Raw genomic sequence first — 54,507 nt, 5'->3', positions numbered from 1 at the left:
TCGCGGCGACGACGGCGATCCGTTCATTGATGCCTTGGCGCAGGGCGCGACGGCGAGCGTTGCGGGCAGCCTGAATCTCCTTGAGGCCGATCTTCTGATCCTGGTGCTCCTGGTTGACTGCCTTGCAGAGGAACTCGTCATGGTCGAACACGCGGATCTCGGTGATGTCGCGCGGGTCGTAGCGGATCACTACTGACCGTCCGACGTAGCCGGCCAGCGTTGGGGAGACGTAGCGCAGCCCCTGGAAGCGGATGCCATCACGGCGCACCACCCGGGACTGGGCGACCGTGAGCAGCAGCCCATCGAGGTCTTCCAGGTTCGCGGGCATGCGCGGCAGCCAGCCCTCGGCGATCCACGCGATGCGCGGCGAGGTGCCGATTTCGCTGTGGATCCGGTCGTTGTAGGTGGCCACGAACTCCTCCACCGCGCTGTCGAGCTCGGCCAGGGACAGCTTCGGCGTCGGAGCGGGGTGGCCCTCGGTGATGTAGCCGGGCAGGTCAGCGAGCAGCTCGGTGTTGACGGTGCCGAAGAACCGTTCGATCTTGCCCCGGCCCTGCGGACGGGCGACGGTGGAATGGATCAGCCGGATGTGCAGGTCGACGGCGGTGCGGGTGAGGTGGTGGCTGATGAAGTCACTACCGTGGTCGACGTAGAGCACGTCCGGCAGGCCGCACATCGGCCAGGCCGGGTCGGACTTGTGCCAGATCGCCTGCCGCAGCGCCAGGGCGGTGTTCATCGCGGACGGCGCACCGAGGAAGACGGTGTAGCCGCAGATCGCGCGGGAGCAGTCATCGAGGATCGTCGTCAGCCAGGGGCGGGCGTGCTTGCCGTCGGTACCCACCACGAGAATGTCGAGCAGTGTGTGGTCACTCTGCCACATCGCGTTGGGCCGGTCGGCCTGCCGGCGCAGCACCAGCTCGTGCTTGTCACGGTAGGAGGCCGCGCCCTCCAGGGCGAGGGTGACCATGCCCGGATCGAGCGCGGCCACGATCGAGCGGATCACCCCGTAGGAGGGCACCGGCCACCCTCGGGTACCGCAGATGCCGGTGACCTTGCGGTGGAGCGTGGCGATCGCAGGCCGGGGCTTGCTCAGCGCCAGGCCCTCGATCAACCGCACGAGCTCCGTGGGCAGATGGTGGGTGCCGGCGTCTGAGCGCTGTCCTGTCTCCAGGCCCGCGTACCCGTCGGCACGGTAGCGGGCGTGCCAGCGCTCCAAGGTGCGCAACCCGATCCCGGTCTCCCGGGCCAGGGCGCTCAGCGGGATACCGTCCTCGACGTGCAGCCGGAGGATGCGCCATCGCGCTGGCCCGTCCATTTCACGCCTGCTCGGCGACGGCCTCGCGGGCGCGGGCCGCCTGCTGGTGGCGATAGAGCGTCGCCCGCGACCAGCCGACGAGTCGAGCGGCATCCTCGGCGGTACGGCCCTTCGCGCGGGCATCGCCCGCGATCTCGAGCTTCTCCGCGATCACAGCCGGGTCGACCGGAGGCCGGCCAAAGCGGGTGCCATTCTGCTTCGCCGCGGCGATCCCGGCATTGACCCGTTCGGTGATCAGCTCGCGCTCGTACTCGGCCAGGGTGGCGAGCATGCCCAGCATCATCCGGCCCGACGTCGTCTCCGGGTCGATCCCGTCGGAGACCGATCGGATCTTCATGCCCTGGCCGCGCAGCAGCGTGACCGTGTTCAGGACATCGATGAGGGACCGGCCGAGCCGGTCGATGCGCCAGACCACCACCGTGTCACCGTCCTGGGCGTAGTCCAGCAGCCGCTTCATCCCCGGCCGCTCGATCGCGACCCGGCTACCCGAGGTCACATCGGAGAACACGTCCCGTTTTTGCACCCCGGCCTCCACCAGCGCATCGACTTGCAGCTGCGCATCCTGCGTCGCCGTGCTCACCCGCGTATATCCCAGAAGCCTCATACGCTCAGCATGACTCACAAACCCATAGACCGCACCCCTGTGAGGCATTCTCCGTCGAGACGACTTCGCAAGACAGCCCCGAGAGAACGTGCACGCAGGACGTGGGTTGTGACTTGCGGCGATAAGTGTCGTGGTTCCCGCGTCGATTATCGTCCTATGAGGAGTGCTTCTTGGGCGGCGTCGACGGCCTCGGGGATGAGGTGCGTCTGCTTGTTGATGTCGAGTATGCGGTTGAAGAAGCAGATCGCCGAGTTGAAGAAGGTGAACGAGATCCTCCGGTCAGCGAGCATGTTTTTCGCGACCGAGCTCGGCCGCCCCTCGTAGAGATGATCGCGTTCGTCGACAAGATGCGTGGTCGTTTCGGGGTCGAGCTCGTGTGCCGTGTGTTGCGGCAGGCCGAGGTGGGGTTCCTCACCGCCCGCGGATACCGGGCCGCGAAAGCGCGTTCGGCGTCGGCGCGGCAGCAGCGCGATGAGCTATCGCTGGAAGCCCTCCTGAACGCGACCTCCAGCACGGTCGAGTTCGATCTCGATCTGAGTCGCAAAACGATCGTGCTGGCTCTCCGTTAGGGGAGTGGCCAAAGCGGAAGCGCGATCTGGATCGAACTCTGTGAGCCGTCGCGGGAGGTACTTGCCCGCGCCGATCCAACGCGAGTTCGAGAGCAGTATGAGTTCAGCCGTTTTCTCGTAGAGGGAGGCCGCAAGTATGTGACGTTCAACCGGGTCGGTTGCGTCTCGATAGTCATCCAGCAAGTCCGTTATGACGTAGCGACGGAACGTTGCTTCCGTAGGGTCAAGGGTCGGCCCAGCCTCGTATTTGCAAGACCACTCGTGTTTGTACCTCTCGTGTTCGGTTGCGCCACGGACAGCGATCCCATCAATAAGCATCTGGGCAATCACTGGTCGATGCTGTTCGAACCCGCGGTTCGCCCAGACCGTGAAGCCCGCTTCGGTATACGCGAAGACCTCAAAGATCTCGTCCTCGAAGCGGTACGTCGCCGCCAGGCTCGTGCGGTCGTCGGCGAAGATCTCTTCACCGAGAAGGAGAAGGTCGATGTCGCTGGTCGAGGTCCTCGTTCCGCGAGCCGTGCTTCCCGCGAGCAGCGCGACACTCGCGTGCGGAAAGTGGTGAGAGACGAATCGTTCGACGATAGCGAGATAACTCATGAGATAAGAGCATAGGAGCTGGGCTCAAAGCCGCGTCACACCTGTCGACGACGGGTGAATACTGACCCCGTGGCGACGGGTGAATTCTGACCCCCTCCAGCATCCTTGGAGGGTGATTTCAGTGGAAGATTGGGCGGAGATCCGCCGTTTGCACAGGGCCGAGCGGGTGCCGATCAAGCAGATCGCGCGGGAGCTGGGGATCTCGAAGAATACGGTGAAGTCGGCGTTGGCGTCGAACGAGCCGCCGTCGTATCGGCGTGCGCCGAAGGGGTCGCTGGTCGACGCTGTTGAGCCGGAGGTGCGGAAATTGTTGCGGGTGGATGCGAAGATGCCCGCGACGGTGATCGCGGAGCGGATCGGATGGTCGCACTCGCTGACGATCCTCAAGGACCGGATCCGGGTGATCCGGCCGGAGTATGCCGGGGTGGATCCCGCGGACCGTCTGGTGCATGAGCCGGGGCAGGCTGCGCAGATGGATCTGTGGTTCCCGGAGCCGCGGATCCCGGTCGGGTTCGGGCAGGCGGCGATGCTGCCGGTGCTGGTGATGACGCTGACGTTCTCGAGGTTCTTGTCCGCGGTGATGCTCCCCTCGCGTCAGGCCGGGGATCTGCTGGCGGGCATGTGGCAGTTGATCTCGCAAGTCGGTGCGGTGTCGAAGACGCTGGTCTGGGATCGTGAGGCAGCGATCGGAGGGAAGGGGAAGGTGACGCAGGCGGCGGCCGCGTTCGCGGGGACCCTCGCGACCAGGGTCGTGCTCGCACCGCCGCGGGATCCGGAGTTCAAGGGCATGACGGAGCGCAACAACCAGTATCTGGAGACGTCGTTCCTGCCTGGCCGGGCGTTCACGTCCCCGGCCGATTTCAACGCGCAGCTGGGTGACTGGCTGCCCCGCGCGAACGCCCGGACGGTCCGTTCCCTCGGCGGGCGGCCCATCGATGTCCTGGACCGTGATGTTGCGGCGATGACGGCTCTGCCGCCGCACCCGCCGGCCACGGGCCTGGTGAGCCGGGTCCGCCTCGGCCGCGACTACTACGTCCGTGTCGATTCGAACGACTACTCCGTTGACCCGCGGGTGATCGGCCGGCTCGTCGATGTCACCGCGACTCTGACCCGTGTGATCGTCGTCTGCGACGGGAACACAGTCGCTGACCACGACCGGTGCTGGGCGGCCGGGGCGGTGGTCACCGACCCTGCCCACGTCGAGACCGCCCGAGGGCTCAGATCGTTGTTCTCGGCGGCGAAACGCGATCGAGAACGCGCAGACCGGGGCAGGCCCGCGCAGCGGGTGATGTTCCGGGACACCGCCGACTACGACGACCTGTTCGGGGTCCGGTTCGACCCGGCGACCGGGGAGGTGGCTTGATGGGCGTCACGACCGAGACCGCCGCGACACTCGGGTATCTCGCCCGGGCGTTGAAAGCTCCCACGATCGGTCGCGTCTGGGAGCCCCTCGCCGAGACCGCACGAGAGGAAGGCTGGTCCCACGAGGAGTATCTGACCGCGGTCCTGCAACGCCAGGTCGCAGACCGAGAAGCCAACGGCACCAGCCTGCGGATCGCGGGCGCGCACTTCCCCGCCGTCAAGACACTCGCGGACTTCAACGTCGATCATCAGCCCTCGCTGCGTCGCGATGTCCTCGCGCACCTGGCGACGACGACCTGGATCCCGAAAGCAGAGAACGTGATCCTGCTCGGACCACCCGGAGTCGGCAAGACCCACCTCGGCATCGCCCTCGGGATCAGAGCCTGCCACGCCGGCTACCCCGTCGCGTTCGACACCGCCACCGGATGGGCATCACGCCTCCAGACCGCGCACCGCGAGGGGCGCCTCGAACACGAACTCAAACGGCTCCGCCGCTACCGGCTGCTGATCATCGACGAGGTCGGCTACCTGCCCTTCGACGCCGATACCGCGAACCTGTTCTTCCAGCTCATCGCAGCCCGCTACGAGCAAGGCTCAATCCTCGTGACCAGCAACATGCCCTTTGGCCGGTGGGGCGAGATCTTCGCCGACGACATCGTCGCATCCGCGATGATCGATCGCCTCGTCCACCACGCCGAGGTCCTCACCCTCGCCGGCGACTCCTACCGCACCCGAGCCCGACGCGAGCTCCTCAAAACCCCGCCCGCGCCGGGCGGCGACCAGTAACAACGAACCCGAGGGGGTCAATTTTCATGCGTCGATAAGGGGTCAAAATTCAGCCGACGTTGACAACACCGCTTAGGCTTCCGCCGGAAACGATGGCGGTCTCAACCGGTCAACGCACCACCCACTGATGGGAGCATGCGGATGGATCGGCGAGGAGGTCGTGGGATGGTGTTAGGTCTTGAGCAGCAGGATGCGGTGTGGGAACGGTGGCGCGCTGGCGAGCCGGTCCGAGTGATCGCCCGGGCGGAGTGTTGCAGTCGCGAGGCGGTGCGCCGGCTCCTGGCCACTACTGGCGGGATCCGCCCCGCCGCGCGCTCGCGGGCGTCTCTGAGGTTGTCTCTTGCTGAGAGGGAAGAGATCTCCCGCGGGCTCGCAGCTGGTGACTCCGCGCGCACTATTGCGATTCGCCTACGGAGGTCTGCGTCCTCGGTGTCGCGAGAGATCGCCCGTAACGGTGGACCCGCTCAGTACCGGGCCGCGGCGGCAGATCGACGAGCGTGGGAGACCGCGCGCCGTCCGAAGCCGTGCAAGCTGGAAGCGCACGAGGGCCTACGGTTGATCGTGCGGGAGAAGCTGACGGAGGACTGGTCGCCGCAGCAGATTGCGGCATGGCTCCGTCTGAACCCCGCTGCAGCTCAGGGGGCGCGGATCTCGCACGAGGCGATCTACCGGACGCTCTATATCGGCTCGCGCCTGGCGCTCCCGTCGGCCCTGAAAGCGCATCTGCGTTTGGGGCGCGGCATGCGCACCTCGAGGAAGGCTCGTCGTACCGGGCATGGGCGGGGCCGACTGCGGAACATGGTCTCGATCCACGATCGACCCAAGCAGATCGAAGCGCGCACCGAAGCAGGGCATTGGGAAGGCGACCTCGTCATGGGGCGGCGCCCCAGCGCCGTGGCAACCCTGGTGGAGCGCACCACCAGGACAGTTCGACTCGTGAAGCTCGACGGCATCAAAGGCCCGGACGTGCATGCCGCGCTCGTCGAGAACCTCCGCAGCCTGCCGAAATCGATACTGAAGTCGATCACCTGGGATCGCGGCCGGGAGATGTCCGAACACGAATGCATCGCCCAGACGCTGGGTATCGACGTGTTCTTCTGCGACCCACGATCGCCGTGGCAGCGCGGCTCGAACGAGAACACGAACCGGCTGCTGCGGCAGTACCTGCCGAAGCAGGCCGACCTGGCTTGCTTCACGCAGACCGACCTCGACCGGATCGCGGACAAGATCAACACCCGACCCCGCCGGGTGCTCGGCTGGGACACCAGCCACGGCCGGCTCCTCGACGCGCTCATGACTTGACCCCGCGCGAAAAGGATCGTTCAGCGTGCGGCGTCGAGCACCTCGTGCTCGTCGGACGTCGTGAGTCCGGAGCGGCGGGGTCGGTCGACGCCGCGCTCCACCTCGTCGGTCAGCGTTCGTTGCAGCGTCTCTGACAGCGGCCGGAGGCAGCCTCCCGTCGCGAGGAAGGAGGCGCCGTCGCGACGGACGAAGCCCGCGTCCGCGATCGGCAGCCACAGGGGAAGAGATCGCGGACCGGCCCAGTAGTGAACGTCGTGAGCGAGCAGCGCGTCGTCGCCGATCGCAATGAGCTCGCCGTCGAACCCTGTTGCCGTGCACGCGGCACGGAAGAAGTCGTCCATCGTGTGGACCGCTCCCACCGCGTCTATAGCCCCGATGCGGCGGTCCACTCCCGCCTGCACGATCCATTGCGCGAGGTCGTCGACGTCGATGACCTGCACGTATCTTCCGGCAGTGGCCGGTGTGAGCACGCGACCGCCGCGGTGCATCCGGGCGGGCCAGTAGCCGAAGCGATCGCTTGGATCGCCAGGGCCGACGATTAGGCCCGGGCGTGCGATTAGCAGACGGTCCCCGATCCGTTCCGCGGCGGCTTTCTCGGCGGCGACCTTCGCGTCCGGGTACATGGTGAGGTCTTGCGGCTCGACCAGTTCCGCCAACTCATTCGCGCCCGGCGTGCTGTTGTCCGCATACACCGACACGCTCGACACCAGAGTCCAGTGCGCTGCACGGGGCGCGAACGCCTGCAGGGCGGGTCCGACAAGCTGCGGTTCGTAAGCGAGTTCGATCACGTCGTCCCAGTCACCCGTGACGCGGTCGTAGGCACCGGGAAGCAGCCGGTCCGAGTGCAGCACCTCGACGCCGTCCGGAACTTCGCCCGATTGTCCACGCGCCAAGCAAACAACCTGAGCGCCCCTGTCGCGGGCCGCGACAGCGACCTGTCGCCCCAACCATCCGGTGCCGCCCAGCACTAGCACTCGCCTCATGCATCAAGTAAATCGAGCCGATACGGCAGGAACGAGCCTCTTCGCTCTGGGCGCAACTACGCGCGAAAGCCGGTCCGTTTACGACCCCAACGACCCGGTAGGCCGGCTGCTATTCAATGTCCTCGGCATGGTCGCCGAATTCGAAGCGGACCTCATCCGGGCCCGCACACGGGAGGGCATGCAGATCGCCAAGGCCGCCGGGAAGCTTCGCGGCCGCCAGCTCACGCTGAGCAAGACGAAACGGAAACACCTGCTCGACCTCGCCGCCGCCGGCAAGCACACCCAGGCCGAACTCACGGAGCTGTTCGACGTGTCCCGCACCATGATCTACCGCGAGCTCCGTCGCGCAACGAAGTGACGCGGATACGCCCGACGGAGCAGGTGGTGCGTTGACCGGTTGAGATCACCATCGTTTTCGGCTGGCTGAGCAGCAAGGCTTCGCTCGGCCTCCGACTCTTCGTTCGGAGTGCTACAGCGCTCGGAACATCACGCGCACATCGGGTCGATCTGATCGTGGACTGGTTGTGAAGCCCGCACGCTCGTATGTTCGTATCGCGGCGTCATTGCCGACAATCACGTTCAGTCGCAACTCTGACGCACCGAGCGATCTCGCCCGGTCTGAAGCGCCCCGGGTTTGGTTCCGACTCATCTGAAGGAGAATCGGATCATGCCCAAGAAGTACGACCAGCAGTTGCGTGAGCACGCCGTCAGGATGGTGCTCGACAAGCGCGCCGCCGAAGCATGCTCACAGCGCGTCGCGATGGACGCCGTCGGAGCCTCGCTCGGTATCGCGCCGGCGACCATCCGTAACTGGATGCCCCGTGCCGGCGAACAACTAGCCATGGCGGGCGCGGCAGCGCCGCGTGAGTCGCTCGAGGAAGAGAACCGGCGCCTTCGCCGCGAACTCGCAGAGACACGGCGCGCGAACGAGATCTTGAAGAAAGCATCGGCTTTTTTCGCAGCGGAACTCGACCGCCCCACGACGAGATGATCCGGTTCATCGACGAACACAAGGGTCAGTTCGGGGTCGAGTCCATCTGTCGCGTGCTGGGCGCGACGGAGTGTGGGTTCATCACGTCGCGTGGCTACCGGGCAGCGAAAGCCCGCCCGCGCTGCGCGCGAGCGATCCGTGACGAGGTCCTCATCGACGAGATCCGGCGCGTCCACCAGCAGAATTACGGCGTGTATGGCCACCGCAAGATGTGGCACGCGATGCGCCGCCAGGGCTGGATGATCGGACGCGACCAGACCGCCCGGCTCATGAAAGTCGCTGGGCTGCACGGTGTTCGGCGCGGGCGTCACCCGTTCACGACCGTCGCGTCGAAGCTGCCCGATCACCGCCCGGACCTGGTCGAGCGTGACTTCCACGCGTTGGCGCCGAACGAGCTGTGGGTGGCGGACATCACGTACGTGCGCACCGTCGGTGGGTTCGCGTACACGGCGTTCATCACCGATGCGTGCACAAGGAAGATCGTCGGCTGGTCGGTCGCGTCGTCGCTGACGACGCAGGCGTTGCCGATGATCGCGTTGCAGCAGGCGATCACCACGACCCCGGCGGCGCGTCAGAGCGGACGGCTCGTGCATCACAGCGACCGCGGAGTCCAGTACGTTTCGCTGGCGTACACCGACACGTTGGCCGAGCACGGCGTCGCGCCTTCGGTTGGGACAGTAGGCGATTCGTATGACAACGCCTTGGCTGAGACGGTCAACGGCTTGTACAAGGCGCTTGACCCCTGATCGTGGACACGCTGATTCCAGCACGAGGCTGGGGAAGCGAGAATCCAAGGGATGGCTAGGAAGAATTACACGGACGAGTTCCGCCAGCGGGCGGTGGATTTGTACGAGTCCACCCCTGGCGCGACGTTGAAGGGGATCGCGGCGGATCTGGGGATCTCCCGCGGTGCGCTGAAGGAGTGGGTCGGCAAGCACGGCTCTGGGGCCACGACTGCGGGTATGGGGCCGATGCCCGCGGCGGGGCGGGCGGAGTCGCCGACGGCGAAGATCCTCCGGCTGGAGGTCGAGAACGCGAGGCTGGAAGCGGAGAAGCTGAAGCTCGAGACGGAGCGGGACATTCTCCGCCAGGCGGCGAAGTATTTCGCGGGGGAGACGAACTGGTGAACCGCTTCCAGTTCGTCCAGGACCACAAGGACGCCTACGGCGTGAAGCGGTTGTGTGAGGTCGTCGAGATCGCGAGGTCCTCGTTCTACGCCTGGCTGGACGCCGCACCGCGGCGCGCCGCGAAGGCTGCCGACGACGCGGCCCTCGCGGCGCGGATCCGCGTGTTGCAGGACCCCGCCCAGGGCGGCGACCGCGCTTACGGGGCACCGCGGATCACCGCCGACCTCAACGACGGCGTTCCCGCCGCCGGGCGGGTGAACCATAAGCGGGTCGCCCGGGTGATGCGGGAACACGAGCTCGCCGGGATCCGGCTGCGACGAAGGGTGAAGACCACGATCCCGGACCAGTCCGGGCGGAAGTTCCCTGACCTGATCGAACGGGACTTCAGCATCGGGGAACCGAACCGCAGGTATGTCGGCGACATCACCTACCTCCCCATCGCCGACGGATCGAACCTGTATCTGGCGACCTGCATCGACCTCGGGTCGCGGAAGCTCGCGGGCTGGCAGGTCGCCGACCACATGCGCACCGAACTCGTCGAGGACGCCCTCCGCGCCGCGGCCCGCGACCGCGGATCGCTGGCCGGTGCCGTCTTCCACAGCGACCACGGAAGCGTCTATACGTCGAAGGCCTACGCAACGCTCTGCGAGCAGCTCAAGGTCACCCAGTCCATGGGTGCGATCGGCACGAGCGCCGACAACTCACTCGCGGAGAGCGTCAACGCGACGCTCAAGCGAGAGCTCCTCGAAGGGGCGTCGGCGTTCCCGGACCAGGCCACCGCCTACCGGGCCGTGTTCCGGTGGGCGAACCGCTACAACACCCGCCGGCGCCACTCCGCGATCGGCCAGATCACCCCGAACAACTACGAGAACGCCTACGCGGCGACCACGTCCGCTACCCTCGCGGAAGCGGCATAACCGAACCGACACCGTGTCCACGATCGAGGGTCAAGGCCCGTCACTGGTGCCGACTGTCACCGTGCACGCTATGCGAGCGGCCCGCGCATCGGAAGGCACGGCTAAGGGCGGTATTGCGAGCCCCCCGCTGGGCACGTTGGTGTGCAGTATCGTCGGTGCGCGTGACCGGCAGCCGCTTCCAGGAGTTCCTCGCCACCCGCCGCGCCCGCGTGCGCCCCGAGGACGTGGGCCTGCCCCGCGGGCCTCGCCGGCGGGTGCCCGGGCTGCGCCGCGAAGAAGTCGCGGCGCTGGCCGGAGTCAGCTCGGACTACTACATCCAGATCGAGCGGGGCCGCTCACGGGGGGTCTCGGACGAGGTGCTGGCGGCCATTGCGCACGCCCTGCGGCTGGACCAGGTCGAAACCGCGCACCTGTTCAACCTCGCCCACGCGACCCGGGCGGCCGCGGCTCCGCGCTCGCCCCTGCCCGCCGAGGCGCGCGACGGGCAGCCGCCGCCCGGGCTCCTCGCGCTCGTCGACGCACTCGCGACGCCGGCGCACGTGCAGAACGGGCGCCTCGACCTCCTCCACGCCAACGCCCAGGGCCGAGCGCTCTACGAGGCCGTGTCCGATCAGGACCCGGTGCGCCCGAACTTCGCGCGCTTCGTCTACCTGGACCCCGCTGCACGCAGCTTCTACGGCGACTGGCCGCAGGTGGCCGATGAGGCCGCCGCGATGCTCGAGGCGGAGGTGGGCCGCAGCCAGGCCGCCCGCGCAGACGAGGGCGGGGCCGGTGATGGCAGCGCAGTCGGCAGCGCAGTCGGGAATGAGCCCGGCGACGATGCGGACGCGCCACGCGGGGCCTACGGCAGCCTGGGCGAACTCGTGGGGGAGCTGCTGGCCGGCAGCGTCGAGTTCCGGTGCCGCTGGGGCCAGCGGGATGTCAGCGACCACCGGCGCGGAGCCAAGCGCCTGCTGCACCCGCGGGTGGGCGAGCTGCGCCTGCGCTTCGAGGCGCTCGAGGTGGGCGACCGGCCGGGCATGCGCCTGTTCGGATACACTGCGGACCCAGCTCACCCCGACACGGCCGCACGGCTGGGGCGGCTGGGCCGACCGGCCGACGATCTGCCGTCGCGGTGCGCCTGACCCGCGGGCGGGCCCGGTACGCGGGCACGCAGGGTACGCGGGCACGCGGCGCCGGCCGGGAACGCCGGGTGCTGGGCCCAAGGAGGAATCGCCATGAGCAACGTCGAAGCACACCCGGCGCAGGTCCTGTGCCGCGGCGAGGGCCTGCCCGGCCCCCGCTCGGAATGCGCCGGGGGCGCCGAGGTTGAGCTCATCGAGGCGCGCGAGGTGCCCCTGGGCGGACCGCGGGCCATGACCGTGCGCCGGACGCTGCCGCAGCGGCAGCGCTCCCTCATCGGCGCCTGGTGCTTCTTCGACCACTACGGGCCCGACGACGTAGCGGCCACCGGTGGCATGGACGTAGCGCCCCACCCGCACACCGGCCTGCAGACCGTGAGCTGGCTCTTCGACGGGGCCATCGCCCACATCGACTCCGGGGGCGGCCGCGGCACCGTGCTGCCCGGCGAGATCAACCTCATGACCGCGGGCACCGGCATCTGCCACTCGGAGACCTCCACCCAGGACACGCAGACCCTGCACGGGGTGCAGCTGTGGCTGGCGCTGCCGGACGCGGTGCGCGGCACGCTGGGCCGCGCCTTCGAGCACTTCGAGCCGGAGCCGGTGCCACTGGCCCGCGCCTCCGCGGGCGACTCGGACACTGGCTCGTCTGACGCTGGCGCCTCGGACGGTGGCGCCCCGGGTGCCGGCGACTCGGACCGTGCGGTGGACGGCTCGCCCGCCGGCGAGGCGCTCGTCTTCATCGGCAGCCTGCTGGGCCGCACCTCGCCCATCAGCGTCTACAGCCCCCTCGTGGGCGCGCAGCTGCGCCTGGAGCCGGGCGCCGTGGTGGACCTGGCCGTCGATCCCTCCTTCGAGCACGGCCTGCTGCTGGATTCCGGTGCCGTCGCGCTCGAGGGCGTCGAGATCCCCCGTGCGGGGCTGGCCTACACCGGCGTGGGCAGTCAGTCGCTGCGCATCGCCAACCTCGGCGAGGAGCCCGCGCTTCTCGTGCTCATCGGCGGGCAGCCGTTCGGCGAGGAGATCGTCATGTGGTGGAATTTCGTGGGCCGCGACTCGCAGGAGATCGCCCGCTACCGGGCGGAGTGGGAGGCCCACGGCGAGCGGTTCGGGGAGGTCGACGGCTACGTCGGGCACCTCGGGCCCGGCCGGAGCAAGGACGGCCTGGCGCGCCTGCCCGCCCCCGCCCTGCCCGATGTCGAGCTGCGTCCCCGCCGCAATCCGCCGCCCAGCGCCCAGCGCCCAGCGCTCCCGGACCCAGCCGCTCACCCCCGCTCCCGGTGGAGCCGCCGCGGAGACAGTCCCGAATGGAGATTCCCATGGCCGATGACCAGCTGACCGACAAGAACGGCGCCCCCGTGAGCGTTGCCGTCGATCAGGCCAACAGCGCCTACGCGATCATGCTCGACGACGGCACCGTCGCCGGGCGCACGGTCTTCATGGCCGCGCCCGAGGCGCCCGGCGAGTGGATCTTCTACCACACCGAGGTCTCGGAGGAGTTCGGCGGCCGCGCCCTGGCCACGGTGCTCATCGCCGCGGCCATGGCCGACGTGCGCGCGCAGGGCATCACCGTCGTGCCGATCTGCCCCATGGTCCGTGCGTGGCTGCAGAAGAACGCCGAGGAGTACGAGGCCGCGGGCGGGCGCGTCCGCAAGGCGACGGGCAAGGACATGGAGGCCGTCGAGGACGCGGTGCAGGGCGGGCAGGCGTGAAGCGGCCCTACATCGACAAGGCTGCGCCGCAGGTCCAGAAGGCCATGGAGAAGGCGGCCGTCGCCGCGCGGGAGGCCTCGCACGCCGCCGGCCTGGAGGACTCCACGATCGAGCTGGTCAACGTGCGCGTCTCGCAGCTCAACGGCTGCCCCACCTGCCTGAGCATCCATGTCCCGCAGGCCCGCGCCGCAGGCGTGAGCCAGCGCCAACTTGACCTGCTGCCCTCGTGGCCCGAGGCGCGCGGGGTCTACACGGACGTCGAGCGCGCGGCCCTGCTGCTGGCCGAATCGCTCACGGTCATCGACCAGTCCGCGGACCGCAATGCGCTGGTGGAGCGGGCCGCCCAGGCGCTCACCGCCGACCAGATCGCCGCCGTCGAATGGACGGCGGTGCTCATCAACGCGTTCAACCGCATCTCGATCGCCAGCGGCCACCCGCCGCGGCCGGAGTAGGAGCGTGCCGGTGACCACCGTGGGGGCTGCCGACGGCTTCGCGCTGGCCGTGCAGACCGGCGGCCCGCCCGTTGCGCCGCCGCTGCTCCTGCTGCCCGGGCAGGCGAACTCCCACCGCTGGTGGGACGGCCTGCGCGAGGTGTTCGAGCCGGTCTTTCGGACGATCACCTTCGACTACCGGGGCACCGGTGACAGCCGCGGTGAGGTGGGGGAGTGGGGCACGTCCCTCTTCGCCGCCGATGCCGCCGCCGTGCTCGTCCACCTGGGCTATGACGAGGCCTGCGTATTCGGCACCTCGATGGGCGGTCGGGTGGCGCAGAAGCTCGCCATCGAACACCCGCAGCGCGTATCGGCGCTGGCCATCGGGTGCAGTGCGCCCGGCGGCGAGCACGCCGTCGCGCGCGATCCGGCAGTGACGCGGGCGATGGGCCACGGCGACGTGCGCCAGCGGCTGCGCTTCCTCTTCGAGCTGTTCTACACCCCCGCGTGGCCGCATCCCCTGGAGGAGAGCACGCTGCTGGGTGATCCCAGCATGACGCGCGCGGAGAAGACCGCGCACCGCCGCGGCAGCCTGGCCCACGACGCGTGGGGCGAACTGCCCCGCATCGCCGCGTCCACCCTCGTCATCCACGGTGAGGACGACGTGATGACGCCCGCGGCCAATGCGCGCCTGCTGGCTGAGCGCATCCCCGGCGCGCGACTCGAGCTGTTCCCCGGCCGCCACGGGTTCTTCTCCGAATACGCAGACGAGGTGCTGCCGCGGGTGCGCGAGTTCCTGGCCACGACGGGTGTTGACGGTGGCCCCTGACTCGGCCCGCCGCCCCCCGACCGCCCGAATCCAGAGGATTGCCCCGTGAGTGAAACCGCCCCCGGTATGTCAATGCCCGCCGCCGCCTCGGCGACACCGGCCCCCGCCTCGGCAGCGGAGCCCGTGATCCGCCTGGACCGGGTGACGCTGCGGCGCGGGCAGACGCAGATCCTGCACGGGGTCGACCTCACGGTGCACGCGGGGCAGCGGTGGGCACTGCTGGGTCCCAACGGCGCCGGCAAGACCACAATGCTGGGGTTCTGCGGGGCGCAGACCCACCCCACGAGCGGGACCGTGGACGTGCTGGGCCACCGGATCGGGCGAGTGGACATGCAGGCGCTGCGGCGCGAGATCGGCCACGTCAATCCGCGCCACCCGCTGCGCTCGCCGCTGACCGTCACGCAGGTGGTGCTCACCGGATTGACGGGCACGATCGAGATGCCCATGCGCTGGGAGCCCACGGCGCAGGACACGCAACGGGCCCGCGCAGCCCTTGAGCGGATCGGCCTGTCCGAGCGCCGGGACGCGCCCTGGACCACCCTGTCCCAGGGTGAGCGCGGGCGCGCCCTCATCGCCCGCGCCCTCGTCATCGAGCCGGCGCTGCTGCTCCTCGACGAGCCCACCACCGGTCTGGACGTCGCGGCGCGCGAGCAGTTCCTCGAGACGATCAATGGGCTGGACCCCGGTCCCGCGCTCACCACGGTCCTCGTCACGCACCACCTCGAGGAGCTGCCGGAGACCACGACGCATGCCATGGTCATCGCCCACGGTCGCGCGGTCGCGGCGGGGCCGGTGGACGAGGTCCTGACCACGGAGACGATCAGCGCGGCCTTCGAGCATCCCATCGAGGTCTCGAAGGCCCACGGCCGGTGGGCCGCGCGCGCCCGGCGGGGCCGCTGAGCGCATACGTGGGCAGGCGCCGGGCGCGCGGTGCTATCCCGTCAGCGAGTTGAAGAGCAGACTCGTGCGGGTGTCGACCACCCCCGGGACGGCGCGGATGCGCTCGAGGACCGTGTCGAACTCGGAGAGGCTGATCGCGCGCAGATGCACGACCAGGTCCCATTCGCCGATCGTCGAATGGAGCTGCTCGACCTCCGGGTAGCCGCGGATGGCCCGCACGGCGTCGCGGCCGCGGTTCGGGGCGATCGAGACCATGGCGACGCCGCGGATCGCATCGCGGTCCACATCATTGGCGAGGCGGATGGTGAAGGCCTCGATGACCCCCTCGGCCACCAGCTTCTCGATGCGGCCCGTCACGGTCGAGCGATTCACCCCGACCTGCCGCGCGAGTTCGGCGATGGGGGTTCGGCTGTCCGCGCGCAGCAGCGAGATTACCCGGCGGTCCACGTCGTCCAACATGGCACATAGCCTATTCCAGGACCGCAGAATGCCTGTTTCCTAGGCGGAATATGGTCCATTCGGCGATTGAACGACCACATTGCCGAGTCATAGCGTGGCGGGTGTCAGCGAACGCCTCCCGGAAGAAGAGACCGCACATGCCCACTCCGCCCGCTCCCGGCCTCACCCACTTCGCCGCTCGCGCAGGCGACCACAACGACCGTGCGATGGCGGCCTCACCCCGCCTGGCGCAGGCCCTCGCCGGGCTCCTCGGCCAGCCCCCGACGGTCATCGGCGCCCCGGAGCCGGCCCTCGCCGCGGACTGGGACGTCGAGCTCACCGCCGCGCGCCCCGCGCTCCAGGCGATGCGCGCGCACTACGACGACGTGCTCGGCCGCGGCCTCACGCCCGTCACGGCGCTGAGCCGGTGCGCGGTCGCGCTCGCCACCCTCCCGGCCGTCGCGCAGCACCGCCCGGATGCCGTGGTGATCTGGTTCGATGCCCACGCGGACCTCAACACACCGGCCACGACCCCCACGGGCTACCTGGGCGGGCTGGCGCTGTCCGGCTCGCTCGGCTGGTGGAACTCCGGGCTCGGGGCCGGCCTTGCCCCCGATCGCACCGTCCTTGCGGGCGTCCGCGACATCGACGAGCCGGAGGCCGAGCTCATGCGCTCACACGATGTGGCGCTCGTGGCACTCGGACCGGACTTCGCACGGCGGCTGGGAGAGGCCGTCGCCGGGCGGCCGGTGTACATCCACATCGACTGCGATGTGCTCGATCCCGACACGGTGCCCACGGACTACCGGGTGCCGAACGGCCTGAGCCTCGGCGACCTCCGTGCCGCGGCAGCCGTGCTCGCCGGCAGTGAGATCGTCGGACTCGAGATCGGCGAGCTGGAGACCCAGACGCCGGCGGAGGACCTCGACCCCCTCCTCCAGGCCCTCGCGCCCGTCCTCACGGCACTCGTGCAGAGCTGAGGTCCGCGCTGCGAGAGCTGCGATCACTGCGGCGTCTGTGCGGCCGGGGCCCAGAGGGCTCCTGCCCCGCGCCCCCAGCGCTGCACACGCCCGCGCCTGCTCACGCCCGCCCTGCTCATTCCCCCGCCTGCTCATGCGCGGCCCGAGCTCGCTGCGTCCTCGTCGTCTGCCAGCTGCTGGGCCAGGTAGCGCCCCGTCACGCTGTCGGGGTCCGCGGCGACCTGGCGCGGCGTCCCGGTGGCGATGATGCGCCCGCCCTCGGTGCCGCCGCCGGGGCCCATGTCGACGATGTGGTCCGCGTTGGCGATCATGTCGAGGTCGTGCTCGATGACGAGGACGGTGCCGCCCTGGTCGAGCAGCCGCTGGAGCACTCCGATGAGCGTGCGCACGTCCAGCGGGTGCAGGCCCACGGTGGGCTCGTCGAAGACGAAGAGCGTCCCCCGCTGCCCGCGCTGGAGCTCGGAGACGAGCTTGAGGCGCTGGGCCTCGCCCCCGGAGAGCTCGGGTGTCGCCTCGGCGAGGGTGAGGTAGCCCAGGCCCACATCGCGCAGCCCCTCCAGGCGCGTGCGGACCGGCGCGAGGTCGCCCACCCGGTCCAGCGCCTCGGCGGCGGTGAGCGCGAGCAGCTCCGGCAGCGCCAGCGCGGGCCCGCCATCCGCGCTGGGGCGGCGGTAGTCGAGCGCCTGCGGGGCGTAGCGGCCGCCCTCGCATTCGGGGCAGGCGATGTCCACGTCCGGCAGGAACTGCACGTCCAGGGTGACCTGGCCCGTCCCCTCGCAGCGCGGGCAGCGCAGCGCACCCGTGTTGTAGGAGAACGACCCGGCGTCCAGGCCAGCCTGCTGCGCCGCGGGCAGGCGGGCGTATGCACGGCGCAGCTCGTCCATGATCCCCGTGTAGGTGGCGACGGTGGAGCGCACGTTGATGCCGATGGGCGCCGCGTCGACGACGTTGACGCGGGTGATGCCGCCCGGCTCCACCGCCCTCACGTGCGCGGGCAAGGTGGGACCGGAATCGCCGCCGGCCGCGGAGCCGCCTGTGGACCCGCCCCCGCCGCCCCCGCTGCCGCCACTGGTGGCTCCCCCGGTGCTGGCCTCCGTGCGGGCGCGCAGGGCGGGGATGAGGCTGTCGAGCACGAGCGTCGTCTTGCCCGAGCCGGAGACGCCCGTGACCGCCGTCATCCGGCCGACGGGGAAGGCGGCCTCGAGTTCGTGCACCGTGTGGATGGGGGCGGTGTTCAGCCGGATGGTGCCGTGGTCGAACGTCTGCGCCGCGGGGGCGGGCGTGCGCGCGCTCACCCGCTCGCTGCCGGTGAGGAACCCGCCGATGAGCGAGGCGGGATCGGCGCCCAGCTGCGCCACGGTGCCGGTGGCCACGACCCGGCCGCCGGCAGCGCCCGAGCCCGGGCCGATCTCGATGAGGTGGTCGGCCTGCCGCAGCACGAGCGGCTCATGGTCGACGAGGACCACCGAGTTGCCGTCGGCCAGCAGGTCCTCGACGACGCCCAGCAGCCCGGTGACGTTGGACGGGTGCAGCCCGATCGACGGCTCGTCGAGGACGTAGAGCACCCCGGTGGTCTCGTTGCGCACCGCGCGGGCCAGCTGCACGCGCTGCCGCTCGCCGGTCGACAGGGTCGCCGAGGCCCGGTCGAGGCCGAGGTAGCCCAGGCCCAGCTCCACGAGCCGACGGGCCATGCCGCGCAGCGCGTCGCTGAGGCTGCGGGCCATGGGCAGCATGTCCTCCGGCAGCGTGGCGGGCACGGTGTCCGTCCAGGCGAGCAGCTGATCGAGGGTCTTCGCGGTGACCGCCGCGAGGTTCTCATCCCCGATCTCCGGGCCGCGGGCGCGCTCGCTCAGGCGGCTGCCGCCGCAGGCGGGGCACGGTGAGACGGTGAGGAAGCGGCTCACGCGCCGCAGCCGCTTCTCATCCCCGGCGCGCTTGAGCTCCTCGAGCACGGTCAGCCGGGCGTTGCGGAAGGTGAAGTTGAGGTCGTGGACCCCGTTCTTCGTGGTGACGGTGATGTGCTTCTTCTCCTCGGGCCCGTCGAGCACGATCTGCCGCTCCGCGTCGCTCAGCTCGTCCCACGGCACGTCCGTGCGGACGCCGAATTCCCGGGCGATCTGCGGCTGGACGCGGAAGCCGAACATCTGCCAGGGGATGACCGCGCCCTCGTCGAGGCTCAGGTGCGGATCGCGGATGAGCGAGGCGTCGTCGACCGTGCGCACCACCCCGGTGCCCTCGCACTCGGGGCAGGCCCCCTCGGAGTTGAAGGCGAGCTCCTCCGCGCCGGGCGGGTGGACCTGGGCCCCGCAGATCGGGCAGGAGAACGGCACTTCCTCGGCCACCCGCAGGGTGGGCTCCTGCCGATGGCCGTGGGGGCACAGGTGGCCGGCCAGGCGGGAGAACATGAGCCGCAGGACGTTGAGCAGCTCCGTGGACGTGCCGAACGTGGAGCGGACACCGGGCACGCCGGGCCGCTGGCGCAGGGCCAGCGCGGCCGGCACGTGGCTTACGCGGTTCACGTCTGCGCGGGCGGCCTGGCCCATCCGGCGGCGCGTGTAGGTGGACAGCGCCTCGATGTAGCGCCGGGAGCCCTCCGCATAGAGCACGCCCATGGCCAGGGAGGACTTCCCGGACCCGGACACCCCGGCGATCCCCACGAGCTTGCCCAGCGGCACGTCGACGTCGATGTCGCGCAGGTTGTGCACGCGTGCCCCGCGCACCTCGATGATGCCGGTGAAGGCCCGTTCGGCCCGCTGTGCCGCCGAGGTGCGGGCCGGCTTACCGCGTTCGTCTGGTTCCGGGTTCGCTGCGTCCGCCATGACCCGATTCTTCCACCACCGGCGTGGGCCCGCGACGGCCGTGTGGGGTCGCGGGGGGCCTTGCGGCGGCACCGCCGGGAGCGTGCTCAGCCTGCCGTGCTCACCCCATGAAGCCGGTGAGCGCCATCCAGGGGATCGCAACGGCGAAGAACACGATGAGCATGATGATGCCCGCGATCGCGCCCACGCGGAACCACTCGCCGGCCTTGACGTAGCCGGAGCCGAACACCACGCCGGCGGGGCCGGAGGCGTAGTGGGTGAGGCCGCCGAACAGGTTCGAGGCGAAGCCCAGGCTCAGCGCAGCGAACAGCGCTGGGGCGCCCGCGGTGATCGCCGCCCCCAGGAACACCGCGTACATCGCGACGATCTGGGCGGTGTTCGAGGCGAAGAAGTAGTGGGCGAAGAAGTAGACGAGCACGAGGATCGCAAACGCCGGCACCCAGCTCAGACCGCCCACCGCGTGCGCCACCGAGTCGCCGATCCAGCCGATGACGCCCAGGGCGTTGAGCTGGTCGGCCATGCCCACGAGCACGGCGAAGAAGATGAGGGTGGACCACGCCGAGGCGTTCTTCGCCAGGTCCTTCCAGGTCAGCACCCGGGTGACGAGCAGGATCGCGATGCCGGCGAAGGCGGCCGCCGTCGCGTTGACGTGCAGCTGGGTGCCCAGGCACCACAGGACGAGCAGGAGGACGAACGTGCCCGCCATCGTCCACTCGCCGGAACTCAGCCGGCCCATGCGCGCAAGCTCGGCCCGCGCCTCGGCGGGAGCGCCCGGCGTGCTCTTCTCCGTGGGCGGGTAGATCTTCGACATCACCCACGGCATGAGCAGCAGGGTGACGAGCCCGGGCACCAGCGCGGCGATCGCCCAGCCGCCCCAGGTGATCTCGACTCCCTGCTGGGCCGCCGCGGCCTGCGCGATGGGGTTGCCCGCCATGGCCGTGAGGAACATGGCCGCCGTGACGGCGTTGACCTGCACCTCGGTCATGCCCAAATACGAGCCCAGCTTGCGGCGCGAGGCATCGGTGTCCGGGGTGGAGCCGTGGACCTCGGCCAGCGAGCGGATGATCGGGTAGATGACGCCGCCGGCGCGGGCGGTGTTCGACGGCGTGGCCGGGGCCAGGATGAGGTCCGTGATCGTGAGCCCGTAGGACAGGCCCAGGCTGGACTTGCCCAGCCAGGAGACGAACACGAGCGCGATGCGCCGGCCCAGTCCGGTGATGAGGAAGCCGTCGGCGATGAAGAACGCCGCGACGATGAGCCACACCGCGGAGTTGCCGAAGCCGGACAGCGCCTCGTCCTTGGCGTTCATGGCCCCCGTGAGCATGGCGGCCGCCAGTCCGATGAGGCCGACGGACGCGGTGGGCAGCGGCTGGAGGATGAGGCCCAGGATCGTGGCGACGAAGATCGCGAGCATGTGCATGCCGCGCTCGTCGACTCCCGCGGGCGGCGGGATGAAGTAGATGGCCAGCGCAGCGGCGGCCATGATCGCGAACTTGACGATGAGCCCGCGCGTCTGCCGGCGGGCGGCCGCCCGCTCGTCCGGCTGGGCGGGGCCCTGCGCCGCGGGCTGCGAGCCCGGCTGCGCGGTGGGCTGTGAGGTGGGATCGGCCACGGCCGTGTCCTCCGAGTCTGCTGTCTCAGTCCGCCGGGTGAATGGGGGGTGCCGCACCGCGGCTGCGAAGGTGCGGCCGGGCGGGGCGGCGGCGCCGTCGAGGGGCGCGGTGGCCAGCGCGCGCGGCGGGGGCTGCGCGCTGCCGCGCTGAACTCTAGGCGCGCGATCTCCCGCGCGATACCCCCGCACGGGTGACATGAGACGCAGCGTCTTACCGGCACTGGAGCGATGCCGGACAGCGGGCGGGGTGCTGCGGGCCCGCGGTCCGGATCGTGCGGCTCGGGATCGGGGTGCAGCCGGCAGCGGGGGCTCAGTGCTGCCGGCGCACGGCCCGGGGACGGCGGGCGCCTGCGCGGTCTCAGGCCTCACCGGTGTCGCCGCGGTTGGCCGCCCGCAGCTCGCAGGCGATGTCGAGGTGGCCCGCGTGGCGCGCGTACTCCTGGAGGACGTGGAGCATGATCCAGTGCAGCTGCGCCACGCTGTCCGCATCCGCGAAGCGGCCGCCGGGGGCCGCCCACTCGTCGAGCGCGTGGGCCCGCACGATCGCGCGGGAGTCGGCCCCGGCCGCGTGCAGCGCTGCCAGGAGGTCGTCGATGTCCTGATCCGGATTGACCATGGGGCCTGAGCGCACGCCGCCCTCGCGGTCGCCGAACGGATCGTCGATCTGCTCGGCGAGGAACGCCCAGCGGAACCAGCGCCGCTCCATGTGCGCAAGGTGGTTGACGAGGCCCGCGGGGGTCCACCCCGAGGGCAGCTGGGAGGCGTAGAGCTCGGAGGGCTGCAGCCCGCGCACCTTCTCCTCGACCGTCCGGCGGTAGAACTCGAAGTAGTCGAGGAGGAGTTCGCGCACGTCCTGGCTGTTTCCCGGTTCCGCGGTCATGGGGCCAGCCTCTCACGCGCGGACCCCGCATCCGGGTCTCGTGGGCCCGGGACTTGTGGGCCCCGGGCCCGCTTGGCCCGGGCGTGCCCGGGGTTGTGCACCCGGGTCTGCCCGGGTCCGGCGCGGGCCCGCGCCGGGGTCCCGGCCACGCGGCACAGGCCGGGCGGTTAGGGTGCGGGGTGCGGCGGACCCATCCGGGCAGCCGCCGCGGGCGGCCGCTGCCGCGCACACCCCACTCCACCCGAAGGGCACCCTCCATGGCATTCTCTCCGTCCACGGCGATCCTGCGCGCCATCCCCGGCGCCTCCATCCTCAATTCCGGGGTGGAGAAGTTCGCGCTCGAAGACGGCAGCGCGGCGTTCCTCCAGCAGATGGCCGCGAAGGGCTTCCCTGCGCTCGCGAAGCTCGAGCCCGCGCAGTTCGGCAAGCTGCTCGCCGCCGCCGAGGTGGCCGTCGGCGCAGCGCTGCTGGCCCCCTTCGTGCCCACGAAGCTCGCCGGGCTCGGGCTGGCGGCGTTCTCCGGCGGCATGCTCACGATGTACTTCCGCACCGAGGAATTCACGAAGGACGACGGCCTGCGCCCGGCCGGGGACGGCGTGGCCGTCTCGCACAATGTGTGGCTGGCCGCGATCGCGCTCGCCCTGCTCCTCAAGCGGGGGAAGTAGGCGGAAGGTGGCGGACCACCGCGAGGGCGCGCACCACGACGCCCACCCAGGCACCCACCCGGATGCGCACTACGCCGACGAGCGGCTGGCGCGGGTCTACGACGCCTTCGAGGGGCCCCGCGATGATCTGGACCTCTACATGTCGATCGCGCAGGCGGTGGGGGCCACCTCCGTCCTGGACGTGGGCTGCGGCACGGGTGCTTTCGCGCTGTTCGCCCAGCGGGCGGGCATGGCCGCGGCCGGTATCGATCCCGCCCAGGCCATGCTCGACGTCGCCCGCCACAAGCCCGGTGGCGAGTTCGTCGACTGGTTCTGCGCCGATTCCCTCCATCCGCCGCCGGTGAGCGCGGATTTCGCGACGATGACGGGCAACGTCGCACAGGTGTTCCTCACCGATGACGCGTGGGCGGCCACGCTCAATGCCCTCGCCCAGCGCCTCGTGCCCGGTGGCCACCTGGTCTTCGAAACCCGCAGGCCCGAGGCGCGGGCGTGGGAAGCGTGGGCGCGGGCGGAGCCGGTCGAACACCATGTGCCCGGGATCGGCCGGGTGCGGGAGACGCGGACCGACGTCGTCGCGCACCCGCCCCTCGTCTCGTTCGCCCAGGTCTACGCGTTCCCCCACGGCGAGGAGCTGCGCTCGGAGTCGACACTGCGCTTCCGCGGCCGGGATGAGAACCGGGCGGCACTGGGCGCCGCCGGATTCGATGTGCTCGAGATCCGCGATGCCCCCGACCGGCCCGGCGCCGAGGACGTCTACGTCTGCCAGAAGGTCATCCGCTGAGCGGTTGTGGGCCGGCAGACACGCGGCCCGCGGAATGGGCGGCGCCCGCGCCCGGTTGACGCAGCGGGCCGCGGACGTGCGGTCACCGCGACCGCCGGCGCACTCGCACCGGCGGGGGAGAGGAGCAGCCACGATGCGCGCAGCGTTCTACGAGAAGCCGGCCAAGGACAATTCGACCCTGCGAACCGGGCAGCGCCCCTCCCCGACGGTGGGGCCGGGCACCGTGCTCATCGAGGTGCGGGCCGCAGGGGTGAACCCGGTGGACTGGAAGGTCATGGCCGGTGGCCTGGAAGGGCTCATGGACACGCGCCTGCCGGCCATCCCCGGCTGGGATGTCACCGGTGTCGTCGTGGAGACCGGACCCGATACACCGGAGTTCGCCCCCGGTGACGAGGTCATGGCGTATGCGCGGAAGGAGACCGTCCACGGCGGGACGTTCGCGCAGTACGTCGCCGTGCCCGTCGAGGCGGTTGCGGCGAAGCCGGCCGCGCTGTCGTGGGAGGGGGCAGGCGGTCTGCCGCTCGCTGGGCTCACCGCCCTGCGAGTGCTGCGGTTGACCGGTGTTTACCCCCAGGGGGCCGGGAGGACCGTTCTCGTCCACGCCGCGGCGGGCGGGGTGGGCAGCATGGCCGTGCAGCTGGCGAGGGCCGCGGGCGCCCGGGTCATCGGCACGGCCTCGGTGCGCAGCTTCGACTACCTGCGCGGGCTCGGAGCCGAGCCCGTGGAGTACGGCGAGGGCCTGAGTGAACGTGTTCAGGCGCTGGCGCCGGAGGGTGTCGACGCGGTCGTGGACTTCGTGGGCGGCGTCGAGGACGTCACCCTGGCGGTGCTGCGCGAGGGCGGTGCGCACGCCTCGGTCGCGGATCCGAGTGTGCTCGCCCACGGGGGCCAGTTCGTGTGGGTGCGCCCGTCCGGTGCCGAGCTCGAGGTGCTCAGCGAGCATGTCTCCGCTGGTGAGCTGACCGTCAACGTTGCGGAGACGTTTGGATTGGACGAGGTGGGCGCCGCATTCGATGCCAGCCGCTCCGGTACGACGCGGGGCAAGCTCGTCATCGTGCCCTGAGGGCGCTATGGTGTGAACATGTTCAATGAACGTGTTCAGGACCGGGGTGCGCGGAGGGCTCAGACGGAGGACGCGGTGCTCGCCGCCGCCCGCGACCTCTTCCGCGAGGCCGGCTATGCGGGCACCACCATCCGCCAGATCGCCCAGCGCGCCGGGGTGAGCGTGGGCACCGTCATGGGCGTGGGAGACAAGAGCGCGCTGCTCGTCCGCTCCTTTGAGGACTGGATCGCCCAGGTGCACGCCGAACGCACGGCGGCAGGCGCCTCGGCGGCGGGGGCGGTGCGAGCGGCCGGTGGCGCAGGCGGGAAGAAGGGCACACGGAAGCGCGTGGGAGCGAGCAGACCCCTCGCCCCCGTGGACGCGGTCATGGCGCTGTTCGCGCCGTTCATCGAGTACTTCGGCCAGGACCTCGAGCTGTCGCGCGCCTATGCCGCAGTGCTCGTTGCCGGTCCTGCTCCCGGCGCCGGTGCGGAGAGCTTCGCGGCCGGATCTGAGGCCGGAGCTGGGGCCGGAGCCGAGGCCGGGCGGCCCGCGATCTTCGGCTCGCTGGGCCGTGCGCTCCTCGGTGAGATCGTCGCCGTGCTCAAGAATGCCGGGCTCGCCCATCCCAAGCGCCGTGCGCGGGCGCTCTACTACGCGTATCTGGGCGTGCTCCTGACCGCGGCATCCGGCGCGGTCGCCTACGAGGACGTGACCGCGCGGGTGCGCGAGGCAGTCGCCGCGATTCTGGGCGGCGCGCGATGAACGGACAGAGCGCCATCCTGCTGGTGCCCGCGCTGGGCTGGCCGAGCGTGCTGCTCGCGGTCGGATTGGCCGGCGATGCGCTGGTCTCGCTGCGGCCGCCGGCCTTCGTGCGCCGCTGTTTGCACGGGGTGGGGCTGCCCCGCGACTGGTGGTGGGTACTCATCGTGGTCAAGCTTCTCGCAGCAGCGGGCCTGGTGGTAGGGCTCTGGGTGCCGGGTGTGGGTGCGGCCGCTGCACTGGGGGCCGTCGTCTACTTCTGCTGCGCGGCGACGGCCCACGTTCGAGCCCGCTTCTGCGGTCGCGAGCTGTGGCTCAACTGCCTGGGCATGCTCGGGCTGTCCGCATTCGCACTCGTGGCGGACTATCTGGTCTGACTGGTCTGAGCCGCGCCGGCCGCGGTCTCGGGGGCACCGCGGATGCCCTGTCGGTGGGAATCGCGCCGCGCCTCGAAGAGTTCGAGGCTCTGGTCGTAGTAGGCCGCGCTGCGGCCCACGCGGTGCATGCCGATGCGCTCGCACACCCGCTGGGATGCCGCATTGTCCGGGTGGGTGACCGCGATGACCCGCTCGAGGCCCGAGTTGAGTGCCGCTGTGAGGACCCGGGCGGCAGCTTCGCTGGCGTAACCGTGCCCGTTGCTGGATGCCGGCTGGCGCCAGCCGATCTCGGTGTCGTCGGGCTGGCCGGCCGCATTCGAACTCGTGCCCGCGGGCGGTTCTGAGGCGGGGATCGCCTTGAGGATGACGAGCGAGACGGCCGGCCCGTCGGGCAGGCACGCGAGCCACACGCCGCGCAATCGGTAGGCTTCGGGAGCCTGCTCCTGGGCCCTGGCCCGCTCCTCGGCCAGGCGCAGGCCGATCCAGGCCCGCGCCTCGGCGACGGAGTCCATGACGGCACCGGGGATGAAGCGGGTCAGCTGAGGGCTGCGGTGGACCTCGAGGACGAACGCGGCGTCTTCGGGGGAGAGTCTGCGCAGCACCAGGCGCTCGGTGGCGAGCTGGGTGCCCTCGCTCATGCGGTCTCCGACGACATCATGACGGCCAGGGAGGTCGGCCGGTGCCGTCCATCCGGCTTCCGCAGGCGCCGCCCGCGGAAGCCGGCGAGCGGCTCCTCGGTGCTGATCACGGGGCGTCCCACGGCAGGTAGTCGATGTCACCGCGGGCCAGGCGCTCGGCCGCAGGACCCGCGATCGCGGACCATTCGCCGCCCCGCGGTCGGAACACGGCGCTGATGTCCTCGTGTCGCCACGGGCCCTCGGGCAGCTCGACGACAGTCGTCGTCACCACGGCGTCCGACTGTTCGGAGACGTGCTCGTGCACGCGGCCCTCTGCAGCGGCGGCCACGAGGCGGCGCAGTGTCCCAACGGACTCCGCGGCGGCGGGCAGCTCCCAGTCCGCGCTGGCCACGGTGACGTGCAGCGCGGTGCCGTCACTGCGCCAGTGGACGGCCGCCCGCTCGCCCCGCATGGGCTGGATCGTGCAGGCACCGCCGTCGAGGCTCGAGACCACCTGCGCATGTGAGCGGAAGTCCGCCTCCACCTCGGCGGCGAGACCCCGGAGGGCGGTGAGCACCGGGTCCGCACCCGTCCGGATGCGGCCTGAGGGCGGGGACTCATGGTCAGCGGGCAGCGAGCCGGCCGACGCCGCGGGGCCACCGCGGTGGGCGGGCCGGGGTGACCAGCCCGGCAGGCGCGCATCGTCGCCGACCTCCAGGCGCACGCGGAAGCCACTGTGCGCGCTCTCGCGGGCCGTGATCCGGTCGAGGTCGACGACGATGGGCGGAGCATCCGCCGCGCGCCACTGATCCGGAAACCCCGGCACGGGCTCCACGGGCTGATCGACCCCCTGGATCGCGCGGACCGTGCCGGTGACGCGGCGGTGCTCGGCTCCGTCGGGGAACTGATCGTGGAGCTCCTGGCGGAAGCGGCGCAGCCCCTCGGCTGAGCGCCGCGCAGGATCGAGTGCGCAGAGCTCCCAGGCGACGAACTCGTCCACGCGGATCTCCGCCCCGCAGCAGGCCTGAGCCCAGCCCTCGATCTCCACCGCGATGTCCATGCCACCAGCGTAGGGCGAAGCGGTGTGGCCTGCCCGTACCGCAGGACCTGGCAGTGTCAAGGGAACAGACCCGCGCCTCACCGGCAGCGCAGCACGTGACGAGCCAGACACGGCCCGCGCACATGCCTCATTGAAGGCTGAACTACGCTGGGAGGTGCCCGATCCCCACCCGGCACCCATTCGAGCCGCCCCCAGGCTCACCGGCGCTGTGGCGCCCTCTGGCCCACAAGCCCTCCAGCTCACAAGGGAGACCCCATGTCGAAGCCCGTCCTCCAGATCATCGTCGGCAGCACCCGGCCCGGCCGTGTCGGCCTGCCCGTGGCGCAGTGGTTCGAGGGCCTGGCCCGCGAATCCGGCGAGTTCGAGGTGGAGCTCGTCGACCTGGCCGAGGTCGACCTGCCGCTCATGGACGAGCCCAATCACCCGCGCATGCGCAAGTACACGAAGGACCACACGAAGCGCAGGTCGGAGACGATCGACCGCGCGGATGCCTTCGTCTTCGTCATGCCCGAGTACAACTACGGCTTCTCCGCGGCGCTGAAGAACGCCATCGACTACCTGTGCCTCGAGTGGGCCTATAAGCCGGTGGGCCTCGTGAGCTACGGCGGCATCTCCGCCGGCACCCGCGCCGCGCAGATGATCAAGCAGGTCGTCACCACCCTGAAGATGACCCCCCTCTTCGAGGCCGTCTCCATCCCGTTCGTGCAGAAGTCGATCACCGACGGCACGTTCAGCCCCGAGGCGCCCGTCGGCGAGGGCGCTCGGGCCATGCTCGCCGAGCTCGGACGCATGGAGGAGGCGCTGCGCGGCCTGCGCCGCGGCGGCGCGAAGGCCTGACCCGGGGGCCGGAGCCGGCGCGAATGGCGGGCCGGCCCCAGCTCCTCAGAGCTGTGCCGGAGCCGAGGCGCTGGCCGGGGCGGCGTCGGCCTGCGAGCCGCCGATGCTCATGGCCTGGCAGCCGGACGTGCCGATGCCCAGGATGAAGAACACGATCGACAGGATGATGCAGACCTTCCGGTTCTTCAGGTAGCCCGCCAGGGGGAGGCCCGCCTTGTCGCGGCCCGCGCCCGCCAGGTAGATGATGACGTCGATGAGCGACCAGATGCCCAGGCCGCCCAGGGTGATGAGCTTGAGGATGCCGGTGCCGATCTTGCCCAGGTAGAAGCGGTCGATGCCGAGCCAGCCCAGGAACCAGGCCAGCACCCAGGTGACGACGAAGCTCTTCGTGGACTCTCGCGTGTGCGTGTCGTATGCCATGGTCACGATGCTAACGGCCCGGTTTCGGCAACCCCAACGGGGTGCCCGCCGGGCACCGCACCGGAAATCGGGGCGGGCGCCTCGGCGGAAATCCCCGCGGAGAGCGCGTCGCCGATGCCGCGCGCCTGGCAGCTCGACGCGCCCAGTCCCACGATCACGAACACGCCCGTGAGGATGAGGCAGAGCTTGATGTTCTTGCGGTACCCGGCCAGCGGGCGGCCCTCGCGGTCCCGGCCGGCGCCCATGAGGTAGATGACGACATCCACGAGGCTCCAGATGCCCAGGCCGCCCAGGGTCACGAGCTTGAGCAGGCCGGTGCCGAGCTTTCCCAGGTAGAACCGGTCGGCGCCGAAGGTCCCCAAGAAGTAGGCGAGCAGCCACGTGACGACGAAGCTCTTGTCCGATTTCTGAGTCTGAGTCCCAAACACCATGAGCGGAGCATAGCCACGGCCGGTGAACTCTTGGCTCCCCCTGCTTCTGGCCTGTGCTCCGGCTGCCTGCGGTGTCGCTTCCGCTCCCTTCCGAGTGCCTGCGGTGCCAGGCCCGGCACCCCCGCCCCCGAGCGATGGGCCCGTACACTCGGCCTATGCACTCCTGGGGCCCGATCGCGCTCGCTCCGGTCGTCCTCGTCGCCCACACCCTGGCCCTCGCGGCCAGCTGCCCGGCACCCGTCCGCACCCGGTCCGCGGGCCCCGCATGAGCGGCAGCCAAGGTCCGCAGGCTGAGGGGAGCGGCCCGCCGGCAGACGTGCGGGGCCCGCTGCCCGGGGCCCAGGGGCGCTCGCCCCGGGTGCAGGGGCCGCTGCCCGAGGCGGATCGGCCGCTGGTGGCCCCGCGGGGACTGGCCGCCCACCGTATCCGCGCGGCCTACGACGAAGTCGCGGACACCTACGCCGATGCGCTCGTCGGCACCGCCGCCGAGCAGCCCGGGGAGCTCGCCATGATCGAGCGGTTCGCGCGCCATGCGGGGCGCGGTGCAGCCGTGCTCGACGCCGGCTGCGGAGCCGGGCGCATGCTGCCGGTGCTTGCCGGGCTGGGACTCGAGCCGCGGGGCATCGACCTCTCACCCCGGATGATCGCCCGTGCTCGTGCAGACCACCCGGGCTTCGGGACTCGGGTGGGCGATCTCACCGCCCTGCCGTATCCGGCCGGCGCCTTCGACGGCTACTTCGCGTGGTATTCGATCGTCCACGTGGCCGATTCCGCGCTGCCCGCGGTGCTGGCCGAGGCCGCGCGCGTGCTGCGCCCCGGTGGGACCGCGCTTGTTGCCTTCCAGGCCGGAACCGGCACTCGCGAGGTGGGCGCTGCCTTCCGCGCACGGGGCCACGCCGTGGAACTCCACCGCCGCCACCGTAGCGCCGCGGAGGTCGCCGCGGCGCTCAAGCGGGCGGGCTTCGCGGGCACCGCGCGCTTTGAGCGCGAACCGGTCCGGGGCACGGTCGCCGAGACGGAGGCCCAGGCGGTTGTCCTCGCGCGGCTCACAGGGCCTCGCGCAGTGTCCGCTCCAGACTCGCCGCGGGCGTCCCAGTGAGCTGCTTGATGTCGTCGCTCACGTGCTCCAGCTCGCCCTTGGCGATCGCCGTGTAGGTCGAGACCCACGCATCGAGCTGCCACTGCGGTGCCCCGCTGGCTGCGCGGGAGGCATAGGCCTCCTCGAGCGTCTCGTCCACGTAGCGCACCTCGCGGCCCTGCGCCTCGGAGAGGATGCGGGCGATCTCACCCAGCGTGAGCGCCCGCGGGCCGGTCATGTCGTAGGCGCGGCCGGCGTGCGGTGCCTCCTGGCCGGAGCCCGAGCCCAGGTGGCTGCCGATGTCGGCGAGCACGCGCGCCGCCGTGCGGGCCACGTCGTTGCGGGCCACGGCCGCGACCCGCCCGTCCCCCGCGGGCCCGCGCAGCGCACCGTCCTCGCCCACCCACAGCGGGAAGACCTCCTGGTAGAAGTTGTCGCGCAGGAAGGTGTACGCCATGCCGGCATCCCGGATGTGCGCCTCGGCGGCGGCGTGGGTGCGGGCGAACTCGAACGTGGCCGACTCGTCCGCGCCGGCGAACGAGGTGTAGACGATGTGCTGGACCCCGGCAGCGGCGGCGGCGGCGACGAAGTCCTCCTGGGCCCGCTGCCGGTCCTCGGCCTCTGTGGCGGAGACCATGAAGAGGACGGAGACGCCGCGCAGCGCGCGCTGGACCTCGGCACCCCCGCCGAACGGGGCCTCGTAGACGGTGCTGTGCGGCAGTCGCGGTGCCCGCGAACGGTCGCGCACCAGCAGCCGCTGCGGCCAGCCGGCCATGTTCAGCAGGCGCGACACGCGTCCGCCCAGTGCGCCGGTGGCGCCCGTGACCGCGATGAGCGGCTCCCGGTCGGTGGTGCTCCCGTGCATCGCCATGATGCCTCCTTCGTGTGCAGCGCGCGCCGCGGGCACTGGCCGCGTGGCCGTGCCGCGGTCGCGCTGAGGCGACACTACCCCTCGCGGTTTGGCAGTGTCACTGTGGGCGACCTCAGATGACGGGCCCGCGGCGGCGTCGTGCGCCCGGTCCCTAGGGTGGGGGACATGAGTGCGATTGCGATCGTCGGCGGTGGGCCGCGCGGCATCTCCCTGGTCGAGCGGCTCGGCGCGGTGCTGGGCGCCAGCGGCGAGCCCGCGCCCGGTGAGCGCCTCGACCTGCACCTCATCGACGAGCACGAGCCGGGCGCGGGGGATGTGTGGCGCACCGGCCAGACGCGCCTGCTGTGCATGAACACGCTCGCCCACGCCGTCACGCTCTTCACCGAGCCCGGCGCCTCCGTCCGGGGCCCGGTGCGCGAGGGGCCCACGCTCTACGAGTGGATGCTCCTGGTCCTCGATGCCGCCGGCCGCTCACTGGAGCCACGGGCCGCAGCCGGCCTGGGCGATCCGCTGGCGGCCATCCCCGCCGCCCACCGCGCGCCGTTCGAGGCCCACCCGCCCCGTCTGGAGCCGCTCGAGCCGTTCCTTGCGGAGATGGCCGCCACGCGCCCCGAATCCAATCCCAGCCGCGCCCTCTACGGCGCGTACCTGGGCTGGGTGCTGGACCTCGTGCGGGCCTGGCTGCCGGAGCGCGCACACCTGCACGTCCACCGGGCCCGCGCGGCGCACGTGGGCGAGGGCGGCCGCGTCGAGCTGCACCCCGCGCAGCCGGCCGCGCACCGGCCCCACGCTCCCGGCGATGCCGCGCACACGATCGCAGCCGATGCCGTCGTCCTCACCGGCGGCTGGCTCGCCCACGCTCCCACCCCCGCCGAGGCGCGCCTCGCCTCGGCCGTGCGGGCCGCGGGCGGCTCGGTGGCGGGCAGTCCCGTTGCGGGCGGTGCGGCAGCGGGCGGTTCGCCTGCTGGAGATGCGATGGCGGGTGGGGTGCCTGCTGGAGGTGCGCCGGCGGACGGGGCGCCGGCGGACGGGGCGCCTGCTGGAGCTTCGCTTGTCGAAGGTGCGCTCACGGGCGGATCGGCGATCGGCGATACGGCGGTGCGTGCGCCGCTGCGTTCGGAGGTGTCCGCGCCCCGAGCGGCTCCCGCTCCGGGCGCACCGCTGTGGGTGGCTCCCGGCAATCCGCTTGCCCAGGACCTCTCGGGCATCGCAGCGGGTGAGAATGTCCTGGTGAGGGGCCTGGGAATGGGTTTCTTCGACGCGCTGATCCTCCTCACCGCCGGACGCGGGGGGACCTTCGAGGAGGACCCGCGGCGCGCCGGGCGCCTGCGCTACCGCGCCTCCGGGCGCGAACCCCACCTGGTGGTCGCCTCGCATCGCGGCTACCCCTACCTGCCGAAGTCCGAATACGGCGGTCTGCCGCCCGCCGCCCACCTGCCGCGCGCCCGGGCGACCGCCGCGGAGCTGCGGGCGCGCCCGGCGGCCGAGCGGATCGAGTTCGACCGCGAGCTGTGGCCGGCGATCGTCCGCGACGCCTTCGAGGCCCACGCGCTCACGATCCTCGCTTCCGCCGGCACCGGCTCCCCGGACGCCGGTACCCCGGAGGCCGACTCTTCGAGCCACGGCTCCCCGGACGCCGGTACCCCGGAGGCCGGCTCTTCGAGCCACGGCTTCCCGGGCGGCGGTGCCCCGGACGCTGGTTCTTCGAGCGACGCATCCCCGGACGCCGGTACCGGTTCCGCTCATGCCGACGACCGCGCCTCCGATGCTGACACTGATACCGGCCCCACCGGCCCCACCGGCCCCACCGGCACCGCAGCTACCGCTGATACTGCAGCCCTCACCGCCGCGAGCACCGCCGCGGCGGTCACCGCCGCTCTCGACGCGGCCCCGCTCGAGCCCGCACAGTCCGTCGAGGAGCAGTTCGCCCGCGCCCGCACGGCACTGACCGGGCTCCTGGATCCCGCCGACGCATTCCACCCCGAGCGGTATGCGCTGCCCGTCGCCCCGGACGGTGCGCCCCTGCCCGATGCCGCGGCGCTCACGGCGTGGGCCGCCCCGCGCCTCGCCGCCGACCTCGCCGCAGCGCGCGCCGCGGCGGCGAGCCCGGAGAAGAACGGCCTGTGGTCGTTCAGCGCCGCCCGGCGCCTGGCGACCCTGCTGGGCAGCCGCGACCGCTTCACCGCCGAATCGCGCTCCGGGCACCTGCGCACGCTCCAGTCGCTCGGCCAGATGGTGGGCTCGGGCCCGCCCGCCTTCCGCACCCGGGAGCTGCTCGCGCTCATCGAGGCGGGTGTGGTGGAGCTTGCCGGAGCGCACCCCCGCGTGGAGGGGCCGCACGCAGGCGACGGCTTCGTCCTGCACACCTCGACCGTGCGGGCACCCGTGCGCGGGCGCGTGCTCCTCGATGCGTGGATGCACGCGCCCGACCTGCGCTTCACCGCCGACCCGCTGGTGGGCGAGCTGCTGGCCGCCGGCCGCCTGCGCCCCTATGCCCACCACGCGGCCGACGGCACCGCGGTGGACTCCCGCGCGCCGGACGTGGAGCTCTCCAGCAACCGGGCCATCCGCGCCGACGGCACGCCCGATCCGGTGCTCTTCCTCATGGGCCTGCCGCTCGAGGACGTCTTCGGGGACACGACGATCAGCCCCATGCCGGGCTCGGATCCCTCGATGCTGCGCGAGACCGACCGCGTGGCCCGCGCCCTCGCCGCCGCTGTGGGCTGAGGCACTGACGCAGGCACTGAGCTCAGATTCTGGCCTGAGGCCCGGCTGAGGTCAGGGTCGAGTTCGTGATGTCTGTCACGAATGTCCGAATGGTGTCCCGAGCCTCGCCTGCCGTCCGAGGCCGGGACTACGATGAGGTGAGGCTCACCACGCGGCGGACCTCCGGGACCGCCGCGCGTGCAGCCCCGACCGTACGTGAATCCCGCTGTTCGCCGGCGATCCACGCCAGCCGCACAGCCAGGAGGAGACGCCCGTGCTCGCGACGTTCGTCATCGGCCTGCGCGAAGGCCTCGAGGCCGCCCTCATCGTCGGCATCATCGCGGCCTTCCTCAAGCGCCGCGGCCAGTCGCTGCGGCCCATGTGGCTGGGCGTCATCCTCGCGATCATCATCTCGATCCTCGTCGGCGTCGCCCTCGAACTCGTCCAGCAGGCCCTTCCCCAGCGCCAGCAGGAGGGGATGGAGACCGTCATCGGCGCGATCGCCGTGGTCTTCGTCACCGGCATGGTGCTGTGGATGCGCGATCACGCCCGCAACCTCAAGGGAGACCTGGAGGGGCAGGCCGACGACGCCCTGGCCACCGGCACCGCGCGCGCCATGGCGATCATGGCGTTCCTCGCGGTCCTCAAGGAGGGCTTCGAGTCCGCCGTCTTCCTCCTCGCCACGTTCCAGGCATCGTCGTCCGTGGGCGCCGCGGCGCTCGGCGCGGTGCTCGGCATCCTCGTCTCCGTGGGGATCGGCTACGGCATCTACACCGGCGGCGTGCGCATCAACCTGGGGAAGTTCTTCCAGATCACCGGGCCGTTCCTCGTGCTCGTCGCCGCCGGGCTCGTCATCTCCGGCCTGCGCACCGCCCACGAGGCGGGCTGGATCCTCATCGGCCAGCAGCGCACCCTCGACCTGTCGTGGCTCGCGCCCAACGGCACGATCCGCGCCGCCCTCATCACCGGCGTCCTCGGCATCCCCGCGGACCCGCGGCTCATCGAGGTGCTGGGCTGGCTCGCCTACTTCGTCCCGATGATGATCATCGTGCTGCTGCCCGCCCGTCTGCGCCCCACGGGCGCGGCCCGGGTGCGCGCCCTGGCGGGCGGCGCAGTCGCACTGGCCGCGGCGGCCCTCGCGCTCGCCCTCTTCGTGCCGCTGCCCGCTCTCCAGGCGCCCGAGGCGCAGGCGCGCACCGCGGGCGGGGAGACCCTCGCGTTCGCCCAGCGCGACGACGGCTCTGCCACGCTGAGCGTCACCGACGCGAGCGGCAAGACCGCCGAATACGGATTCGCCGCGGAGGACGGCCAGCCGACCGGCGCCTCGGGCACCCTCCAGTGGCACACGGAGAAGAAGGAGCCGGCGGCGAAGCAGACCATCACACTCGCCGAGCTCGCCGAGCTCAACGGCGGCCGCCTGCCCGTCGGCATCAACGTCGACCGTCAGCCTGGACCGTTCGCCGCGACCGTGGACGCCACCGACGCCATCGACGCCACAACGTACGAGGGCGGCCTGCTGGGCGGCGGCGTGACCCGCACGGGGACCGCCGCGCTCAGCGGCGGCGGCCTGAGCTCACCGCGCACCGTCAGCCTGTCCGGCGGCGGCGCCTCGATCGACCAGGACACTGCGAAGGCTGCCCAGCAGCAGCTCCAGCAGACCCAGCAGGCACGCGCCGAACGTCTTCTGTGGAAGATGTGGCTGCCGATTGCGGCGGGCCTGACCGCAATCGCCCTGGCAGTCCAGGCGCAGCTTGCCCACCGCAGGCTGACCACCCCCACCGAACCGGCGCAGCCGGCCCACCGCAAGGAGACACCATGAAGACCAGGACCATCGCGCGCGGCCTGTCCGCCGCCTCGATCGCGGCCATCGCGCTGACCGCCGCCGGCTGCGGCAGCGGCTCCAGCGACAGCTCGGACTCGAGCTCCGACGGCGGGACCACCGAGGTCAACGTCTCGCTGGAGAACAAGGACGGCAAGGACACCTGCTCGATCGACAAGACCGAGGCCAACGGCGGCCCCGTGAAGTTCAATGTGGAGAACAAGTCCGCCTCCGGCATCACCGAGGTCGAGCTGCTCCAGGACCAGCGGATCCTGGGCGAGAAGGAGAACCTGGCCCCCGGCCTGGCCCCCGTGTCGTTCACCGTCACGCTCTCCGGCGGGGACTACCAGGTCTACTGCCCTGGCGCGGAGACGGAGATGCAGGACTTCAAGGTCACCGGCGATGCCGCCAAGCCCACCGGCGACACGCAGGAGCTGCTGCAGCAGGGCGCCGACCAGTACGCGGACTTCGTCAAGGACCAGGTCGGCCAGATGAACGACGCCGTGAAGAAGCTCCAGGAAGCCGTGGACAAGGGCGACGTCGAGGCCGCGAAGAAGGCCTACGCGGATGCCCGCCCGTTCTACGAGAAGGTCGAGTCCGACGTCGACAGCTTCCTGCTGCCCGGTGGCTCTCCCGACGACAACGCCACGAACCTCGACTACCTCATCGACATGCGCCAGTCGAACATCGACAAGAAGGTGGGCTGGCACGGCTTCCACGCCATCGAGCGCGACCTGTGGCAGGGCAAGAAGATCGACGACGGCACCAAGAAGTACGCGAAGGAGCTCACGGACAACGTGGGCAAGCTCAACGAGCAGGTCCAGGATCTGAAGTTCAAGCCCGAGGACCTCGCCAACGGCGCCGCCGGCCTGCTCGAAGAGGTTCAGTCGGAGAAGATCACCGGTGAGGAGGAGGCCTACAGCCACCTCGACCTCGTCGACTTCGCGGCGAACGTCGAGGGCGCGCAGGATGCCTTCGCCAGCCTCAAGCCGGGCCTCGAGAAGATCGACCCGGACCTGACGAAGAAGATCTCCGGCCAGTTCGACAAGGTCCGCAAGGACCTCAACGCCTACCGCGACGCGGATGCGCTGGGCGGCTACAAGGCGTGGACGCCGGAGCTGCGCAAGAAGGACGCGAACAAGCTCTCGCAGTCCGTGCAGGGCCTGCAGGATCCGCTGTCGACGCTGGCGGAAAAGGTCGCCAAGGCCTGATGAAGCCGGATTCCGGCCCCAAGGGCATCGGCCGCCGAGGCCTCCTCGTCGGAGGCTTCGGCGGCCTTGCCGCGGGCGGGCTCGTCAGCGGCCTGTCCGTCGACGCCGCCCACCGGGAGCGCGAGGCGAGCGCCGGCTCGAAGATCGCGCAGTCGCACTACGAGTTCTACGACCAGCCCCACCCCGTGGGGGTCTCCACGATTCCCCAGCAGTACTCCGTATTCATGGCCTTCGACCTCACCCTGGCCACCGCCCAGGACCTGCAGGTGCTGCTGGCCCGCTGGTCCGCGGCCATCGACCAACTCATGCAGGGCAACTCGATCGGCCAGGTGGAGCCCGAGCACGAGCAGAGCGTCGCAACGGACACCGGCGAGGCACTGGGCCTGGGGCCCAACAACCTCACGGTCACCGTGGGCTTCGGGCCCGGCATGTTCGACGGGCGGTTCGGACTCGCGGCGAAGCGGCCCAAGAAGCTGGCCAAGCTGCCCAAGTTCTCCTCCGACCGTCTGGACCCCGCGGTGTGCGACGGCGACATCAGCCTGCAGGCGTGCGCCGATGACCCGCAGGTGGCGTACCACGCGATCCGCGACCTCGCTCGTATGGCGCGGGGCTCCGCCACGACCAAGTGGACCGTCATGGGCTTCGGCAAGGCCTCCGCGCAGGGCGGCCAGGAGACCCCGCGCAACCTGCTGGGCTACAAGGACGGGACCCGCAACGTCTCCACCGACCCGGATCACGAGAAGTTCGTGTGGGTGGGCGACGACGATGTGGCCTGGATGAGGGGCGGGACCTATCAGATCAGCCGCAAGATCCAGATGTTCATCGAGATCTGGGACGCCGACCGCGTCTCGGATCAGAACGAGGTCTTCGGCCGGTTCAAGGTCTCCGGCGCGCCGCTGAGCGGGCACGCGGAGTTCGACACCCCGGACTTCCACGCCAAGGGCGCCGACGGCGACCCCGTCATCCCGGTGAACTCCCACGTGGCGCTGAGCGCCCCGGAGAACAACGGCGGGGTGAAGATCCTGCGCCGACCGTACAACTACACCGACGGCATCAACTCCGATGGCCAATTGGACGCCGGGCTGCACTTCCTGGCCTACGTCAACGACCCGCAGCACTTCATCACGCTCCAAGACCGGCTGGGCGCCAGCGACATGCTCAACGAGTACATCGCCCACCGTGGCTCCGCGATCTTCGCCGTGCCGCCCAACCCGGCGCGCGGCAGCTTCATCGGGCGCGAGCTGTTCGGCTAGGGGCGGTTCTGTAGGCGCTGCTCGGGGTGGCGCCGTTCGCGGGGTGGGCCGCTGTGGGGGAGTCTTCACGTGATTGCGTCGCGGCGAGCGGGTGAAGACCTTTTGAGCGCTACGGCCCGAACCCGGGCGGAAAGTCTTCCCCTGACGGGTGGGGGCTGATCAGGTGAAGAGTTCTTTTCGAGCCCCGCGTGCGAGGCGCTGCGCTGCCTCCCGCCGCACCCACGTCGCCACACCTCCCCGCCCCCCAGCGGGGAAGCGCGCAGCCACTCGTACCGCGCAGTCACTCCTGCCGCGCAGCCCGCCGGGGCCCTCGCGGACCCGGGCTGCCGTCTTCCTGGTGCTGGTAAGACCACAGTGTTCCGCCGGGGCCCTCGCGGACCCGGGCTGCCGCCGCTACGCCTGCTGGCGGTACCCGGAGAGGAAGTCGCCGAGCCGGTTGAGCGCCTCGTCGAGGACCTCGACGCTCGGCAGCGTGACGAGCCGGAAGTGGTCCGGGCGCGCCCAGTTGAACGCGCTGCCGTGGCTCACGAGGATCTTCTGCTCGCGCAGCAGGTCGAGGGCGAAGCGCTCGTCGTCGACGATGCCGAAGCGCTCCACGTCGAGCTTGGGGAACAGGTAGAGCGCGCCGTGTGCGGGTTGGCATTCGATGCCGTCGATCGCGTTGAGCTTCTCGAGCGACAGGTCCATCTGCGCCCCCAGCCTGCCGGTGGGCAGCACGAGCTCCTCGATGGACTGCCGCCCGCCCAGCGCCGCCTGGATGGCGTGCTGGCCCGGCACATTGGCGCACATGCGCATGTTCGCGAGCAGCCGGATGCCCTCGATGTAGCTGGCCGCCTGGCCCTTGGGGCCCGTGATGGCCAGCCACCCCGAGCGGTAGCCGGCGATCCGGTAGGCCTTCGACAGGCCGGAGTACGTCAGGCACAGGACCTCGTCGCCGGCGACCTGCGCCGTGTTGACCATCTCCGCACCGTGGTACGTGATCTTCTCGTAGATCTCGTCGGAGAAGACGATGAGCCCGTGCTCGCGGGCGATGCGCACGATGCCCTCGAGCACCTCGCGGGGGTAGACGGCGCCGGTGGGGTTGTTCGGATTGATCACGACGATGCCCCGAGTGCGGTCGGTGATCTTCGCGGCGATGTCGTCGAGGTCCGGCAGCCAGCCGGCCTGCTCATCGCACTCGTAGTGGACGGGCGTGCCGCCGGAGAGCGTCACCGAGGCCGTCCACAGCGGGTAGTCCGGCGTGGGCACGAGGATCTCATCGCCCGGATCGCACAGCGCCTGGAGGCTGAGGGTGATGAGCTCGGAGACGCCGTTGCCCAGGTAGACGTCGTCCGCGTCCAGCCCGTCGATGCCGCGTGTCTCGTAGTACTGGACCACCGCGCGGCGGGCCGAGGGGATGCCGCGGGAGTCGCTGTAGCCCTGTGCCGTGGGCAGGTGGGCGATCATGTCGACGAGGATCGAGTCCGGGCACTCGAAGCCGAACGGCGCGGGATTGCCGATGTTGAGCTTGAGGATCCGGTGGCCCTCCGCCTCCATCCGCTCGGCCTCGTCCAGAACGGGGCCGCGGATGTCGTAGAGGACGTCGGAGAGCTTCTGGGACTGGTCATAGCGGCGAGGAAGGCTGTTCACGCGCTCCACCCTACGCGCGGGCCGGGCGGCCACCGGGCAGCACAAAGGTGTGACCTGGGGGCCTTTCGCGTCGCGGGTGCGCGTCGGCTCACGGCCCGCGCACCGACGACCGAGCATTCCCCGGGCTCGGGCTCGGGCTCGGGCTCGGGCAGGAGCACGGGTTCGGGCAGGAGCACGGGTCGGGCTTGGGTGCGGGCGGGCGCGAGGGTCGCGCGGGCCCGGTGCCGTGGCGCGGGGTGCGGGCCCGAGGCGCGGGTCGCCCCGCGGCTCGGGTGCGGAAGGAGTAAGGACACGGACCTGCACCGTCGCGCGGAAAGCGGGCCCGAAGCGCGGGTCGCCCTGCGGCCCTGGCGCAGGAAGTGCCCGGGTGCGGAAGGAGTGAGGACACGGGCGGGCACCGTCGCGCGGAAAGCGGGCCCGAGGTGCGAGTCGCTCCCCGGCCCTGACGCGGACGGTGCCCGGGTGCGGACGTTGGCCCCGCTGCCGAGGGGCGTGGCTGCTGTGGGGAGGGCCGACCCGAGTTGCAACCCGGGGCCTGCTGCGCGGCCGGGCCCAAGTGGCGGCGGCACGCGAGCCGCGCATGGGCGTTCACCCCAGATGCGCCTGCCCGAGGTGCGGCCCGGGGCGCGCTGCGCGGCCGGGCCCAAGTGGCGGCGCCACCCGAGCCGCGCGCGGATGATCGCCCGATCGGCGCGAACCAGGGCCCGAACCACCTGCATAGACTGGGCAGGCCATGACGAACACCGCCACGACGCTCCTTGCCCTGGACCTGCTGGGCATCGTTGCGTTCGCACTCTCCGGCAACCTGCTGGCGGCGCGCAAGAACATCGACATCACCGGCGGCCTGGTGCTGGGCGCCCTGGCGGGCCTGGGCGGGGGGATGCTGCGCGACGTCCTCCTGGGCACGCGCCCCCTGTCGCTGAGCGAGCCCGTCTACCTGATTCCGCCGCTGGTCACGACCGTCATCGTCTACTTCGTGGGCCAGCGACTGGAGCGGGTGCGCTGGTTCATCGTCACCTTCGACGCCGCGGGCCTGGGCCTGTTCTGCATGACGGGCACCGTGCGCGCCCTGGACCTGGGGATGAACGTGCCCGCGGCTATCGTGCTGGGCCTCATGACCGCCTGCGGCGGCGGCCTTTTGCGCGATGTCGTCGCCAACGAGGTCCCCGCGCTGTTCAACGGCTCGGACCTCTACCTGCTGCCCGCCACCGCGGGCGCCGTGCTCACAGCAATGGCGGTCCGGCTGCACGCGTGGAACCTGTGGACGGCCCTGGCGATCGCGGCGTTCGTCTTCGCGTTCCGGATGGTGGCGTGGAACCTGCAGTGGCGGGTGCCCCAGCCCATGCGCGGCTGGTCCTACCGCGGCATCGACGCGAAGCTGCGGGGCACGCGCGGCGTCTTCCGGCGCCCCAAGCGCTGAGACCGGTTCGGTCGCGGGCGTGCGGTGTCGCGGGCGCGCGGTGCCGCGCCCGGTGGCCGCACCCGACGGCCGCAGGACGGAGGCCGGCCCCGGCGATCGTGGGATGGCGGAGCACCCGAGCCCCGCGCGCAGTGCCGGGAAGCCGCACACCACCGCAGCGCGGCGTCGCGCCTTCATCCCGCCAAGACATCGATGCACCCGACGGCCAGGGAAGCGCTGCGTTCCCGCTGGCCAAGCTGTGCCGAAGGGCGTTGAATGGGATCACGTCCAGGAGCGGTCCGCACCCCGGGCCGGCCCACGATCTCCACAGGCGAGGAGCGCAGATGTCCGCACCGGCATTCGACCAGATGTTCCCCCAGGGGGAGCCGAACGACGCATTCGCCCAGTACTTCACGGGGCAGAGCTATCTGGCACCGCTCACGGACGGCAGCGTGCCCGTCAGCAACGTCACGTTCGAACCCGGCTGCCGCAACAACTGGCATATCCACAACGGCAGCGCCGGCGGCGGTGACCAGATCCTCCTGTGCACCGCGGGCAGCGGTTGGTACCAGGCGCACGGCGCCGCCCCCGTGTCCCTCGAACCCGGTTCGGCGGTGCGCGTCCCCGCCGGCACGAAGCACTGGCACGGGGCGAAGGCGGGCGCCTGGTTCTCCCACCTCGCCTTCATCACGCCCGGGGAGGGCGTGAGCAATGAGTGGCTCGAGCCCGTCTCGGATGCGCAGTACGCCGCGCTGCCGGAGGCTGCCGGTCATTCACAGAACACCCGTCACCCGTACCCCACCGATCACCCGCAGCACACCGCGAATGGAGAGCGCGCATGAGCATCCTCGACGAGACCTACACCCTGGCCGATGGGTCCCCGATCCCCAAGCTCGGCCTCGGCACCTGGATGATCGACGACGACCGGGCGGCCCAGGCCGTCCGGGAGGCCATCGAGATGGGCTACCGCAATATCGACACCGCCCAGGCCTACGGCAACGAGCGCGGCGTCGGGGAGGGCGTGCGCACCTCGGGAGTGGCGCGCGAGCGGCTGTTCGTCTCCACGAAGCTCGCCGCCGAGGCCAAGGACTACGACACGGCGACCGCCGCCATCGACGAGTCGCTTGCCACCATGGGCCTCGACTACCTCGACCTCATGCTCATCCACAGCCCGCAGCCGTGGGATGACTTCCGCGGCGGCGACTACGCGCAGGGCAACCGGGAGGCCTGGCGGGCGCTCGAGGAGGCGCAGACCGCGGGGCGCATCCGCTCGATCGGCGTGTCGAACTTCCTCGAGGCTGACCTCGACAACATCCTCGCGGCGGCGAGCGTGGCCCCGCAGGTCAACCAGCTGCTCGTGCACGCGGGCAATACGCCGGAGGCGCTGCTCGCCTACTGCGCCGAGCACGACATCCTCGTCGAGGCCTACTCGCCGATCGCCCACGGGGAGATCCTGGACAACGCGGACCTCGATGCGATGGCGCACCGCTACGGTGCGACCGTCCCTCAGCTGTGCATCCGCTACGACCTGCAGCTGGGCACGGTCGCACTGCCGAAGACGGCGAACCCGGAGCACATGCGCGCCAATGCGCAGGTCGACTTCGAGATCTCCGCCGAGGACATGGCGGCGCTGCGCCGCCTCGACGCGCGCGACTACGGCGAGTCGAGCGCGTTCCCGGTCTACAGCGGCCGCTGAGGCCGGCGGTTTCGGCTCGGCGCTCAGCCTTGCAGGTCCGCCGGCCGCAGCTCGAAGACGCGCGAGGTGCCGTGGTACCAGGGGTCGTCCACGACGCCCCGGTCCGCGGCGCCCAGCCGACGGGCCACCGCCGCGGACGGCTCGTTGTCGGCCCACATGTCGATGTAGAGCATGTCGAGCCCCTCGGCGAACACCTCGGCGGCGAGCAGGCGCGCGGCCGCCGTCACGTAGCCGCGGCCCTGGGCGGCCGGCCGCAGGGCCCAGCCGATGTGGTGGTCATCGTCCGAGGTGCCGTCCCTCCTGCCCAGGAGCACGATGTGGGCGGTGCCGACGACCTCGCCCGTGTCCGCATCGAGGATGCCGCGCAGCCGGTCGAAGTGCAGGCGCGCCTCGCGCTCGCGCCGTCGCTCGATGAGCGCCCGCGCCTCGTCCCGGGTCTCCATGGGATGCCAGGGCGGGTCGTCGAGCCAGCGCACGATCTCCAGGCGCGAGTGCATGTCGAAGACGGCCTCGACATGGGCCGGATCGTCCGGGTCCAGGGGCACGAGCCGCACCCGAGGCGCCCCCGGTGCGCGCTCACCCGCCGGGCGCTCACCCGCTGGGCGCTCGCCCACCGCCCGCTCCGCCTTGCCCGCGTCCGCCACTCCATATCCCCTCGTCCTTGCTTGCCCTTGCCGTTGCCCTTGCCTTTGCGCGTGACCGGGTGCCGGCCCTCCCGCCTCCTGGGCGCTCACTTCAGCAGCCGATCCATGCGGCGGTCGCTCAGCCGCCTGCCGCCGGTCTGGCAGCCCGGGCAGTACTGCAGCGAGCACTCGGCGAAGGAGACCTCCGCGATGGCGGTGCCGCACACCGGGCACGGCTGCCCGGTGCGCCCGTGGACGCGCAGCAGCTTCTTCTTCGCCGCCTTGAGCTTGTCGAGGGGCACGCCGTCCAGGCCTGCGTGGGCGACCTCGAGCGTCTCCGCCAGGCCCGCGCAGAGCGCACCCGTGCGCTCGCCCAGCCGGTTCGCGGCGGCGAAGGGGGACAGGCGCGCGCGGTGGAGGATTTCATCGGACCACGCGTTGCCGATCCCGGCCATCCGTTCCTGGTCCGTGAGCACCGTCTTCGCCTGCGCCGAGGTGGCGCGCAGCAGCGCTTCGCACTGCCCCTCCGCGAGCTCCCCGGCCTCGGGGCCCAGCCGCGCAAGCGTCGGGAGCGAAGACGGCTCATCGCTGACCCACAGCGCGGCGGACTTCTTCGTGCCCTGCTCGGTGACGTCGAGCGCGGAGCCGTCGTCGAACGTCAGGCGCAGGGCCAGGGGCCCGCGGTGGGGCACGCGCCCGCGCGGGGCCGTGGGATGGTGGCGCAGCCAGCCGGCGAGCGCCAGGTGGAGCACGGCCGTGCGGCCCTCGAAGTCGAACAGGAGGTGCTTGCCGCGGCGGCCCACGCCGCTGAGCTCGCGGCCGATGAGGGAATCCGCCGGCGGCTGCGCGGTGCGCAGGACGCTGAAGGCCGCGATGTCCAGCCGGGTGAGGGTGCGCCCGGCCGCCAGCTCGCGCAGGCGGGCGGCCGCGGCATCGAGCTCGGGTGCCTCGGGCATCAGCGCCCCACCTCCGCCAGGGCCGCGTCGAGCTCCGTGAGGAAGCGGTCGATGTCATCGTCGTCGACGATGAGCGGCGGGCGGACCTTGAGCACGTCCCCGCCCGCTCCCGAGGCGCTGATGAGCACCCGCCGGGCGCGCAGCGCATCGACGACCGCCTGGGCGCGCTCCGCGGAGTCCAGTTGCGCTCCCGCGAACAGCCCGGCGTACCTGACCTGCGAGAACGCCCCCGTGTCCGCCATGCCCCGCGCAATGCGCTCGCCCAGCCTCGCGGCGCGCCCGGGCAGGTCCTCGCCCAGCACGGTTGCGAGGACGACCTGGGCGGCGGCGATCGAGACGGGGCTGCCGCCGAACGTGTTGAAGTAGCGCACCCGCTGGCCGAACTCGCGGCCGAGCGCCTCGCGGTGGATCACGGCGGAGATGGGCATCCCGTTGCCCATGGGCTTGCCGAGCACGGCGATATCGGGCACGTCGTCAGCACCGCCGGCCTCACCCGGGCCACCGTCCCGGGCCACAGCCCCACCGGTCACAGTCCCGCTGCCCGCGACCCCACTGGCCCCTGCGCCACTGATTCCTGCGCCGCCGGCCGCATCCCGGCTCGCTCCCGTGTGCCGCTCGAAGCCCCACATGGCGCCGGTGCGGCTGAACCCGGGTTGGACCTCGTCGGCCACCCACAGTCCGCCGCGGGCGCGCACCTGCGCCGCAGCGGCCGGCAGCGCGCCCACCGGGCCGGGCCGCACCCCGTCGGAGGAGAAGATCGAGTCGGCGAGGAGGCAGGCGGCGCCGGCACCGGACTCCTCGAGTCGGTCGGCGGCCGCGGCCACGCGCGCTGCGAAGTCCCCGGGCGCCTCGGCGGGGTCGGGCGGGTCCACCGTCACGACCTCGGGGCCCAGCGGATTGTCCGGCCCCAGGCTGGGAGAGACGGCAGCGGCCAGCGCCGTCGTGCCGTGATAGGCGTGGGCGCTCACGATGATCCCGCGCCGGCCGGTGGCGCAGCGGGCCATGCGCAGCGCCAGGTCCACGGCCTCGGACCCCGAACAGGCGAAGGTCACCCGGTCGAGTTCGGCGGGAAACGTGTCGAGCAGCGCCTCGGCGTAGTCGACCAGGCCCGCGGTGAGATAGCGGGTGTGGGTGTTGAGCGTCGCGGCCTGGGCCGCCACGGCCCGCGCCACCCCCGGATGGGAGTGCCCGATGGCGGGGACGTTGTTGTACATGTCGAGGAAGTCGCGGCCCTGGGCGTCGAACAGGTGCGCCCCCCGGCCGGCCACGAGCTCCACGGGCTCGGAGTAGAACAGCCGGTAGGAGGGGGAGAGCACCGCCGCGCGGCGCTCGCGCAGCGTCCCCGCACGCGTGGGCCGGGCGGGCGGCGCGTGCCGCACAGGCTGCACCGCCCGCGTGGGCCGCGCCGTCTCGCCGAGGTCGTCCATGACCCCACTCTAGGCGCCGGGGTTACGCTGGGCCCATGCCCAGGCCACTCCACTCGCTGAGCCGCGCGGAGATCGCGGAGATCTGCGCGCGGCACTTCGGCTGCGAGGTCAGCGCCGGAGGCTTCATGGCCGGTGAGATCGCGGTCAACGTCGCGGTGGAGCCCGCGGACGGCGCGGGCCGCCTCGTCCTCAAGGGCGAGTACCCGAACCCCGCCATGATGCCCGAGCACGCCGACTGGGTCTGCCGGGTCCAGCAGCGCGCCCACGCCGCGGGTCTGCCCGTCGCCGGCCAGCGGCCAGCCGTGGAGCCGTTCGCGCCCCCGGGTGGGGAGTCCTCCGGCGTCCTGGCCCTCGTCGACATCGACGGGGAGCTCGCGATGTTCCGCCTCCAGGAGTACCTGCCCGGCAGCGTGGCCGCCGGCCGCGACTCCTACCCCGATTACCCCGCGCAGGTGGGCCGCCTCGCCGCCCGCCTGGCGGACGCGCTGGCCGCGGCGGCACCGGAGCCGGCACCCGTCCTCCACCCGTGGGCGTTCGAGACCACGGGGGCGAACGTCGCGTTCGCCTGCGACCGCATCCGCACGCTCGAGGCCGCCGGGCGCGTGCCCGCGGACTACGGCGCGGCGCTGTCCGCGGACGTGGCCCTGGCCCGCCGCGCCGCGCTCGCCTTCGAGCGCCGCGTGCGCCCGCGCCTGCCCGAGCTGCCCCGCCAGGTCGTCCACCAGGACGTCAACGACTTCAACCTGCTCGTCGCCGACGGCCGGATCACCGGCCTCATCGACTTCGGCGACTGCCGCAGCGCCCCGCGCCTGGCCGAGGCCGCCATCGCCGGCAGCTACACGATGCTCGGCCGGGCGGACCCGCGCGCCGCCTTCGCGGCCTTCGCCGCCGCCTATCAGGAGGCCGCCGAGCACCCGCTGGCCCCCGCCGAGGCGCGCCTCATCGAGCTCTCCGCCCTCGCGCGGCTGTGCCTCAACGCGTGCACGTGGACCGCGCGTGCCCTCACCGCCGGTCACGGGGACCCGCAGGCCGAATACGGCCGCGCGCGGATGCGACGCACCTGGCCCGTCGTGCGCGCCGTGGCCGCCGCGGTCCTCGCCGAGGCGGAGGCCGCGTGAACCCGCCCGGAGGCTGGGGGGCCGCGCTCGCCGAGTGGGTGGGCATGGACCCCTGGCGCATCCCCATCACGATCGTCTCCGCCGTGGGCATCTACCTGGCGTTCCTCCTGCTGGTCAAGGTCTTCGGCCCCCGCATCCTCACGGCGATGACGAGCTTCGACGCGGTGGTCGTCATCATGTTCGGCGCGGTGGCCGGCCGCGTCATCCTGGGCGACCCGCCTACCCTGGCGGTGGGCATCGTGGGCCTCGTGACGCTCATGTGCATGGAGGCGGCGTTCGGCGCCATCCAGCACCGCGTGGGCGCCGTGCGCAGCATCAACGCCCGCCCCACGGTGGTGCTGGCCCACGGCCGCTTCGTCGAGGAGGCGGTGCGCCGCGCGCACGTCTCCGACGCCGATGTCGTCGTCGCCCTGCGCAAGGCGGGCCTGGCTCGCTTCGAGCAGGCCCAGTGCGTCATCCTGGAGCCCAGCGGCGGCCTGAGCGTCATCCGGGCCGGCGAGCGCATCGACCCCGGCATGCTGGCCGGGGTCAGGGGAGCGGAGCTGGTGCTCAGGGCGCCGGCGGACACGGAGACAGGGGAGAGCTGATGGGCGGACGGGCCGTGGAGGATGCCGTGCGGGGCGCCGGTGTGAGCCGGCGGCGCGCCATGCAGGGGGCGGCGCTGGCCGGCTCCCTCGTGAGTGCCGGGGCGCTGAGCGCTTGCTCGGAGGAGAAGTCCGATGCCGGGCCGGTCACGCTCAAGGCCGCCGAGGTGCCCGTGGGCTCGGGCGTCGTCACCGGCGGCTGGGTTGTCGTCCAGCCGGTCAAGGGCGAGTTCCACGCGTTCTCCGCCGTCTGCCCCCACCAGGGCTGCATGGTCAAGACGGTGACAAAGGACGACATCATCTGCCCATGCCACTCCTCGGACTTCTCCACCGCCGACGGTTCGGTGAAGTCCGGTCCCGCGCAGAGCGGGCTCGCGCCGGCCAAGCTCGAGAAGAGCGGCGGCGAGCTGACGGTCTCCCAGGCCTGAGCGTCCGCGCCCCTCAGCGCAGCACGAGCGGCGCCGCGATGGCGCAGACGGCGACCGCGAGGATGAGCAGGTCGAGCGCCAGCGCCCAGCCCTGCGAGCGTCGGGCCCGCACGGCGCGGGCGTCCCCAGCTTGAAGTGCGACCGCGTCGACCGCGCACGCGTACGGCCACAGGGCGCACACGGCCCACACGAGGAACCCGAGGCCCAGGATGCCCACCGCCCAGACCGGGGCCAGCCAGGCGGGTAGGGAGAAGAAGGCGAGGATGAGCGCCAGCCAGCCCGCCGCGGACACCGGCAGGCGGGCGAGCTCGAGCCGGCCCAGGGGCCGGCGGGCCAGGGAGGCGGGGTGCAGGCGCAGCAGCGGCCAGGCGGTGGCGACCAGGATGAGCAGGGCGCCCGTGAGTGCGATGATCATGAGTCCGCGCCCTCCTCGCGCAGCGCATCCGCCGCTTCGTCCACGCTGACGGCACTGTCGGTGAGCACGACGAGACCGCGGCCGTGGGCGTCGAACCCGGCCCACGAGCGGTAGCCCCCGGTGGCGCCGTTGTGCCAGGTCAGGCCGTCCGTGTGCATCCAGACGTAGCCGATCTTCGCCCCGTCGTCGGCGTCCGCGCGCTCCTTCGCCGCGGCCGCGCCGGGCGCCGTGCCGTCCGCCATCGCGGCCACCCACAGGGCCATGTCGTGGGCGGTGGAGCGGATGGAGCCGGCCGGCGCCAGTGCCCCCAGCGTCCAGGGGCCCGCGGGCAGCCCCGCGGCTGTGTAGCCGTGGGGGCTGCCCGCCGGCAGGTCGGCCGGCCGCATGGGAACGGTCGTCTCGGTCATCCCGAGGGGTTCCAGCAGCCGCGCCCGCACGAGCGCCGGGTAGTCCGTGTGCGCCGCGCGGGCCACGGCCTGGCCCAGGAGCGCGACGCCCAGGTTCGAATAGGCGTAGTGGCCCGGGTCCGGCTGCGTCTGCGCGGCGTGTGCGAGCACTCCCGCGAGGTCCTTCGTGCAGGGGTCGAGGCGGGCCAGGGTGCGCGGCAGCTGCCCGAGGGGGGCCGCGTCCGCGCGGCGGGGGAACCCGGTCTGCTGCTCGGCCAGCTGCTCGAGGGTGAGCTCTCCCGCGGGCGCATCGCGCAGCTCGGGGAAGATGCTGCCGAGGCGCTGGGCGGCCCGCACCTCGCCCCGGCGGACCGCATCGGCGAAGAGGGCGGCGGTGAACGTCTTCGTGACCGAGCCGATCTCGAACACCGTGTGCTCATCCGCGCCGAAGCCTCCGAACCGGGGGCTGCTGCCGTCCTCCACCAGCGCGAACGCTCCACTGTGGCGGTATCCGGCGGGCAGGGCCGCCTGCACGCTGCGCGCCAGGGACTCGTCGCCCGCGGGCGCGCCGCGGAAGCCGCGCGGCCACGGGAAGGCCAGTGCGCACGCGGCGACGAGGGCCAGGGCGAGGGCCGCCGCGAGCATCCCGCGGCGGCTGCGGAGCAGGGCGCGCAGGCGCGGTGGCGGGGCGGGGCGCTCGAGTGGGGCGGGGCGCTGCGGTGGGCCGGGGGGCTGTGGCGAGGCGGCGGGTGTGGACACCGGTGGGCTCCTTCGGCGGGAGTCGGGCAGAGCGGGCGGCGGAACGGTGTGGGCAGCGGAACGGTGCGGGTCGGAGTGCGGTGCGAGCCGGAGACCTGAGCGCCGGCGTGCGTGCGGGTGGGTGCGGGGGCGTGTGTGCGTTCGTACGAGGAGGGGCGGCTCAGTGGGAGGCGATGAGGATGAGGGCGAGCAGGGCGACGACCCGGTCGCCGGGCACTTCCCAGTGGCCCCGGCGGGGACTGCGCAGCCAGCCGGCGGCCGACAGCTGCCCCAGGTGGTGGTAGACCTGCCCCGAGGTGCCCAGGCCGGGCAGCGCCGCGAGATCCGCGGCCGTGTCCACACCCGCCAGCACCGCCTGCGCGAGGGCGAGCCGCACGGGGTGGGCCAGGGCGCTCAGGCGCTCGGCGGCATCGGCGAAGTCGCCGTCGAGCAGCGCCGCGGTGGGCAGGCCGTACTGCCAGCGCAGCCGCCCGCCCCCGGGCGCGGGGGCGGTGCCGGCGTAGAGCACGACATCCTCGTCCCCGTAGCGCTCCCGCATGCCGTCGAGTACCCAGAAGTCGCCCTCGGGCGGCGCCGCCTCGGCCCCAGCAGGCCCAGCGCCGGCCCCAGCAGCCCCAGCGCCCGCCTCGGCTGCGGTGCTCGCTGCGGCGGCACCGGGCGATGGAGCCAGCCCAGGGGCGCCCGGCTGTCCGGCGGCACCGGACAGCCGGGGTGCACCGGACAACCGGGGTGCACCGGGCAGCCTCGGGGCACTGGACAGCCCAGATGCGCCCGGCAGCGCGGCGAGAAGGCGCTGGAGGGCGCCCTCGAGCGCGTCGATGCGCCGCTCGAGGCGCTCGTGGGGGGCGGGGCTGTCGCTGTCATCCTGATCGGCCATAGACCGATAATAACGTAATTACGTAGAACTAGGGTGCGCTGTCCGGCCGGCGGTAGAGTCGGGGCATGGACAGCGACGAGCGCTTCGAGCAGATGAACTTCCACACCCGCAAGTGGGTGCGCCCGGAGGACCTCAACGCCAACGGCACGCTGTTCGGCGGCAGCCTGCTGCGCTGGATCGACGACGAGGCAGTCGTCTACGCGATGATCCAGCTGGGCAACCAGCGCATCGTCACGAAGTACATCTCCGAGATCAACTTCCTCGCCTCCGCGGTGCAGGGCGACATCATCGAGATCGGGCTGCAGGCCGTGCACTTCGGCCGCACCTCCCTCACCATGCGCTGCGAGGTGCGCAACATCCTCACCGAGCAGATCATCCTCTCGATCGACAAGATCGTCTTCGTGGGCATCGGCGAGGACGGGCGCCCCAAGGAGCACGGCTACTCGACGATCACGTACGAGCGGGACCGCTTCTCCGACGCCATGCGCCGCCGCTGAGGCCTCACAGCGATCCCAGCGCCAGCGCGAGGCCCGCGGCCGCTCCCGCCGCGGCCCCGGCCGCGCTCGTGAGCCGCAGCCCGGCCAGTCGGGCGCGCCACGTCCGGGCCCCCTCCGGCAGGTCGCCGCTGCGGCCACGGGAATCCGCGCGGGCGTCGAAGGCGATGCGCGCCGGGTCCAGCGGGTCCAGGCGCACGGGGATGAGCGCCCCGGCCACCACGCGCTCGGCGTCCACGGCCTCGAGGTGCCAGACGAGCCGCGAGCGCACGGGCGGGGCCGGCCGCGCGCCCCGGGCCTCGGGGCGCGCGCTCACCAGCAGCGCCAGCCGCCACCCGGTGCCGGCGCGGCTGCGCCTGACGGTGCGGACCCGTGCGGAGCCCGGGATTCCCCGCGCCGCGAGCTCGCCGGCCGCGCGGCGCGGGACTTCGACGGTACGTCCGGGGCGGGCGCCCAGGGCCAGGAACCAGGCGGCGGCCAGGGCGAGGACCGGTGGCCAGCCCAGCAGCAGCGGGCGCAGCCCCGCATCGAGCCCGGGCAGCCTGCCCGTCGTGGAGCCGGCGGCGGCAGCGGCTGTGAGGGCGCAGCCCAGCCCCAGGCAGAACCACAGCGCGCAGCGGCCCAGCGGCAACCGGCGCGGGGGCGGCACGGCGGGGGAGCGCGGATGAGCGGCGACCATGGGCCCACGCTAGGGGCGGGCGGGAAACGGGGCGGAACACGGCGGCGACGGGCGCATGAATCCCGGCCGGCGCCCGGGCGGCGGGCCCCGAACCGCGGGCCGGCGATCCTCTAGACTGATCCGGTGACTCCAGCCCACGACACGGCAGCGACCGCTGCCCCCGCCCCGCCGCCGGCGCGCCTGAGCGCGCGCGACGGCGCGTTCATGATCGCCCGGGGCGCCGCCGGCGCCGCGTTCGGGCTGGCGACCGTCTTCTGGCCGCGCGTGCAGCTGGCCAGCGCCGCCCAGCTGGCGATCGGCGTGCGCACCGCCGCGCTCGTCACCCTCGGCTACCTGCTCGTGGCGGGCATCCTCCTGTTCCTCCAGAGCGTGCGCCAGCGCGGCACCGTGCGCCTGGTCCTCCAGTGCGAGGCGATCATCGTGCTGCCGGCCGCGGTCTTCCTGCTGCTGGCCCAGCAGCCGGGCCAGCTGCGCGCCGCCGTGTGCATCTGGGCGCTGCTCCACGGCCTGCTCGAGCTGTGGATGTACCGCGTGCGCCGCGCGGAGCCCATGGCCGCCGACTTCCTCATCTCCGCGGGGCTGCACGTCCTGCTCGCGGTCATCGTGGGCTTCGGCACCCAGATGGCGGCCCTGTCGGTGTTCGGGTTCGCCGGCGCCGCCGTCCTCATCGTCTCCGTCCTCTTCATCGTCGGCGGCGCCACCCGCCGCATGCGCGCCCGGAAAGAAGCATGAACCCAAGCCTGGAGGCCGCCCGGCCCTTCCCCGACTCGTTTGACCCGGCAGCCCCCACCGCGGGACCGCTGGGCGACCTCGCCGTCGCGATGCGCACGCTCGATCCCGCCCTCTTCGAGGCGCTCGTGCAGGTGGCGCGCTCGCCCCGGCTGCTCGTGGCGACGGACTACGACGGCACGATCGCCCCGATCGTCGACCGCCCCACCCACGCCTACCCGCTCGAGCTGTCCGTCGTGTCGATGCGCGCCCTCGCCGCGCTGCGCGACACCTCCACCGCGGTGATCTCCGGGCGCTCCCTGCGCGACCTCGCCGCCATGTCGCGCCTGCCGCGCGAGGTGGCCCTCGTGGGCTCGCACGGCAGCGAGCGCGACACGGACTTCGACGAGACCTTCGACGAGCGCGAGCGGGCGAGCATCGACCGGATCCTCGCGGCCGCCGGTGAGCTCGCCGCGCAGCGCCCGGAGATCCACATCGAGAAGAAGCCCACCGGCGTCGCCGTGCACCTGCGCGGCCTGGCCCCGGAGGCGCGCGCGGATGCCCTGGCCGTCATCGACTCGCTGGCCGGAGTGGACGGGATCGGCGTCCTGTGGGGCAAGGAGGTCGCGGACCTCACCGCCACGGACTCCACGAAGGGCGACGCCCTGCGCGAGCTGCGCGAGCGCGGCGGCGATCCGGCCGTGCTCTACATCGGCGACGACACCTCAGACGAGGCCGCGTTCGTCACGCTCGGCGGCACGGACGTGGGCGTCAGGGTCGCCGAGGACGGTGCGGACGCTCCCACCGCTGCCGCCTACCGCGTGGCGGACCCGGACGCCGTGGCGCTCGTGCTCACCACGATCTTCGAGCTGCGCCGGGCGTGGCTGTTCGGCCGCACCGCCGTGCCGATCCAGCGCCACTCGCTGTTGGCCAACGGCCAGTCCACGGCGCTGGTGGACCCGGAGGGCAGCATCTGCTGGATGCCCCACCCCCTGCCGCACTCCGCCTCGCTGTTCTCCGAGATCCTCGGCTCGGACATCGCCGGTTACTTCTCCGTCACCCCGGCGGCGCTGAGTGGGCGGGCGGCCAAGCCGCTCACGCAGCGCTACCGGGGTGCCTCCACGATCGTCGAGACGCGCTGGGCCGGCCTCACCCTGCTCGACTACCTCGCCCCCGTGGACGAGGACAGCTCGGAGACCGTGCTCGTGCGCGTGCTCACCGGGGACGCGGAGGCCGAGGTGCGCTTCGCCCCCCGCCCCGACTACGGCTCCGCGCCCGTGCGCCTCGAGGCAGACGGGGACACCGTGCGCGTGCTCGGCACCCCCGAGCCCATCGTCCTGCACGCCCCGGGCCTCGAGTTCGAGATCGTCCAGGTCCGCGGCTCCGACACCGCGGTGGCACGGGTGCGGCCCGCGGACTGCGAATCGGGTCACGCCGTGCTCACCCTCGTGTGCGGCGAGTCGGAGGACATCGCCACGCTCACCCAGGGCAACGAACAGGCGGTGCGCGCCCGCGCGGAGGGCTACTGGACGAACTGGGTGGCGAGCCTGCGGCTGCCGGGGCTGCGCCGCGATGAGGTGATCCGCTCCGCGATCACGCTGCGCGCGCTGTGCCACACGCCCACGGGCGGGGTGCTGGCCGCGGCCACCTCCTCGCTGCCGGAGGGGATCGGCGGCATCCGCAACTGGGACTACCGCTACTGCTGGCTGCGCGACGGGTCCATGACGGTGCACACGCTGCTCCAGCTGGGCTCCTCGGCGGAGGCCGAGGGCTTCCTCCAGTGGCTCAGCGGCATCCTCGCCGAGGCCTCCGGGCCCGAGCAGCTCCACCCCCTCTACGCGGTCGACGGCTCCGTGCTCACGACCGAGGCGGTCCTCGAGCACCTGCCCGGCTACGCCGGCTCGCGCCCCGTGCGCGTGGGCAACGCCGCCGAGCACCAGGTCCAGCTCGATGTCTTCGGGCCCGTCACGGAGCTCATCGCGGCGCTGGCCGCCGAGTTCGGCGACCTCAGCGACGAGCACTGGGAGCTGGCCTGCCAGATGGTCATCGCCGTCGAGCGGCGCTGGCGCGAGCCCGATCACGGGATCTGGGAGGCCCGCCGGGAGCCCAAGCACAACGTCTACA

55 protein-coding genes and 1 pseudogene (2 of these 56 cut by a window edge) are annotated in these 54,507 nt (G+C 72.0%); 33 read left to right on the top strand and 23 right to left on the bottom strand.

Annotated elements, in window-relative coordinates:
* The 4 genes from BRM1_RS09525 to BRM1_RS09510 form a co-directional block, all read right to left on the bottom strand.
* Positions 1-1,315, bottom strand: the 5' portion of a protein-coding gene (locus BRM1_RS09525) for a Mu transposase C-terminal domain-containing protein (protein ID WP_268525479.1). 80 nt of this gene lie to the left of the window's left edge; the window shows 1,315 of its 1,395 coding nt (coding positions 1-1,315); its start codon is at positions 1,313-1,315; its stop codon lies off the left edge, out of view.
* 1 nt (position 1,316) lies between these two features.
* Complete coding sequence (locus tag BRM1_RS09520; protein WP_268525477.1) at positions 1,317-1,919, bottom strand: recombinase family protein; 603 nt, start codon at positions 1,917-1,919, stop codon at positions 1,317-1,319.
* A gap of 146 nt (positions 1,920-2,065) precedes the next feature.
* Positions 2,066-2,209 carry a hypothetical protein gene (locus tag BRM1_RS09515; RefSeq protein ID WP_268525476.1) on the bottom strand — a complete coding sequence of 48 codons (144 nt, stop codon included), beginning with the start codon at positions 2,207-2,209 and terminating at the stop codon, positions 2,066-2,068.
* 186 nt (positions 2,210-2,395) lie between these two features.
* The gene (locus tag BRM1_RS09510) at positions 2,396-3,085 is read right to left on the bottom strand and encodes a nucleotidyltransferase domain-containing protein (protein ID WP_268525474.1); all 690 of its coding nucleotides are present in this window, start codon (positions 3,083-3,085) and stop codon (positions 2,396-2,398) included.
* A 112-nt stretch (positions 3,086-3,197) separates the two neighbouring features.
* Between BRM1_RS09510 and istA the strand changes: the two genes are divergently transcribed.
* From istA to BRM1_RS09495, 3 genes are all read left to right on the top strand, one after another.
* On the top strand, positions 3,198-4,448 hold the full coding sequence (gene istA, locus BRM1_RS09505; RefSeq protein ID WP_326956769.1) for an IS21 family transposase: 1,251 nt from the start codon (positions 3,198-3,200) through the stop codon (positions 4,446-4,448).
* Positions 4,448-5,233 carry an IS21-like element helper ATPase IstB gene (gene istB, locus BRM1_RS09500; protein ID WP_268525472.1) on the top strand — a complete coding sequence of 262 codons (786 nt, stop codon included), beginning with the start codon at positions 4,448-4,450 and terminating at the stop codon, positions 5,231-5,233. Before istA ends, istB begins: the two co-directional genes overlap by 1 nt.
* 165 nt (positions 5,234-5,398) lie before the next feature.
* Complete coding sequence (locus tag BRM1_RS09495; protein ID WP_268525469.1) at positions 5,399-6,535, top strand: IS30 family transposase; 1,137 nt, start codon at positions 5,399-5,401, stop codon at positions 6,533-6,535.
* Positions 6,536-6,555: 20 nt separating this feature from the next.
* On the opposite strand, the gene BRM1_RS09490 is transcribed toward BRM1_RS09495, so the two are convergent.
* Complete coding sequence (locus BRM1_RS09490) at positions 6,556-7,386, bottom strand: NAD-dependent epimerase/dehydratase family protein (RefSeq protein WP_326956765.1); 831 nt, start codon at positions 7,384-7,386, stop codon at positions 6,556-6,558.
* Between the two features lie 130 nt (positions 7,387-7,516).
* Between BRM1_RS09490 and BRM1_RS09485 the strand changes: the two genes are divergently transcribed.
* The 9 genes and pseudogenes from BRM1_RS09485 (at position 7,517) to BRM1_RS09445 (ending at position 15,546) form a co-directional block, all read left to right on the top strand.
* Positions 7,517-7,876, top strand: a complete 360-nt coding sequence (locus BRM1_RS09485) for a recombinase family protein (protein ID WP_442864229.1) — start codon at positions 7,517-7,519, stop codon at positions 7,874-7,876.
* Positions 7,877-8,185: 309 nt separating this feature from the next.
* Positions 8,186-9,243 (top strand): annotated as a pseudogene (locus BRM1_RS09480) (IS3 family transposase); the annotation flags it as partial.
* 63 nt (positions 9,244-9,306) lie between these two features.
* Positions 9,307-10,553, top strand: a protein-coding gene (locus BRM1_RS09475; protein ID WP_442864227.1) for an IS3 family transposase whose coding sequence is annotated in 2 segments (ribosomal slippage) — positions 9,307-9,622 and positions 9,622-10,553 — 1,248 coding nt in all. Because the reading frame shifts where the segments join, the coding sequence is not laid out codon by codon here.
* A gap of 161 nt (positions 10,554-10,714) precedes the next feature.
* Positions 10,715-11,677, top strand: a complete 963-nt coding sequence (locus BRM1_RS09470; protein WP_268525463.1) for a helix-turn-helix domain-containing protein — start codon at positions 10,715-10,717, stop codon at positions 11,675-11,677.
* A gap of 93 nt (positions 11,678-11,770) precedes the next feature.
* Positions 11,771-13,012, top strand: a complete 1,242-nt coding sequence (locus BRM1_RS09465) for a pirin family protein (protein WP_268525462.1) — start codon at positions 11,771-11,773, stop codon at positions 13,010-13,012.
* A complete protein-coding gene (locus BRM1_RS09460) occupies positions 12,994-13,386 on the top strand; it encodes a GNAT family N-acetyltransferase (RefSeq protein WP_268525460.1) in 393 nt (130 codons plus the stop codon). The genes BRM1_RS09465 and BRM1_RS09460 overlap by 19 nt, the downstream gene beginning before the upstream one ends.
* The gene (locus BRM1_RS09455; protein ID WP_268525458.1) at positions 13,383-13,838 is read left to right on the top strand and encodes a carboxymuconolactone decarboxylase family protein; all 456 of its coding nucleotides are present in this window, start codon (positions 13,383-13,385) and stop codon (positions 13,836-13,838) included. The genes BRM1_RS09460 and BRM1_RS09455 overlap by 4 nt, the downstream gene beginning before the upstream one ends.
* Positions 13,839-13,848: 10 nt before the next feature.
* Positions 13,849-14,646 carry an alpha/beta fold hydrolase gene (locus tag BRM1_RS09450; protein ID WP_160952752.1) on the top strand — a complete coding sequence of 266 codons (798 nt, stop codon included), beginning with the start codon at positions 13,849-13,851 and terminating at the stop codon, positions 14,644-14,646.
* A gap of 45 nt (positions 14,647-14,691) precedes the next feature.
* Positions 14,692-15,546: an ABC transporter ATP-binding protein gene (locus BRM1_RS09445; RefSeq protein WP_442864226.1), complete on the top strand. Its 855-nt coding sequence runs from the start codon at positions 14,692-14,694 to the stop codon at positions 15,544-15,546.
* A gap of 33 nt (positions 15,547-15,579) precedes the next feature.
* Here the strand turns inward: BRM1_RS09445 and BRM1_RS09440 are convergent, their stop codons facing one another.
* Positions 15,580-16,005, bottom strand: coding sequence for an Lrp/AsnC family transcriptional regulator (locus tag BRM1_RS09440; RefSeq protein WP_160952753.1), 426 nt, complete (start codon positions 16,003-16,005; stop codon positions 15,580-15,582).
* 137 nt (positions 16,006-16,142) lie between these two features.
* Here BRM1_RS09440 and BRM1_RS09435 point away from each other — a divergent pair, with 137 nt between their 5' ends.
* Positions 16,143-16,964, top strand: coding sequence for an arginase family protein (locus tag BRM1_RS09435; protein ID WP_268525455.1), 822 nt, complete (start codon positions 16,143-16,145; stop codon positions 16,962-16,964).
* Positions 16,965-17,095: 131 nt separating this feature from the next.
* Here the strand turns inward: BRM1_RS09435 and BRM1_RS09430 are convergent, their stop codons facing one another.
* From BRM1_RS09430 to BRM1_RS09420, 3 genes are all read right to left on the bottom strand, one after another.
* Complete coding sequence (locus BRM1_RS09430; protein ID WP_268525453.1) at positions 17,096-19,783, bottom strand: excinuclease ABC subunit UvrA; 2,688 nt, start codon at positions 19,781-19,783, stop codon at positions 17,096-17,098.
* A gap of 100 nt (positions 19,784-19,883) precedes the next feature.
* Complete coding sequence (locus tag BRM1_RS09425) at positions 19,884-21,266, bottom strand: DASS family sodium-coupled anion symporter (RefSeq protein ID WP_268529798.1); 1,383 nt, start codon at positions 21,264-21,266, stop codon at positions 19,884-19,886.
* A gap of 487 nt (positions 21,267-21,753) precedes the next feature.
* Positions 21,754-22,275: a mycothiol transferase gene (locus BRM1_RS09420; protein WP_268525451.1), complete on the bottom strand. Its 522-nt coding sequence runs from the start codon at positions 22,273-22,275 to the stop codon at positions 21,754-21,756.
* Between the two features lie 257 nt (positions 22,276-22,532).
* Here BRM1_RS09420 and BRM1_RS09415 point away from each other — a divergent pair, with 257 nt between their 5' ends.
* The 5 genes from BRM1_RS09415 to BRM1_RS09395 all read left to right on the top strand — a co-directional run bounded on the left by BRM1_RS09415 (position 22,533) and on the right by BRM1_RS09395 (position 25,902).
* A complete protein-coding gene (locus BRM1_RS09415) occupies positions 22,533-22,940 on the top strand; it encodes a hypothetical protein (RefSeq protein ID WP_160952757.1) in 408 nt (135 codons plus the stop codon).
* Between the two features lie 7 nt (positions 22,941-22,947).
* Positions 22,948-23,721: a class I SAM-dependent methyltransferase gene (locus BRM1_RS09410; protein WP_268525447.1), complete on the top strand. Its 774-nt coding sequence runs from the start codon at positions 22,948-22,950 to the stop codon at positions 23,719-23,721.
* A gap of 133 nt (positions 23,722-23,854) precedes the next feature.
* Entirely contained in the window at positions 23,855-24,784 is a 930-nt protein-coding gene (locus BRM1_RS09405; RefSeq protein ID WP_268525445.1) for an NADP-dependent oxidoreductase, read from the top strand.
* An 18-nt stretch (positions 24,785-24,802) separates the two neighbouring features.
* On the top strand, positions 24,803-25,528 hold the full coding sequence (locus tag BRM1_RS09400) for a TetR/AcrR family transcriptional regulator (protein ID WP_268525444.1): 726 nt from the start codon (positions 24,803-24,805) through the stop codon (positions 25,526-25,528).
* Positions 25,525-25,902: a DoxX family protein gene (locus tag BRM1_RS09395; protein ID WP_160952761.1), complete on the top strand. Its 378-nt coding sequence runs from the start codon at positions 25,525-25,527 to the stop codon at positions 25,900-25,902. The genes BRM1_RS09400 and BRM1_RS09395 overlap by 4 nt, the downstream gene beginning before the upstream one ends.
* Here the strand turns inward: BRM1_RS09395 and BRM1_RS09390 are convergent.
* Genes BRM1_RS09390 through BRM1_RS09380 form a run of 3 tightly spaced genes read right to left on the bottom strand, consistent with a single transcriptional unit; the run spans position 25,890 to position 27,579 of the window.
* Entirely contained in the window at positions 25,890-26,540 is a 651-nt protein-coding gene (locus BRM1_RS09390; protein WP_268525440.1) for a GNAT family N-acetyltransferase, read from the bottom strand. The genes BRM1_RS09395 and BRM1_RS09390 overlap by 13 nt on opposite strands.
* Positions 26,537-26,662, bottom strand: coding sequence for a hypothetical protein (locus BRM1_RS09385; protein WP_268525438.1), 126 nt, complete (start codon positions 26,660-26,662; stop codon positions 26,537-26,539). The genes BRM1_RS09390 and BRM1_RS09385 overlap by 4 nt, the downstream gene beginning before the upstream one ends.
* Positions 26,647-27,579: a DUF6578 domain-containing protein gene (locus tag BRM1_RS09380; protein WP_268525436.1), complete on the bottom strand. Its 933-nt coding sequence runs from the start codon at positions 27,577-27,579 to the stop codon at positions 26,647-26,649. Before BRM1_RS09380 ends, BRM1_RS09385 begins: the two co-directional genes overlap by 16 nt.
* 255 nt (positions 27,580-27,834) lie before the next feature.
* Between BRM1_RS09380 and BRM1_RS09375 the strand changes: the two genes are divergently transcribed.
* Complete coding sequence (locus tag BRM1_RS09375; RefSeq protein WP_268525434.1) at positions 27,835-28,416, top strand: NADPH-dependent FMN reductase; 582 nt, start codon at positions 27,835-27,837, stop codon at positions 28,414-28,416.
* Positions 28,417-28,461: 45 nt separating this feature from the next.
* Here the strand turns inward: BRM1_RS09375 and BRM1_RS09370 are convergent, their stop codons facing one another.
* Together BRM1_RS09370 and BRM1_RS09365 are read right to left on the bottom strand one after the other, a co-directional pair.
* Positions 28,462-28,836 (bottom strand): TM2 domain-containing protein, encoded by a 375-nt coding sequence (locus tag BRM1_RS09370; RefSeq protein ID WP_160952765.1) that lies wholly within the window; start codon positions 28,834-28,836, stop codon positions 28,462-28,464.
* 2 nt (positions 28,837-28,838) lie between these two features.
* Positions 28,839-29,267 carry a TM2 domain-containing protein gene (locus tag BRM1_RS09365; RefSeq protein ID WP_160952766.1) on the bottom strand — a complete coding sequence of 143 codons (429 nt, stop codon included), beginning with the start codon at positions 29,265-29,267 and terminating at the stop codon, positions 28,839-28,841.
* A gap of 394 nt (positions 29,268-29,661) precedes the next feature.
* On the opposite strand from BRM1_RS09365, the gene BRM1_RS09360 reads away from it, so the two are divergent.
* Positions 29,662-30,366: a class I SAM-dependent DNA methyltransferase gene (locus BRM1_RS09360; RefSeq protein WP_268525431.1), complete on the top strand. Its 705-nt coding sequence runs from the start codon at positions 29,662-29,664 to the stop codon at positions 30,364-30,366.
* Here the strand turns inward: BRM1_RS09360 and BRM1_RS09355 are convergent.
* Complete coding sequence (locus tag BRM1_RS09355; RefSeq protein WP_268525429.1) at positions 30,314-31,216, bottom strand: SDR family oxidoreductase; 903 nt, start codon at positions 31,214-31,216, stop codon at positions 30,314-30,316. The genes BRM1_RS09360 and BRM1_RS09355 overlap by 53 nt on opposite strands.
* 165 nt (positions 31,217-31,381) lie before the next feature.
* Here BRM1_RS09355 and BRM1_RS09350 point away from each other — a divergent pair, with 165 nt between their 5' ends.
* The 4 genes from BRM1_RS09350 to BRM1_RS09335 all read left to right on the top strand — a co-directional run bounded on the left by BRM1_RS09350 (position 31,382) and on the right by BRM1_RS09335 (position 38,205).
* Entirely contained in the window at positions 31,382-33,943 is a 2,562-nt protein-coding gene (locus BRM1_RS09350) for an FAD/NAD(P)-binding protein (RefSeq protein ID WP_268525427.1), read from the top strand.
* A 253-nt stretch (positions 33,944-34,196) separates the two neighbouring features.
* Complete coding sequence (efeU, locus tag BRM1_RS09345; protein WP_268525425.1) at positions 34,197-35,741, top strand: iron uptake transporter permease EfeU; 1,545 nt, start codon at positions 34,197-34,199, stop codon at positions 35,739-35,741.
* Complete coding sequence (gene efeO, locus BRM1_RS09340) at positions 35,738-36,952, top strand: iron uptake system protein EfeO (RefSeq protein WP_160952769.1); 1,215 nt, start codon at positions 35,738-35,740, stop codon at positions 36,950-36,952. Before efeU ends, efeO begins: the two co-directional genes overlap by 4 nt.
* Positions 36,952-38,205, top strand: a complete 1,254-nt coding sequence (locus tag BRM1_RS09335; protein ID WP_160952770.1) for a Dyp-type peroxidase — start codon at positions 36,952-36,954, stop codon at positions 38,203-38,205. The genes efeO and BRM1_RS09335 overlap by 1 nt, the downstream gene beginning before the upstream one ends.
* A gap of 393 nt (positions 38,206-38,598) precedes the next feature.
* Here the strand turns inward: BRM1_RS09335 and BRM1_RS09330 are convergent, their stop codons facing one another.
* Positions 38,599-39,834: a pyridoxal phosphate-dependent aminotransferase gene (locus tag BRM1_RS09330; protein ID WP_268525423.1), complete on the bottom strand. Its 1,236-nt coding sequence runs from the start codon at positions 39,832-39,834 to the stop codon at positions 38,599-38,601.
* A 733-nt stretch (positions 39,835-40,567) separates the two neighbouring features.
* On the opposite strand from BRM1_RS09330, the gene BRM1_RS09325 reads away from it, so the two are divergent.
* The 3 genes from BRM1_RS09325 to BRM1_RS09315 all read left to right on the top strand — a co-directional run bounded on the left by BRM1_RS09325 (position 40,568) and on the right by BRM1_RS09315 (position 42,929).
* Positions 40,568-41,254 carry a trimeric intracellular cation channel family protein gene (locus BRM1_RS09325; protein ID WP_160952771.1) on the top strand — a complete coding sequence of 229 codons (687 nt, stop codon included), beginning with the start codon at positions 40,568-40,570 and terminating at the stop codon, positions 41,252-41,254.
* Between the two features lie 323 nt (positions 41,255-41,577).
* Positions 41,578-42,075 (top strand): cupin domain-containing protein, encoded by a 498-nt coding sequence (locus BRM1_RS09320; RefSeq protein WP_235936300.1) that lies wholly within the window; start codon positions 41,578-41,580, stop codon positions 42,073-42,075.
* On the top strand, positions 42,072-42,929 hold the full coding sequence (locus BRM1_RS09315; protein ID WP_268525418.1) for an aldo/keto reductase: 858 nt from the start codon (positions 42,072-42,074) through the stop codon (positions 42,927-42,929). The genes BRM1_RS09320 and BRM1_RS09315 overlap by 4 nt, the downstream gene beginning before the upstream one ends.
* A gap of 23 nt (positions 42,930-42,952) precedes the next feature.
* Here BRM1_RS09315 and BRM1_RS09310 read toward each other — a convergent pair whose 3' ends face one another.
* The 3 genes from BRM1_RS09310 to BRM1_RS09300 all read right to left on the bottom strand — a co-directional run bounded on the left by BRM1_RS09310 (position 42,953) and on the right by BRM1_RS09300 (position 45,935).
* Complete coding sequence (locus BRM1_RS09310) at positions 42,953-43,573, bottom strand: GNAT family N-acetyltransferase (RefSeq protein WP_160952773.1); 621 nt, start codon at positions 43,571-43,573, stop codon at positions 42,953-42,955.
* An 86-nt stretch (positions 43,574-43,659) separates the two neighbouring features.
* The gene (locus BRM1_RS09305) at positions 43,660-44,508 is read right to left on the bottom strand and encodes a DNA-formamidopyrimidine glycosylase family protein (protein ID WP_268525416.1); all 849 of its coding nucleotides are present in this window, start codon (positions 44,506-44,508) and stop codon (positions 43,660-43,662) included.
* The gene (locus tag BRM1_RS09300) at positions 44,508-45,935 is read right to left on the bottom strand and encodes an aspartate aminotransferase family protein (protein WP_268525414.1); all 1,428 of its coding nucleotides are present in this window, start codon (positions 45,933-45,935) and stop codon (positions 44,508-44,510) included. The genes BRM1_RS09305 and BRM1_RS09300 overlap by 1 nt, the downstream gene beginning before the upstream one ends.
* A 35-nt stretch (positions 45,936-45,970) precedes the next feature.
* On the opposite strand from BRM1_RS09300, the gene BRM1_RS09295 reads away from it, so the two are divergent.
* Genes BRM1_RS09295 through BRM1_RS09285 form a run of 3 tightly spaced genes read left to right on the top strand, consistent with a single transcriptional unit; the run spans position 45,971 to position 48,065 of the window.
* Positions 45,971-47,053: a phosphotransferase gene (locus tag BRM1_RS09295; RefSeq protein ID WP_268525412.1), complete on the top strand. Its 1,083-nt coding sequence runs from the start codon at positions 45,971-45,973 to the stop codon at positions 47,051-47,053.
* Positions 47,050-47,640, top strand: a complete 591-nt coding sequence (locus BRM1_RS09290; RefSeq protein ID WP_268525410.1) for a DUF421 domain-containing protein — start codon at positions 47,050-47,052, stop codon at positions 47,638-47,640. The genes BRM1_RS09295 and BRM1_RS09290 overlap by 4 nt, the downstream gene beginning before the upstream one ends.
* Positions 47,640-48,065 (top strand): Rieske (2Fe-2S) protein, encoded by a 426-nt coding sequence (locus BRM1_RS09285; RefSeq protein ID WP_268525408.1) that lies wholly within the window; start codon positions 47,640-47,642, stop codon positions 48,063-48,065. The genes BRM1_RS09290 and BRM1_RS09285 overlap by 1 nt, the downstream gene beginning before the upstream one ends.
* A gap of 13 nt (positions 48,066-48,078) precedes the next feature.
* Here BRM1_RS09285 and BRM1_RS09280 read toward each other — a convergent pair whose 3' ends face one another.
* The 3 genes from BRM1_RS09280 to BRM1_RS09270 form a co-directional block, all read right to left on the bottom strand.
* Positions 48,079-48,480 carry a hypothetical protein gene (locus BRM1_RS09280; RefSeq protein WP_268525406.1) on the bottom strand — a complete coding sequence of 134 codons (402 nt, stop codon included), beginning with the start codon at positions 48,478-48,480 and terminating at the stop codon, positions 48,079-48,081.
* The gene (locus BRM1_RS09275) at positions 48,477-49,625 is read right to left on the bottom strand and encodes a serine hydrolase domain-containing protein (RefSeq protein ID WP_268525404.1); all 1,149 of its coding nucleotides are present in this window, start codon (positions 49,623-49,625) and stop codon (positions 48,477-48,479) included. Before BRM1_RS09275 ends, BRM1_RS09280 begins: the two co-directional genes overlap by 4 nt.
* Positions 49,626-49,785: 160 nt before the next feature.
* Entirely contained in the window at positions 49,786-50,502 is a 717-nt protein-coding gene (locus BRM1_RS09270; RefSeq protein ID WP_268525402.1) for an ArsR/SmtB family transcription factor, read from the bottom strand.
* A 65-nt stretch (positions 50,503-50,567) separates the two neighbouring features.
* Here BRM1_RS09270 and BRM1_RS09265 point away from each other — a divergent pair, with 65 nt between their 5' ends.
* Positions 50,568-50,999, top strand: a complete 432-nt coding sequence (locus tag BRM1_RS09265; RefSeq protein ID WP_202410823.1) for an acyl-CoA thioesterase — start codon at positions 50,568-50,570, stop codon at positions 50,997-50,999.
* A gap of 4 nt (positions 51,000-51,003) precedes the next feature.
* On the opposite strand, the gene BRM1_RS09260 is transcribed toward BRM1_RS09265, so the two are convergent.
* Positions 51,004-51,675: a hypothetical protein gene (locus tag BRM1_RS09260; RefSeq protein ID WP_160952780.1), complete on the bottom strand. Its 672-nt coding sequence runs from the start codon at positions 51,673-51,675 to the stop codon at positions 51,004-51,006.
* Positions 51,676-51,798: 123 nt separating this feature from the next.
* Between BRM1_RS09260 and BRM1_RS09255 the strand changes: the two genes are divergently transcribed.
* Positions 51,799-52,407: a hypothetical protein gene (locus tag BRM1_RS09255; protein WP_268525399.1), complete on the top strand. Its 609-nt coding sequence runs from the start codon at positions 51,799-51,801 to the stop codon at positions 52,405-52,407.
* A protein-coding gene (gene otsB / locus BRM1_RS09250) for a trehalose-phosphatase (RefSeq protein ID WP_268525397.1) crosses the window boundary here: on the top strand, positions 52,404-54,507 show its 5' portion. It continues 551 nt past the right edge of the window; 2,104 of the gene's 2,655 nt are visible here — the first part of the coding sequence; it begins with the start codon at positions 52,404-52,406; its stop codon lies beyond the right edge, outside the window. Before BRM1_RS09255 ends, otsB begins: the two co-directional genes overlap by 4 nt.

Source organism: Brevibacterium sp. BRM-1 (assembly GCF_026802075.1).
In the GTDB taxonomy this organism is placed as follows: domain Bacteria; phylum Actinomycetota; class Actinomycetes; order Actinomycetales; family Brevibacteriaceae; genus Brevibacterium; species Brevibacterium rongguiense.
This window is presented reverse-complemented; position numbering and strand designations above follow the sequence as displayed.

What these genes read in the sequence shown, in the direction of transcription:
- BRM1_RS09305 (WP_268525416.1), bottom strand. Translation starts at nt 44,508, where the DNA reads ATGCCCGAGGCACCCGAGCTCGATGCCGCGGCCGCCCGCCTGCGCGAG.
- BRM1_RS09370 (WP_160952765.1), bottom strand. Translation starts at nt 28,836, where the DNA reads ATGGCATACGACACGCACACGCGAGAGTCCACGAAGAGCTTCGTCGTC.
- BRM1_RS09435 (WP_268525455.1), top strand. Translation starts at nt 16,143, where the DNA reads ATGCCCACTCCGCCCGCTCCCGGCCTCACCCACTTCGCCGCTCGCGCA.
- BRM1_RS09460 (WP_268525460.1), top strand. Translation starts at nt 12,994, where the DNA reads ATGGCCGATGACCAGCTGACCGACAAGAACGGCGCCCCCGTGAGCGTT.
- BRM1_RS09495 (WP_268525469.1), top strand. Translation starts at nt 5,399, where the DNA reads ATGGTGTTAGGTCTTGAGCAGCAGGATGCGGTGTGGGAACGGTGGCGC.
- BRM1_RS09405 (WP_268525445.1), top strand. Translation starts at nt 23,855, where the DNA reads ATGCGCGCAGCGTTCTACGAGAAGCCGGCCAAGGACAATTCGACCCTG.
- BRM1_RS09355 (WP_268525429.1), bottom strand. Translation starts at nt 31,216, where the DNA reads ATGGCGATGCACGGGAGCACCACCGACCGGGAGCCGCTCATCGCGGTC.
- BRM1_RS09320 (WP_235936300.1), top strand. Translation starts at nt 41,578, where the DNA reads ATGTCCGCACCGGCATTCGACCAGATGTTCCCCCAGGGGGAGCCGAAC.
- BRM1_RS09390 (WP_268525440.1), bottom strand. Translation starts at nt 26,540, where the DNA reads ATGAGCGAGGGCACCCAGCTCGCCACCGAGCGCCTGGTGCTGCGCAGA.
- BRM1_RS09420 (WP_268525451.1), bottom strand. Translation starts at nt 22,275, where the DNA reads ATGACCGCGGAACCGGGAAACAGCCAGGACGTGCGCGAACTCCTCCTC.
- BRM1_RS09395 (WP_160952761.1), top strand. Translation starts at nt 25,525, where the DNA reads ATGAACGGACAGAGCGCCATCCTGCTGGTGCCCGCGCTGGGCTGGCCG.
- BRM1_RS09335 (WP_160952770.1), top strand. Translation starts at nt 36,952, where the DNA reads ATGAAGCCGGATTCCGGCCCCAAGGGCATCGGCCGCCGAGGCCTCCTC.
- BRM1_RS09285 (WP_268525408.1), top strand. Translation starts at nt 47,640, where the DNA reads ATGGGCGGACGGGCCGTGGAGGATGCCGTGCGGGGCGCCGGTGTGAGC.
- BRM1_RS09365 (WP_160952766.1), bottom strand. Translation starts at nt 29,267, where the DNA reads ATGGTGTTTGGGACTCAGACTCAGAAATCGGACAAGAGCTTCGTCGTC.
- BRM1_RS09380 (WP_268525436.1), bottom strand. Translation starts at nt 27,579, where the DNA reads ATGGACATCGCGGTGGAGATCGAGGGCTGGGCTCAGGCCTGCTGCGGG.
- efeO (WP_160952769.1), top strand. Translation starts at nt 35,738, where the DNA reads ATGAAGACCAGGACCATCGCGCGCGGCCTGTCCGCCGCCTCGATCGCG.
- BRM1_RS09485 (WP_442864229.1), top strand. Translation starts at nt 7,517, where the DNA reads ATGCATCAAGTAAATCGAGCCGATACGGCAGGAACGAGCCTCTTCGCT.
- istB (WP_268525472.1), top strand. Translation starts at nt 4,448, where the DNA reads ATGGGCGTCACGACCGAGACCGCCGCGACACTCGGGTATCTCGCCCGG.
- BRM1_RS09430 (WP_268525453.1), bottom strand. Translation starts at nt 19,783, where the DNA reads ATGGCGGACGCAGCGAACCCGGAACCAGACGAACGCGGTAAGCCGGCC.
- BRM1_RS09400 (WP_268525444.1), top strand. Translation starts at nt 24,803, where the DNA reads ATGTTCAATGAACGTGTTCAGGACCGGGGTGCGCGGAGGGCTCAGACG.
- BRM1_RS09295 (WP_268525412.1), top strand. Translation starts at nt 45,971, where the DNA reads ATGCCCAGGCCACTCCACTCGCTGAGCCGCGCGGAGATCGCGGAGATC.
- BRM1_RS09415 (WP_160952757.1), top strand. Translation starts at nt 22,533, where the DNA reads ATGGCATTCTCTCCGTCCACGGCGATCCTGCGCGCCATCCCCGGCGCC.
- BRM1_RS09265 (WP_202410823.1), top strand. Translation starts at nt 50,568, where the DNA reads ATGGACAGCGACGAGCGCTTCGAGCAGATGAACTTCCACACCCGCAAG.
- BRM1_RS09280 (WP_268525406.1), bottom strand. Translation starts at nt 48,480, where the DNA reads ATGATCATCGCACTCACGGGCGCCCTGCTCATCCTGGTCGCCACCGCC.
- BRM1_RS09465 (WP_268525462.1), top strand. Translation starts at nt 11,771, where the DNA reads ATGAGCAACGTCGAAGCACACCCGGCGCAGGTCCTGTGCCGCGGCGAG.
- BRM1_RS09375 (WP_268525434.1), top strand. Translation starts at nt 27,835, where the DNA reads ATGTCGAAGCCCGTCCTCCAGATCATCGTCGGCAGCACCCGGCCCGGC.
- BRM1_RS09325 (WP_160952771.1), top strand. Translation starts at nt 40,568, where the DNA reads ATGACGAACACCGCCACGACGCTCCTTGCCCTGGACCTGCTGGGCATC.
- BRM1_RS09315 (WP_268525418.1), top strand. Translation starts at nt 42,072, where the DNA reads ATGAGCATCCTCGACGAGACCTACACCCTGGCCGATGGGTCCCCGATC.
- BRM1_RS09270 (WP_268525402.1), bottom strand. Translation starts at nt 50,502, where the DNA reads ATGGCCGATCAGGATGACAGCGACAGCCCCGCCCCCCACGAGCGCCTC.
- BRM1_RS09425 (WP_268529798.1), bottom strand. Translation starts at nt 21,266, where the DNA reads ATGGCCGCCGCTGCGCTGGCCATCTACTTCATCCCGCCGCCCGCGGGA.
- BRM1_RS09260 (WP_160952780.1), bottom strand. Translation starts at nt 51,675, where the DNA reads ATGGTCGCCGCTCATCCGCGCTCCCCCGCCGTGCCGCCCCCGCGCCGG.
- BRM1_RS09440 (WP_160952753.1), bottom strand. Translation starts at nt 16,005, where the DNA reads ATGTTGGACGACGTGGACCGCCGGGTAATCTCGCTGCTGCGCGCGGAC.
- BRM1_RS09515 (WP_268525476.1), bottom strand. Translation starts at nt 2,209, where the DNA reads ATGCTCGCTGACCGGAGGATCTCGTTCACCTTCTTCAACTCGGCGATC.
- BRM1_RS09520 (WP_268525477.1), bottom strand. Translation starts at nt 1,919, where the DNA reads ATGAGGCTTCTGGGATATACGCGGGTGAGCACGGCGACGCAGGATGCG.
- BRM1_RS09350 (WP_268525427.1), top strand. Translation starts at nt 31,382, where the DNA reads ATGAGTGCGATTGCGATCGTCGGCGGTGGGCCGCGCGGCATCTCCCTG.
- BRM1_RS09510 (WP_268525474.1), bottom strand. Translation starts at nt 3,085, where the DNA reads ATGAGTTATCTCGCTATCGTCGAACGATTCGTCTCTCACCACTTTCCG.
- BRM1_RS09300 (WP_268525414.1), bottom strand. Translation starts at nt 45,935, where the DNA reads ATGGACGACCTCGGCGAGACGGCGCGGCCCACGCGGGCGGTGCAGCCT.